This is a genomic window from uncultured Winogradskyella sp., from assembly GCF_947496485.1.
Taxonomy (GTDB): domain Bacteria; phylum Bacteroidota; class Bacteroidia; order Flavobacteriales; family Flavobacteriaceae; genus Winogradskyella.
Genome location: NZ_CANMCZ010000003.1, coordinates 461,372 through 519,042 on the forward strand (window position 1 = coordinate 461,372; position 57,671 = coordinate 519,042).

Annotated in this window: 54 protein-coding genes, 1 tRNA gene and 1 pseudogene (2 of these 56 running past the window's edge); 32 read left to right on the forward strand and 24 right to left on the reverse strand. The window is 33.4% G+C overall.

Annotation, left to right across the window (positions count from 1 at the left end; all coding sequences use genetic code 11):
- From Q0822_RS12350 to Q0822_RS12365, 4 genes are all read right to left on the reverse strand, one after another.
- Positions 1-236, reverse strand: the start of a protein-coding gene (locus Q0822_RS12350) for a response regulator transcription factor (RefSeq protein ID WP_299124064.1). The gene continues 385 nt to the left of window position 1, outside the view; the window shows 236 of its 621 coding nt (coding positions 1-236); the start codon lies at positions 234-236; its stop codon lies beyond the left edge, outside the window.
- Positions 233-2,062 carry a sensor histidine kinase gene (locus Q0822_RS12355; RefSeq protein WP_299124065.1) on the reverse strand — a complete coding sequence of 610 codons (1,830 nt, stop codon included), beginning with the start codon at positions 2,060-2,062 and terminating at the stop codon, positions 233-235. Before Q0822_RS12355 ends, Q0822_RS12350 begins: the two co-directional genes overlap by 4 nt.
- Positions 2,063-2,095: 33 nt before the next feature.
- Entirely contained in the window at positions 2,096-2,632 is a 537-nt protein-coding gene (locus Q0822_RS12360) for a hypothetical protein (RefSeq protein WP_299124066.1), read from the reverse strand.
- A 152-nt stretch (positions 2,633-2,784) separates the two neighbouring features.
- Entirely contained in the window at positions 2,785-2,970 is a 186-nt protein-coding gene (locus tag Q0822_RS12365; protein WP_299124183.1) for a hypothetical protein, read from the reverse strand.
- A 53-nt stretch (positions 2,971-3,023) separates the two neighbouring features.
- Between Q0822_RS12365 and Q0822_RS12370 the strand changes: the two genes are divergently transcribed.
- Complete coding sequence (locus tag Q0822_RS12370) at positions 3,024-3,410, forward strand: nucleoside triphosphate pyrophosphohydrolase family protein (protein WP_299124069.1); 387 nt, start codon at positions 3,024-3,026, stop codon at positions 3,408-3,410.
- 26 nt (positions 3,411-3,436) lie between these two features.
- Here the strand turns inward: Q0822_RS12370 and Q0822_RS12375 are convergent, their stop codons facing one another.
- Positions 3,437-4,504, reverse strand: coding sequence for a branched-chain amino acid aminotransferase (locus Q0822_RS12375; RefSeq protein ID WP_299124071.1), 1,068 nt, complete (start codon positions 4,502-4,504; stop codon positions 3,437-3,439).
- 117 nt (positions 4,505-4,621) lie between these two features.
- Between Q0822_RS12375 and Q0822_RS12380 the strand changes: the two genes are divergently transcribed.
- The 12 genes from Q0822_RS12380 (at position 4,622) to Q0822_RS12435 (ending at position 11,843) form a co-directional block, all read left to right on the forward strand.
- On the forward strand, positions 4,622-5,125 hold the full coding sequence (locus Q0822_RS12380; protein ID WP_299124074.1) for a DUF4920 domain-containing protein: 504 nt from the start codon (positions 4,622-4,624) through the stop codon (positions 5,123-5,125).
- A complete protein-coding gene (locus Q0822_RS12385; RefSeq protein ID WP_299124076.1) occupies positions 5,103-5,549 on the forward strand; it encodes a hypothetical protein in 447 nt (148 codons plus the stop codon). Before Q0822_RS12380 ends, Q0822_RS12385 begins: the two co-directional genes overlap by 23 nt.
- Positions 5,550-5,551: 2 nt before the next feature.
- Positions 5,552-6,235, forward strand: coding sequence for a tRNA (5-methylaminomethyl-2-thiouridine)(34)-methyltransferase MnmD (mnmD, locus tag Q0822_RS12390; RefSeq protein ID WP_299124079.1), 684 nt, complete (start codon positions 5,552-5,554; stop codon positions 6,233-6,235).
- 216 nt (positions 6,236-6,451) lie between these two features.
- The gene (trpB, locus tag Q0822_RS12395) at positions 6,452-7,633 is read left to right on the forward strand and encodes a tryptophan synthase subunit beta (protein WP_299124081.1); all 1,182 of its coding nucleotides are present in this window, start codon (positions 6,452-6,454) and stop codon (positions 7,631-7,633) included.
- Positions 7,634-7,635: 2 nt separating this feature from the next.
- Positions 7,636-8,397, forward strand: coding sequence for a tryptophan synthase subunit alpha (trpA, locus tag Q0822_RS12400; RefSeq protein WP_299124083.1), 762 nt, complete (start codon positions 7,636-7,638; stop codon positions 8,395-8,397).
- Positions 8,394-8,606: a hypothetical protein gene (locus Q0822_RS12405; RefSeq protein ID WP_299124085.1), complete on the forward strand. Its 213-nt coding sequence runs from the start codon at positions 8,394-8,396 to the stop codon at positions 8,604-8,606. Before trpA ends, Q0822_RS12405 begins: the two co-directional genes overlap by 4 nt.
- A gap of 42 nt (positions 8,607-8,648) precedes the next feature.
- A complete protein-coding gene (locus Q0822_RS12410) occupies positions 8,649-9,104 on the forward strand; it encodes a tRNA (cytidine(34)-2'-O)-methyltransferase (RefSeq protein WP_299124087.1) in 456 nt (151 codons plus the stop codon).
- A 22-nt stretch (positions 9,105-9,126) separates the two neighbouring features.
- Positions 9,127-9,492, forward strand: coding sequence for a hypothetical protein (locus Q0822_RS12415; protein ID WP_299124088.1), 366 nt, complete (start codon positions 9,127-9,129; stop codon positions 9,490-9,492).
- Between the two features lie 83 nt (positions 9,493-9,575).
- Positions 9,576-9,752: a hypothetical protein gene (locus Q0822_RS12420; protein ID WP_299124090.1), complete on the forward strand. Its 177-nt coding sequence runs from the start codon at positions 9,576-9,578 to the stop codon at positions 9,750-9,752.
- 74 nt (positions 9,753-9,826) lie between these two features.
- Positions 9,827-10,165, forward strand: a complete 339-nt coding sequence (locus Q0822_RS12425) for an EF-hand domain-containing protein (RefSeq protein WP_299124092.1) — start codon at positions 9,827-9,829, stop codon at positions 10,163-10,165.
- A 115-nt stretch (positions 10,166-10,280) separates the two neighbouring features.
- Positions 10,281-11,171 (forward strand): YitT family protein, encoded by an 891-nt coding sequence (locus Q0822_RS12430; RefSeq protein WP_299124094.1) that lies wholly within the window; start codon positions 10,281-10,283, stop codon positions 11,169-11,171.
- 156 nt (positions 11,172-11,327) lie between these two features.
- Positions 11,328-11,843 carry a hypothetical protein gene (locus tag Q0822_RS12435; protein WP_299124096.1) on the forward strand — a complete coding sequence of 172 codons (516 nt, stop codon included), beginning with the start codon at positions 11,328-11,330 and terminating at the stop codon, positions 11,841-11,843.
- A 13-nt stretch (positions 11,844-11,856) separates the two neighbouring features.
- Here the strand turns inward: Q0822_RS12435 and Q0822_RS12440 are convergent, their stop codons facing one another.
- The 4 genes from Q0822_RS12440 to Q0822_RS12455 form a co-directional block, all read right to left on the reverse strand.
- Positions 11,857-12,081 (reverse strand): VF530 family protein, encoded by a 225-nt coding sequence (locus Q0822_RS12440; protein WP_299124098.1) that lies wholly within the window; start codon positions 12,079-12,081, stop codon positions 11,857-11,859.
- Position 12,082: 1 nt separating this feature from the next.
- Positions 12,083-12,298 carry a DUF6500 family protein gene (locus tag Q0822_RS12445; RefSeq protein ID WP_299124100.1) on the reverse strand — a complete coding sequence of 72 codons (216 nt, stop codon included), beginning with the start codon at positions 12,296-12,298 and terminating at the stop codon, positions 12,083-12,085.
- Positions 12,299-12,300: 2 nt separating this feature from the next.
- Positions 12,301-13,587 (reverse strand): DEAD/DEAH box helicase, encoded by a 1,287-nt coding sequence (locus Q0822_RS12450; RefSeq protein ID WP_299124102.1) that lies wholly within the window; start codon positions 13,585-13,587, stop codon positions 12,301-12,303.
- 99 nt (positions 13,588-13,686) lie between these two features.
- The gene (locus tag Q0822_RS12455) at positions 13,687-14,496 is read right to left on the reverse strand and encodes a tryptophan-rich sensory protein (RefSeq protein ID WP_299124104.1); all 810 of its coding nucleotides are present in this window, start codon (positions 14,494-14,496) and stop codon (positions 13,687-13,689) included.
- Between the two features lie 272 nt (positions 14,497-14,768).
- Between Q0822_RS12455 and Q0822_RS12460 the strand changes: the two genes are divergently transcribed.
- Positions 14,769-16,757, forward strand: a complete 1,989-nt coding sequence (locus Q0822_RS12460) for a YCF48-related protein (protein ID WP_299124106.1) — start codon at positions 14,769-14,771, stop codon at positions 16,755-16,757.
- Between the two features lie 206 nt (positions 16,758-16,963).
- Here Q0822_RS12460 and Q0822_RS12465 read toward each other — a convergent pair whose 3' ends face one another.
- The 5 genes from Q0822_RS12465 to Q0822_RS12485 form a co-directional block, all read right to left on the reverse strand.
- The gene (locus tag Q0822_RS12465) at positions 16,964-17,641 is read right to left on the reverse strand and encodes a uracil-DNA glycosylase family protein (protein ID WP_299124108.1); all 678 of its coding nucleotides are present in this window, start codon (positions 17,639-17,641) and stop codon (positions 16,964-16,966) included.
- The gene (locus Q0822_RS12470; protein ID WP_299124110.1) at positions 17,641-18,363 is read right to left on the reverse strand and encodes a hypothetical protein; all 723 of its coding nucleotides are present in this window, start codon (positions 18,361-18,363) and stop codon (positions 17,641-17,643) included. The genes Q0822_RS12465 and Q0822_RS12470 overlap by 1 nt, the downstream gene beginning before the upstream one ends.
- 30 nt (positions 18,364-18,393) lie before the next feature.
- Positions 18,394-19,152, reverse strand: a complete 759-nt coding sequence (yaaA, locus tag Q0822_RS12475; protein ID WP_299124113.1) for a peroxide stress protein YaaA — start codon at positions 19,150-19,152, stop codon at positions 18,394-18,396.
- Positions 19,153-19,234: 82 nt separating this feature from the next.
- Positions 19,235-20,269 (reverse strand): RluA family pseudouridine synthase, encoded by a 1,035-nt coding sequence (locus tag Q0822_RS12480; RefSeq protein WP_299124115.1) that lies wholly within the window; start codon positions 20,267-20,269, stop codon positions 19,235-19,237.
- 6 nt (positions 20,270-20,275) lie between these two features.
- The gene (locus tag Q0822_RS12485; protein ID WP_299124117.1) at positions 20,276-20,827 is read right to left on the reverse strand and encodes a PASTA domain-containing protein; all 552 of its coding nucleotides are present in this window, start codon (positions 20,825-20,827) and stop codon (positions 20,276-20,278) included.
- 136 nt (positions 20,828-20,963) lie between these two features.
- On the opposite strand from Q0822_RS12485, the gene Q0822_RS12490 reads away from it, so the two are divergent.
- The 3 genes from Q0822_RS12490 (at position 20,964) to Q0822_RS12500 (ending at position 23,018) form a co-directional block, all read left to right on the forward strand.
- Positions 20,964-21,941: a D-alanine--D-alanine ligase gene (locus tag Q0822_RS12490; RefSeq protein WP_299124119.1), complete on the forward strand. Its 978-nt coding sequence runs from the start codon at positions 20,964-20,966 to the stop codon at positions 21,939-21,941.
- A gap of 57 nt (positions 21,942-21,998) precedes the next feature.
- The gene (coaD, locus tag Q0822_RS12495; protein WP_299124121.1) at positions 21,999-22,454 is read left to right on the forward strand and encodes a pantetheine-phosphate adenylyltransferase; all 456 of its coding nucleotides are present in this window, start codon (positions 21,999-22,001) and stop codon (positions 22,452-22,454) included.
- Between the two features lie 117 nt (positions 22,455-22,571).
- A complete protein-coding gene (locus tag Q0822_RS12500; RefSeq protein ID WP_299124123.1) occupies positions 22,572-23,018 on the forward strand; it encodes a HEAT repeat domain-containing protein in 447 nt (148 codons plus the stop codon).
- On the opposite strand, the gene Q0822_RS12505 is transcribed toward Q0822_RS12500, so the two are convergent.
- On the reverse strand, positions 23,015-23,968 hold the full coding sequence (locus Q0822_RS12505) for a GSCFA domain-containing protein (RefSeq protein ID WP_299124125.1): 954 nt from the start codon (positions 23,966-23,968) through the stop codon (positions 23,015-23,017). The genes Q0822_RS12500 and Q0822_RS12505 overlap by 4 nt on opposite strands.
- A gap of 35 nt (positions 23,969-24,003) precedes the next feature.
- On the reverse strand, positions 24,004-26,619 hold the full coding sequence (alaS, locus tag Q0822_RS12510; RefSeq protein WP_299124127.1) for an alanine--tRNA ligase: 2,616 nt from the start codon (positions 26,617-26,619) through the stop codon (positions 24,004-24,006).
- A 128-nt stretch (positions 26,620-26,747) separates the two neighbouring features.
- Between alaS and Q0822_RS12515 the strand changes: the two genes are divergently transcribed.
- The 5 genes from Q0822_RS12515 to Q0822_RS12535 are packed head-to-tail and all read left to right on the forward strand — an operon-like array spanning position 26,748 to position 29,938.
- A complete protein-coding gene (locus Q0822_RS12515) occupies positions 26,748-27,719 on the forward strand; it encodes a M23 family metallopeptidase (RefSeq protein WP_299124129.1) in 972 nt (323 codons plus the stop codon).
- Between the two features lies 1 nt (position 27,720).
- The gene (locus Q0822_RS12520) at positions 27,721-28,050 is read left to right on the forward strand and encodes a MerR family transcriptional regulator (RefSeq protein ID WP_299124131.1); all 330 of its coding nucleotides are present in this window, start codon (positions 27,721-27,723) and stop codon (positions 28,048-28,050) included.
- A 12-nt stretch (positions 28,051-28,062) separates the two neighbouring features.
- The gene (locus Q0822_RS12525) at positions 28,063-28,662 is read left to right on the forward strand and encodes a LemA family protein (protein WP_299124133.1); all 600 of its coding nucleotides are present in this window, start codon (positions 28,063-28,065) and stop codon (positions 28,660-28,662) included.
- Between the two features lie 8 nt (positions 28,663-28,670).
- A complete protein-coding gene (locus tag Q0822_RS12530; RefSeq protein ID WP_299124134.1) occupies positions 28,671-29,108 on the forward strand; it encodes a TPM domain-containing protein in 438 nt (145 codons plus the stop codon).
- A complete protein-coding gene (locus tag Q0822_RS12535) occupies positions 29,108-29,938 on the forward strand; it encodes a TPM domain-containing protein (protein ID WP_299124136.1) in 831 nt (276 codons plus the stop codon). Before Q0822_RS12530 ends, Q0822_RS12535 begins: the two co-directional genes overlap by 1 nt.
- A gap of 56 nt (positions 29,939-29,994) precedes the next feature.
- Here the strand turns inward: Q0822_RS12535 and Q0822_RS12540 are convergent, their stop codons facing one another.
- From Q0822_RS12540 to der, 3 genes are all read right to left on the reverse strand, one after another.
- On the reverse strand, positions 29,995-32,775 hold the full coding sequence (locus Q0822_RS12540) for an outer membrane beta-barrel protein (protein ID WP_299124139.1): 2,781 nt from the start codon (positions 32,773-32,775) through the stop codon (positions 29,995-29,997).
- Positions 32,776-32,862: 87 nt separating this feature from the next.
- Positions 32,863-35,301, reverse strand: coding sequence for a T9SS type B sorting domain-containing protein (locus Q0822_RS12545; RefSeq protein WP_299124141.1), 2,439 nt, complete (start codon positions 35,299-35,301; stop codon positions 32,863-32,865).
- A 14-nt stretch (positions 35,302-35,315) separates the two neighbouring features.
- Positions 35,316-36,620: a ribosome biogenesis GTPase Der gene (der, locus tag Q0822_RS12550; RefSeq protein ID WP_299124143.1), complete on the reverse strand. Its 1,305-nt coding sequence runs from the start codon at positions 36,618-36,620 to the stop codon at positions 35,316-35,318.
- Positions 36,621-36,983: 363 nt separating this feature from the next.
- On the opposite strand from der, the gene Q0822_RS12555 reads away from it, so the two are divergent.
- From Q0822_RS12555 to Q0822_RS12575, 5 genes are all read left to right on the forward strand, one after another.
- Positions 36,984-39,122: a LysM peptidoglycan-binding domain-containing protein gene (locus tag Q0822_RS12555; RefSeq protein ID WP_299124145.1), complete on the forward strand. Its 2,139-nt coding sequence runs from the start codon at positions 36,984-36,986 to the stop codon at positions 39,120-39,122.
- 188 nt (positions 39,123-39,310) lie between these two features.
- Entirely contained in the window at positions 39,311-44,989 is a 5,679-nt protein-coding gene (locus tag Q0822_RS12560) for a gliding motility-associated C-terminal domain-containing protein (RefSeq protein WP_299124147.1), read from the forward strand.
- A 15-nt stretch (positions 44,990-45,004) separates the two neighbouring features.
- On the forward strand, positions 45,005-45,943 hold the full coding sequence (locus tag Q0822_RS12565; protein ID WP_299124148.1) for a type IX secretion system membrane protein PorP/SprF: 939 nt from the start codon (positions 45,005-45,007) through the stop codon (positions 45,941-45,943).
- A gap of 10 nt (positions 45,944-45,953) precedes the next feature.
- Positions 45,954-47,837, forward strand: a complete 1,884-nt coding sequence (locus tag Q0822_RS12570; RefSeq protein ID WP_299124149.1) for an OmpA family protein — start codon at positions 45,954-45,956, stop codon at positions 47,835-47,837.
- 23 nt (positions 47,838-47,860) lie between these two features.
- The gene (locus Q0822_RS12575; RefSeq protein ID WP_299124151.1) at positions 47,861-48,361 is read left to right on the forward strand and encodes a GTP-binding protein; all 501 of its coding nucleotides are present in this window, start codon (positions 47,861-47,863) and stop codon (positions 48,359-48,361) included.
- Here the strand turns inward: Q0822_RS12575 and era are convergent.
- Positions 48,352-49,236 carry a GTPase Era gene (gene era, locus Q0822_RS12580; RefSeq protein ID WP_299124185.1) on the reverse strand — a complete coding sequence of 295 codons (885 nt, stop codon included), beginning with the start codon at positions 49,234-49,236 and terminating at the stop codon, positions 48,352-48,354. The genes Q0822_RS12575 and era overlap by 10 nt on opposite strands.
- A gap of 139 nt (positions 49,237-49,375) precedes the next feature.
- Here era and Q0822_RS12585 point away from each other — a divergent pair, with 139 nt between their 5' ends.
- The 3 genes and pseudogenes from Q0822_RS12585 to Q0822_RS12595 all read left to right on the forward strand — a co-directional run.
- Complete coding sequence (locus tag Q0822_RS12585) at positions 49,376-51,043, forward strand: formate--tetrahydrofolate ligase (RefSeq protein WP_299124153.1); 1,668 nt, start codon at positions 49,376-49,378, stop codon at positions 51,041-51,043.
- A 69-nt stretch (positions 51,044-51,112) separates the two neighbouring features.
- Positions 51,113-51,394 carry a CHAT domain-containing protein gene (locus Q0822_RS12590; protein ID WP_366125109.1) on the forward strand — a complete coding sequence of 94 codons (282 nt, stop codon included), beginning with the start codon at positions 51,113-51,115 and terminating at the stop codon, positions 51,392-51,394.
- A pseudogene (locus Q0822_RS12595) lies at positions 51,388-51,471 on the forward strand (hypothetical protein); the annotation flags it as partial. The gene Q0822_RS12590 and the pseudogene Q0822_RS12595, both read left to right, overlap by 7 nt.
- 251 nt (positions 51,472-51,722) lie before the next feature.
- On the opposite strand, the gene rpsT reads toward Q0822_RS12595, so the two are convergent.
- The 3 genes from rpsT to proS form a co-directional block, all read right to left on the reverse strand.
- Positions 51,723-51,974: a 30S ribosomal protein S20 gene (gene rpsT, locus Q0822_RS12600; RefSeq protein ID WP_299124155.1), complete on the reverse strand. Its 252-nt coding sequence runs from the start codon at positions 51,972-51,974 to the stop codon at positions 51,723-51,725.
- A 24-nt stretch (positions 51,975-51,998) separates the two neighbouring features.
- A tRNA-Glu gene (locus Q0822_RS12605) sits at positions 51,999-52,070 on the reverse strand.
- Between the two features lie 109 nt (positions 52,071-52,179).
- Positions 52,180-53,658 (reverse strand): proline--tRNA ligase, encoded by a 1,479-nt coding sequence (gene proS / locus Q0822_RS12610; RefSeq protein WP_299124156.1) that lies wholly within the window; start codon positions 53,656-53,658, stop codon positions 52,180-52,182.
- 101 nt (positions 53,659-53,759) lie between these two features.
- Between proS and Q0822_RS12615 the strand changes: the two genes are divergently transcribed.
- Together Q0822_RS12615 and Q0822_RS12620 are read left to right on the forward strand one after the other, a co-directional pair.
- Positions 53,760-54,878 carry a hypothetical protein gene (locus tag Q0822_RS12615; protein WP_299124158.1) on the forward strand — a complete coding sequence of 373 codons (1,119 nt, stop codon included), beginning with the start codon at positions 53,760-53,762 and terminating at the stop codon, positions 54,876-54,878.
- A gap of 35 nt (positions 54,879-54,913) precedes the next feature.
- Positions 54,914-56,440, forward strand: a complete 1,527-nt coding sequence (locus tag Q0822_RS12620; protein WP_299124160.1) for an outer membrane protein transport protein — start codon at positions 54,914-54,916, stop codon at positions 56,438-56,440.
- Between the two features lie 59 nt (positions 56,441-56,499).
- Here the strand turns inward: Q0822_RS12620 and Q0822_RS12625 are convergent.
- Positions 56,500-57,671: part of a T9SS type B sorting domain-containing protein coding region (locus tag Q0822_RS12625; RefSeq protein WP_299124162.1), annotated on the reverse strand (this coding region is incomplete at its 5' end). 827 nt of the annotated region lie beyond the right edge of the window; the window shows 1,172 of its 1,999 annotated nt.

A 57,671-nucleotide genomic window follows, 5' to 3' on the forward strand; every position in this document is an offset into this window, starting at 1 on the left:
AATACTTTGGTATGTGGAAGTTCTTTTTTAATATGCTTTGTAGCTGTAATACCATCCATTTTTGGCATTCTAATATCAGTAATTACCACATTGGGTTGTTTCAAACGTACTAGCTTTAAAAGGGCCTCACCATCATTAGATGTACCAACAATTTCTATATCTTCTTCATATTCTAACAGCAATTTAATACCGTCTATAAGAGATTGATGATCTTCTGCTATAGCTAATCTTATCATAATGGTATATCTATTATTACTGTAGTTCCTTTGTTTTTATCAGACTCAATAGTGAGTTTACCATCCAAGTGCTCAACACGCTTATCAATACTGCTAATACCCATACCCTTATTAATTTTTGTGATTTGACTTGGGTTAAATCCCTTACCATTATCTTCTACCATAATATTAATACTATCCTCATGATTGGTTAAATGGATAGTAGTTTCAGTAGCTTGAGCATGTTTAATGACATTGGTTATTAATTCTTGAATAACTCTAAACAATGTCAACTCTAAACTATTCTCTAAACGATTGTCCAATCCATGGTCTAAAACATCTATTTGTATTTTATTAGAAGTAGACACTTTATCTGCCATGTTTCTTACCGCTTTTAGAAGTCCTTGCTTGGCAATCACACCAGAATTCTTAGCATGAGCAACACTGCGTACTTTTTGGTAGGCTTCTTCTATTAAATTATTAGTTTTATCAAAAAGTTCTGGCGAATCTTTATCTTTTAAAGCATTAAAATGCAGTTTAACATTAGCCATAAGTCCACCTAAATCATCATGTAGATCATTAGCAATACGTTGCCGCTCTTTTTCTTGGCCTTCAATCATGGCATCGATAGCTGTAAGCTCCTGTTCTTTTAAAACAGTTGCTAATTTTTGAGATTCAATTTCTTTTTCTTGTTCTGCTAGTTTTTGTTTACGTTTGGTGTTTTTGAATATTAAGAATGCTATTACACTTCCCAAGGCTAAGCTTCCTCCAAGACCTATGGCTATGTTTTCATTTTGCTTTCTTTTGGATTCACTTACAAAACTTCTTTTATCACTTTCGGCTTTCTCAGCTCTTACCTTTTCAAAATCTAAGCTAGCAATTGCTTCTCTATGTTTTTCTGATTTTATGCTATCAGACAATTTATAATACTCACTAAAGTTATGATATGCTTTTTTATAATTACCAAGTTTAGCATATATGTCTGCTAAGTTTTGTTTTACTATTGCTTTTCTACTAAGAATATTTTCTACTATTGGAACAGAATCTGCCTTTAAAGTAAAAAATAATGCTTTATCTAATTCACTTTTGTAATTATAAGCAGTACCTAAATTGATAAATGAATTGAAGTAATTATTTGAACTTTGAAAGGCTTTGTTATTAATAATGATATTATAACGTTTATTATAATAAAATAAAGCAGAATCAGGCATATTTAAGTCTTCACTGTACATAACACCAATATTAGAAAGTGTTCTCAGAAGAATTGTGCTATCTCGTTTTGTAAATCTGAATTTTAATGTTTCCTTATATTTTTTTAAAGCCATAGAATCGTTATCTCTAAATAGATAATAGTTTCCTCTTAGAAAAGATGCAGAAATTTTAAATTTAATATTATTAAATTTTTCAGCTTGACTTCTAAGTTGCTCAATGTAATCCAACCTGTAAGGCTTTTTATCAATATAATTAGTTGATTGAGATAAACCAGAGAGAGCGGCTAATATTGTTAATGTATCTTGAATTTTTTCACCTATTTTCAATGCTTCATTATGATATATGAAACTTAGAGAATCATTTTGAGAAATTCTATGATAATAAGCCTTAAAATATGAAAATTTAGCTAACCTTGTTTCCGATAAATTTTTAATAGACTCAACAGATTTTATATATTTTGATATAGAATCCTTATCCCTTAATTTACTATAATAAATTAACTTATAATACTCTTTATCGATAAAAGTTGATGATGATTTTATTTTATTTATAATTGTTTCATTTGGAGTTATTCTATCAAAATAATAGTATGTAGAGTCATTCTGTGAGAAACAGAATGACTCTACAAATAACACTATTAATAGGAAGGCGGTCTTCTTGATGATAAATTAATTAAGAGGTAGTCCTTGAACTTCTGACTTTTTCTTTTTTTCTTGAAAAATAATTAATTCATTACAAGTATCTTCTTTAAAATTTTTAAAAGTTACTTCTATCCAAATTCTGTATTTTTCTTCTCTGGCCAAGTTAGCTACAGTCTTATTTTCAATAATTAAGTCTTTGTCATTATATTCTATTTTACCATGACCATTACATTCATAATATAAGGTATCATTATCTTTTTTTATAAACTTTAAATTTGATCCTTTTGGTATAGGAATTGAAAAATTAGCTATTCCTGTTACAGTGTTGTAATCGTTTTTAGGCGTAATTGATTCTTCTGTATTGCAAAAATCGAATGAATTAGGAATGTATTGTGCAAATCCAAATGGCAAATCTAGATAGCCTTCAATAGCTTCCAATTTTTCTTCACAATTTTCAATCTTAATCTCATAATCTTTTTTGTCTTTTTCACATTTCTCACAACATCCATAAAATGCAACAAGCATAAGTGTTAATAATCCTAGTCTAAAAAATTTAGCTTTCATTTGTATAGGGTTTTAATGGTTAGTTACGAAAACAAAGATGCGAAGTAGGAAAACATCACAACATACCCAATAAGGGGTATATTAAAGTCATTAAGTTATAAAATAATTAGGAATTAACAGGAAAAGTAGGGCAAACTACCTAAAAAAAGAGATTATATAAAAATAAATTTAACCGCAGCAATCATAGCTATAAAACCTATAAATGCAATAAGTACCCAAATAGTACCTTTATAATGTTTTTTGTGAAGTGGAAGATCTTTACGGTACTGATAGGAAATAATTATAACAAAGGCTATAAAAAATAATATTCCAAAAATCAATTGACCAGTACTAAACATTAGTTTATTTTTATGCAAAAATAGCAATTAAGCGACTAATAAACTAACATACTATGCAAGATAAAATCAATGCTGTAAAAGCATTTCATACCGCCTTTAAAATAGGTCATCGTGAAACACCAAAAGCCAACTTAGGCATAGAAAAAAATATGCTTCGTTATAAATTAATGCGCGAAGAAAATGAAGAATACCTAGAGGCCGCTAATGACAATGATTTAGTTGAAGTTGCAGATGCTTTGGGTGATATGCTTTACATATTATGCGGAACAATAATAGAACACGGTATGCAGCATAAAATAGAAGAAGTCTTTGAAGAAATACAACGCAGTAATATGAGCAAATTAGGCGAAGATGGTGAACCAATTTATAGAGAAGATGGAAAAGTACTAAAAGGACCTAATTACTTTAAACCACACATAAAAGAAATTTTAGACAAATAGTTAGCATTTCAACTACCAAACAAAATCTAACACACTTTTACACGCCATCCAAAAGGATCATTTGATTGGTTAGTTTGTATATCTGTAATACGCTTTTTTAGCGAAGCACCATAGGTGTTTTCTAGAACTGGTAATTCGTAATCTTTACCCTTAAAACCAAAACCAGAAATAGGTGAAATAACAGCTGCTGTACCAGCACCAAAAAGTTCTTTAAGACTTCCGTTTTCTGATGCCTCAACAAGTTCAGAAACTTTGATTTTTCTTACTTCAGTTTTAATACCTTCTGCTTCCGCAATGGTTAAAATACTTTTTCTTGTTATACCATCTAATATTCTATCGCTTGTTGGTACAGTAAGTAAGGTGTCATTAATTCTTACGAATATATTCATAGCTCCAGCTTCTTCAATATATTCGTGAGTATTATCATCTGTCCAAATTACCTGCTGATAGCCTTTTTCTTTAGCTAATTGAGTAGGATAAAATTGACCCGCATAATTACCACCAGCCTTTGCAAAACCAACACCACCATTCGCAGAACGCGAATAATGTTCTTCAATAAGTACGTTTACTTTTCCAGAAAAATAAGGTCCAGAAGGTGCACAAGCTATAATAAACTTATAAGAATCAGCTGGCGAAGCATGAAATCCTTTACCAGTGGCAAACATAAATGGGCGAACGTAAAGAGCACTGCCATCCGTGGTTGGGATCCAGTCTTTTTCAATCTTCAAAAGTTCTTTAAGACCATTCATAAAATATGCTTCTGGTATTTCTGGCATAGCCAAACGTTTGGCAGAAATATTCATTCGCTTAACATTATCCATTGGTCTAAATAAAAACACATTGTTTTCTGAATCTCTGTAAGCCTTCATACCTTCGAAGATAGACTGTCCATAATGAAAAATCTTTGCAGAAGGTTCTAAACTTATAGCCTGATAAGGCATAATTTTGGGTGTTTGCCATTGTCCATCCTCATAATCACATACAAACATATGATCTGAAAAAACACGACCAAAACTCAAATTACTAAAATCAACATCATTAATTTTAGAAGTTTGGGACATTTCAACTTCAATATTGCCTGTACTAATAGCCATAATTTTCAATAATTTATAAAGCAAAAATACGTAATCATTACCGTTAAAAAAAGGCAAAATTCCTCTAAATTGTGTAAATTTGTAATTCGATAATTAATCAATTAAAACTCATAAATAATGAAAAAAATAATCTTATTTACAGCACTCTGTTTAGCTTTTACAGCTTGTAAAAATGAAGTAAAAACTACTGAAAATAAAATGGAAGAGGTAAAAAAAGAAATTGCTTATGCTTCCTTTGGTATGGAAATAAATGATGCAGATGCTTTATCGGCTGAGCGTATGATGGAGCATTATAAAAACATGAAAGTTGGCGATACGGTTAATTCCAAAATGAGAGGTACTATTGCTGAAGTGTGCTCCAAAAAAGGCTGTTGGATGAAATTGGACGTTGGTAATGAGGATGTAATAAGAGTAACTTTTAAAGATTATGGCTTTTTTATGCCACTAAATGCAACTGGCGAAGTTGTGATTAATGGTAAGGCTTTTGTGACCGAAACATCAGTAGATGACTTAAAACATTATGCAGAAGATGCTGGTAAATCTGCAGAAGAAATAGCAGCGATTACTGTACCTGAGCGTACGTATGCCTTTGAAGCAGATGGTGTATTGCTTAAGCAATAAGTATAAGACACTCTTCTTCTTAATTTTTGTTGTAACAATCAGCGCTTGCAAAAAAGAAGTTAAAGAAGAGAAAAAAGAAGAATTGATAGTTTATCAGCCTTCAGAAATGGCGAACCTCATGAACGAGTTTTATGAGTATAACGCGTCACTTAAATCGGCAATTTTATCTAATGAAGATTTAGAGCAAATGCCAGAACGGTTTTTAAAAATTCATTCGGCTGAGATGACAGACTCGAGTGGCAGAAATTCAATTTTTAATGGTTTTGCTCCAGCATATATCAATAGTCAAATGAAGGTATTAGACACCTTATCTAGATTAGATTTAAGAACACGATATAACAACAACATCAATATGTGTTTAGCATGTCATAAAACTGAATGTGTTGGACCAATACCAAGAATTAAAAAATTGTTGATTAAATAAGTTTGAAACGAAAAATAATCACCACATCAGATGGATCTAAAACCATACAGATAGAGGATTGGAACGAACAGTATCATTCCGTCCATGGTGCAATTCAAGAGGCAAACCATGTGTTTTTAAAACATGGTTTGCTTTTTTATTCTGAACAGGTTTTAGAATCCAAGCCCATTTCAATCCTAGAAATAGGCTTCGGCACAGGACTCAATGCCTTCCTAACACTTATTGAAGTTAAGAAAAATAATCTAAATATCAATTATGTTGGTGTAGAAGCTTATCCTGTAGATTTTGAAGAAATTAATCAACTCAATTATGTAGAGTTAATTTCTGAAGCGCATACTGATATTTTTCAAAAACTACACACTTCACCTTGGGAAGCACAACATAACATTACAACAACATTCCAATTAGAAAAGCAAAAAAAATACTTTAAGGATATAAATGCTGAAAATGAATTCGATATCATCTATTTTGATGCCTTTGGTGCTCGAGTACAACCCGATTTATGGACAGAAGATATTTTTAAAATTATGTACAAAGCACTCAGAGATAATGGTGTTTTAGTAACATATTCTGCTAAAGGTAGTGTGAGAAGAGCCATGCTAGCGGTTGGATTTACTGTAGAGCGACTTCCTGGGCCACCAGGAAAACGCGAAATGCTTAGGGCAACGAAGTATTTAACAAAATGAAATGAGTAAAATGTTGAGAGCGCGCAAAGAACCTTAGTAATATTCGGCGAAGTCCAGCGTTGCGAATATTAAGAAAAACGAAACATTCAGCAATGTATTCAAATATAAATATCGCAATTAAACCCTATTATTTTTGCTTAAAACAAAACCAATTGTAATTCTAATTTACCTTCAAATTCGTTAACTTGCACTGCTATTGAAAACAGAAAATTTATTATGAGTTACAATGTCAACGAAAAAGGATATTACGGTGAGTTTGGTGGAGCTTACATCCCAGAAATGCTGTATCCAAATGTAGAAGAATTACGACAGAACTATCTTAAAATAATGGCAGAACCTTCATTTCAGGAAGAATTTAATGCCTTATTAAAAGATTATGTGGGCAGACCTTCACCTCTCTATTTAGCCAAAAGACTTTCAGAAAAATACAATACCAAAATTTATCTAAAGCGTGAAGATTTAAACCATACTGGTGCACATAAAATCAATAATACCATTGGACAAATCCTGATGGCTAAACGTTTAGGTAAGAACAGAATAATTGCAGAAACTGGGGCTGGTCAGCATGGTGTAGCTACTGCAACAGTATGTGCTCTGATGGGAATAGAGTGTATTGTTTACATGGGAGAAATTGATATTGCTCGTCAAGCTCCAAATGTAGCACGTATGAAAATGTTAGGAGCTAAAGTTGTGCCTGCGCTATCAGGTAGCAGAACTTTGAAAGATGCTACTAACGAAGCCATTCGAGATTGGATAAATAATCCTGTTGACACGCATTATATTATTGGAAGTGTGGTAGGACCTCATCCCTATCCAGATATGGTGGCTAAATTTCAGGCCGTAGTTTCGGAAGAAATTAAAAGTCAATTATTAGAAAAAGAAGGCACAGAAAACCCAGATTATTTAATTGCTTGTGTTGGTGGTGGGAGTAATGCTGCAGGCACCTATTATCACTATTTAGATAATGAAGATGTAAATATCATAGCTGTTGAAGCTGCTGGAAAAGGTGTAGACTCTGGTGAAAGTGCTGCAACGTCAGTTTTGGGAAAAGAAGGCATTATTCACGGCAGCAAAACTCTGCTAATGCAAACAAAAGATGGACAAATTACAGAACCTTATTCTATTTCGGCAGGCTTAGACTATCCAGGTGTTGGCCCAATGCATGCCAATCTTTACAAAACAGGACGTGCAGAATTCATTGCGATTACAGACGATGAAGCCATGACTTCTGGGTTAGAATTATGCCAATTAGAAGGAATTATTCCGGCAATTGAAACTTCACATGCTTTGGCAGTTTTTGAACACAAAAAATTTAAACCAGATGATATTGTAGTCGTAAACCTTTCTGGCCGTGGAGATAAAGATTTACAGAATTATATTGATTATTTTAAGTTATAAGTATGAACAGAATAAATCAAAAACTAAAAGAAGATAAAAAACTCTTATCTATATACTTTACAGCTGGTTACCCTAACATTGAAGATACAGTACCAGTTATTAAAAATCTTGAAAAAAGTGGTGTCGATATGATAGAAATTGGATTACCTTTTAGTGATCCATTGGCTGATGGCCCAACGATACAAGCAAGTTCTACACAAGCATTAAAAAACGGTATGACGAGCGATATCCTTTTTGAGCAATTAAAAGATATTCGTCAGTCGGTATCAATTCCATTAATTATTATGGGCTATTTTAACCCGATGTTGCAATATGGAGTAGAAGCATTTTGTAAAAAATGCAGCGACGTGGGTGTGGATGGTCTCATTATACCAGATTTACCAGTTGATGTATATAACTCAGAATACAAAGAAACATTTGAAAAATATGGTTTAATCAATGTCTTCTTAATTACACCACAAACTTCAGATGAGCGTATTCATTATATCGATTCTGTTTCTGATGGATTCATTTATATGGTAAGTTCTGCGAGTACAACCGGAGCAAAAGTTGGATTTGGTAATGAGCAAACTGAATATTTTGAACGTATTGCCAATATGAATCTTAATAGTCCACAGATAGTAGGTTTTGGCATTTCAAATAATGACACGTTTTTACAAGCCACTGAATATGCTAAAGGAGCAATTATTGGTAGTGCTTTTATTAAGCATTTGACCACTAACGGTGTAAATTCTATTGATAAATTTGTTGATACTATATTGTGAAAGTCTTAAATGATTGGAGAATAATTATACTGCTTTGCCTAACTCTAGGTTTAGCACCTTTTTTCCCTGAACCACATCTTTTAGGGAAATTGCGCTGGATTAGTGGAGGTGCAAATGGAATGGTAGCGAAAGATTATTTTGATGTTTTGCTTCATGGTTTTCCTTTTGCATTATTGATACGATTAATCATTTTAAAGATTAAAAAGTGAGATTCTGAAACAAGTTCAGAATGACAAAACTGATTCAAAAATATGCCACTGAACATCGTCCTCATAGAACCTGAAATTCCCAACAATACTGGTAATATTGGTCGTTTAGCATTGGCATCAGGTTCAAGACTACATTTGGTAAAACCTTTTGGTTTCGAAATTGATGATAAACGACTTAGACGTGCTGGTTTAGATTATTGGCAACATTTAGACGTCATTTATTACGATTCTATTGATGATTTCTTTATAAAAAATAAAAAGTCTGAAATGATATTCTTATCTAGCCATGGCACGCAATCGCATTGGGATATATCTTATACTGACAATATGTTCCTCATCTTTGGCAAAGAATCTGTTGGTTTGCCAAAAACGTTAATAGAAATGCATCAAAATCGTCTTTTCAAAATTCCATTATATAGTAAGGAGATTAGAAGCTTAAATCTTGCCAATGCAGTGAGTATTATTGTTTATGAAGGCTTAAGACAACTAGAGTTATAAATAAACTTTATTATCTTTGAGTATGAAACTCTCAAAAAACATAAATATTTTGTTTTTCGGATTGACGCTTGTCTTAAGTTTAGTCTCGTTTTCTGGAGTTACAAATAACTCACCTAGTGAAGCCCTTAAATCGGCATTAGTTATAAGTGACAAAGACGAAGACACAAGTTTCTGCTTTCAATTTCAAGATGTAGACAAAATTGCTTTTGTTTCTTTTTTCAAATATGCAACGTATTCATTTAAAACACTTAAAAGCACTCAAGATTTACATCAAAAAAATTCTTATAGCACATATACTGCTAAAAATCTTTGGCTTAGAGCTAAACAACTTCATACCAAGTTCTATCCATTTACCACACACCAAACAACTTATAATAACATCGTATAGTAGTTATATGTAGCCTTTATAGGCTAATAATTATCTATTATTAATTGCATCTCAACCCTGTAGATGCTATACGCTGTTATATTATGAAGATTAAAAAAACTTTTAGGTTAATTGCCTTAATTTTTATGATTATGTTGGCTTGTATTGTGCCATTTCCTTTAAAGTTTTCGCAAAAAGATAACTTACCTAAAAATCTAATTGAAAATGTAGAAGTAACAAAAGAAGAGGATGACGAAGATGATATCAAAGAGATATTTTAGGACGTTTTTTACCTATTAAACTTTTTTCAACTATATTAGTCCAATATTTTGTTTAACACCTAAATCTTAAAACAATGATATCTAAAACATTAAAAGCCAGTATTTTTATAATCGCTGTAGCTTCTTTTTCTTTTGCAGGAGCACAAGAAAAGCTTGAGGTAAAGAAAGACAAATCTGAGAAAATGTTTAAGCATTTGGATGCTAATGCAGACGACATTATTACTCTAGAGGAGTTTAAAGCCAAAAGAATGAAGGACCCATCTAAGGAAACGCAAGTTGAAAAGCGTTTTGCAAGCATGGATACCGATAAAAATGGAACTGTTGATAAAGCCGAATTCAAGGTCTTTTTTGAAACACCTAGAAGTCTTAAGCAAACAAAAAAAGCTGAGAAAGTTAAAGTGAAAAAGGGTTAATTAGTATAAATAAACTTTTTTATCATACTTATATAAAAATCCTCTAGTCTTTAGAGGATTTTTCGCATTTATAAAGATTGATTTTATTATTTTCAATTACGCAAAAACTTAAGACTTGAGACACTCTAAAACTTATAATTATATTTCAGAATACGGACAAATTATACTCGGTATAATCCTTGCCAGCATAGGATTAAAAGCATTCTTATTACCAAACGGATTTTTAGATGGAGGTGTTACGGGAATGGCTCTATTAGTGCGAACACAAATAGATATTAGCCTTTCTATTTTGTTAATCATCTTTAGTATTCCATTTTTAATATTAGGCTATTACACAGTTTCTAAACGAATTGTAATAAAATCAATTATTAGTATTCTTGGCTTGGCGCTCTTTATTCATTTTGAGAACTTCGGTACTATCACTGACGATAAACTTTTAATTTCAATTTTTGGAGGCTTGTTTTTAGGTGCAGGCATTGGCATATCAATACGCAATGGTTCTGTGCTAGATGGTTCTGAAATTTTAGGTGTATATCTAAATGATAAATTCGGTTTTAGTATTGGTCAGGTAATTTTGCTTTTTAATATTATTCTATTTAGTATAACGGCTTGGGTTATTTCTACTGAAGTGGCCCTTTATTCTATTCTTACCTATATCGTAACTGCAAAAGTCACTGATCTCACTATTGAAGGTTTTGAAGATTTTATTGGTGTAACCATAGTGTCTAAGAAATATATAGAAATAAAATTGGCTATTATGAAAGAGTTAGGAGCAGGTTTAACCACCTACAAAGGCTCAAAAGGTTTTGGTAGTCAAGGCAAACAAGAAGATTTTGATATTATTCATACCATTATCAATCGTATTGATATTAAAAAAATGCACCGAATCATTGACAACATAGACGAAAACGCTTTTATAGTAGAGTTTGATGTTAATAATGTTAAAGGTGGAGTTCTGAGACACTATTTAGACAAGAAGAAGAATAAAATATTACCAAAACTGTAGAAAATTCTTTTAATGTTAGTTACTAGCACTTAATACTTCGGTATATTTATATTGAGATTAATGGATAGAATGTTAAATAGACACCTAATTTAAAATGAATCTCAACTGATTATTCACCATATTAGAAGAATATTAAAAATTAAAGTATCTCAAATTATGAAAATTCCGAAATCAATTGTTACCTCAATTTTAATTATTCTATTTATTCAAACTAGTTTATCGCAAGAATTTAAAATTCCAAACAATGTGAAATTAGAATCTGCTGAAGACTATAAAAAATATGAAACAGATATTTTAAATTGTATAAATTGGTTAGAAAACACACCTGTAAATCAAAATTCTGATAAAAGAACATTAGCTAATGCTTTTTTGATGCAATGGGCAACAGGAACTCCTACAGTAACTATTGAAATGCAAGCCTTTCAGTTAGATTTGACAAAAAAGAATCCCGAACTATTAATGATTTTTTTAGGTGGATGGATAAAATATGTCATCCAAAATCCTTCCGAAAAAGATAATATTGAATCAGGTAACATAGCTGGAATAAACAGTATTATTAAAGTATATTCTGCCAATAAAGGCGATGGACTAAAAAAAGACAAAAGAATTGAGAAGCTCATAAAAATGGATACTTCTGAATTACAGAAATGGGTTGCTGATAAATTAAAATAAACTAGTGTTAATATTAACGCTTCTTTCGTAACATCTCTAAATACATAGTCTCTACCTTAGTGCGTGCCCAAGGTGTACGTCGCAAAAATTTTAAACTAGATTTTACTGATGGATCGTGTGTAAAACAACGAATATTAACCTGATAACCCATATACTCCCATCCGTAATACGCTTGTAGTTCAGTAATCATCTGTTCTAGTTTTATTCCGTGTAAAGGGTTGTTAGCTTGTGTAGACAAATTACAAGTTTTTAACTAATTCTTTAATCTTTATGGCTTTCTCAAAATGATTCAATTGATGTGTTTGTATCCACCAAGTTGCGGCTTCCATTAATAATTCTGGATTATCATTTTTATTAGCAAAAAAAGCATAAAAAGACAAGCCTACATTGGATCCTTTTTGTGCTATTTTTTTATCACAAACCTCTATGATTTTAGTTTTTAAAATTGGTGTCACTACTATCCTCTATTATCAGATCTTCTGCGATTTCTGTTTCGACTAGAATTCTTCTTGTTCCCTGAGTTATTTCTAGAGCTATTTCTAGAATTTGAATTTCGACCACGACCTTGGTTTCTATTCTGTCCTGGTTTTACAGGTTCAGTAGACGCATTAGGATCTGGCTCAAAACCCTCAACAATTTCTACAGGAATCTTCATATCGATTAACTTCTGAATATCTCTTAGATAAGTCGTTTCATCAGCACTTACTAAAGAGATAGCTTCACCACTTGCTCCTGCTCTACCTGTTCTACCTATTCGGTGTACATAGTCTTCTGAAATATTTGGTAATTCAAAATTAATAACATGCGGTAATAACGGAATATCTAAACCACGAGCCGCAATATCTGTAGCGACTAAAACTCGAACAGAACCGTTTTTGAATCCAGCTAAAGCTTTAGTTCTGGCACCTTGACTTTTATTTCCATGAATAGCTGCCGCAGAAATACCAGCACTAATCATCTTTTTACAAAGCTTATTGGCACCATGTTTTGTTCTGGTAAATACTAGAACTTGCTTCCAATTTCCATCAGAAATTAGCTTAATAATTAGGCCTGTTTTTTTACCCTTCGCTACGCGATACACTTTTTGTTCAATAATTTCAACAGCAGTGTTTTCTGGAGTTGCTTCAACCTGTACTGGGTTATTAAGAATAGAATAGGCCAATTTCTTAATATCTTTAGAGAAGGTTGCAGAGAACATAAGATTCTGTCGCTTATCTGGCATAAGTTTCATCACGCGTTCTATATCGCGTAAAAAACCCATATCTAACATACGATCTGCTTCGTCTAAAACAAATATTTCGACACGTTTTAAAGATAACGCTCCTTGACTTTCTAAATCTAACAGTCGACCTGGAGTCGCTACTAAAATATCTACACCTTGCCTTATCGTTGCCACCTGTGGCTTCTGATTGACTCCACCAAAAATAACAGCGCTTCTTAAATTTAAAAACTCACTATATTCTTTAACGTTAGCATAGACCTGAGCTGCTAACTCTCGTGTTGGAGTTAATACCAAAGCACGTATTGGTCTGTACTTTTGTTTTGGGTTTTCAGATAAAATATGTAATAATGGTAATGTAAAACCTGCTGTTTTTCCTGTGCCAGTTTGTGCAGAAGCTAAAACATCTTTTCCTTCTAAAACTGGCGGAATGGCTTTGGTCTGTATAGGTGATGGCGTTTCGTAGCCTTTTTTACTAATCGCACGCAATAATGGCTCAGATAAGCCTAATAATTCAAATGACATATATAAAGTTTATGAAGCAAACTCTATACGGTTTAGGTCACTCCTTTAATTTGGCGCGAAGGTACATTTATTTTATTCGACGATACAACTAATAATAACTTATTCTGACCCTCTTGTTGCTTTCCATTGTTGAAACTTAACAAATGGATTAGTAGCTCTGTTTTTAAAACCATGAATTGCAGCACTAAAAAGCAATAAACCAGCACTAACAAATGCAATAGCAGCGATAGCATCATTAATGCCTTTATTAGCGTTGGCAATACCAACAAAAGCCCAAGCACCAACAAGAGCAAATTCTCTCATGTTACGTTTCCATGTGATTGCTACATTTATCACCACAGCAATACCAATCATAAGTATCGTCCAGGTTATTTCTGATAAGCCAAAGCCCTTCCATTCTATCTTTATTAAATAAGTAGAGACGTTAGCGATACTTGCAACAGCTACCCAACCACTATAAATAACAAATGGCCACCAAACAAATGCCACAACAGGAAAACGTTCGTCATCTAATTCCATTCTATTATTCCAAACAATTTTAAGCAATGAAAAGAACAACAAAAAGATAAACACACAAGACCAATCTGTATGCTCATATATCCAAGCGAATACCCAAAGGGAATTAAACACACAAGACAATATAAACCACCAGCCTGTTTTGAGGACAAAGTCGTCATTCTTGACTTTTACAAATAGGCTTCTACCTTGATATATAGCGAAAGCAAAAAGTAATAGATAGATAATTCCCCAAATAGCGAAGGTGTAACCAGCTGGTGTAAACAAAGATCTGTAGCTATCTGAAACTTCACCAATGGTTGTATTATTCATTACACCAGTATTAGATAGATAATTGATAAATATCGTTGAACCTAATGCTAATCCATTACCTATTTGTAGTGTTTTTTTCATTGGAATTCTAATTTGTTACCAAGTTAAAGAAACTAACAGAAACTCTAAAGTAATACACCAACACATATTGACTTTCATAAAATTTTCAACTAACTTCGTTAACGTCTGATATAAGTCATTGAAACGGACTCATATCACAAAGTTGCCCACAATTAGACGAAACCCTTTACAAACAAGAAACTGAATAGTTAACTAACTGAAAAGCATAGTTCACTCAATCTGGATTTTTAAATTGAACGAACAGAATTAACTTCGTGGAAACGAATTAAACAATGAGGAAATTACTTTTACTAATAACATTAATTTTACCGCTAACAACGTTTAGTCAAGACAACTATTTAGCGAATCTTCCTATAAGTGGAGGAATTTCAGAAATAGGTGTTTCACCTTCCGAAAAAATATGGCTCGCTACAAAAGCTGGTAATACCTATTATACAGATAAAATTGGCGAATTATGGAGTTTTGGTCCTTTAGGAACAAAAGACCCCTTATCAATGGACTTCGGAGGAACTTTTGAGCGTGTTAACTTCTTTTCAGAAAAAATAATGATGATTTCTGGCTACATACACGGAGAAAATTCTAATACAGATTTTGTCTATAGGTCAGAAGATGGTGGATTAAATTGGGATAAAGTAAAATTTGGTAAAAGTAGTTGGATTGATGCTGCTTACATTAACGATAATGGAAAAGCTTGGATGAGTGGAAATTCTCAACTTATTTACTATACTGAAAATAGTGGAAAAACTTGGAAAAGCTTTGATAAGGCAGGAAATGAAAATGCATTAAGATTTGCAACAATTCACTTTGCTAAAGATGAAAAAACAGGCTTGTTTGGCTCTTTTTGGAACGTATTATACAAAACGACTGACAACTGTTTAACTTGGGAAAGATTACCAACGCCTTTAGACCAAAAAAAATATAAGAGGCTTTCTAAAGAACATAGACCTGACATAAAAAAAATAAGGATTTTTGGAGACTATTATATTATCAATCAACAAGGAAATGTTTTCTATACAAAAAGTGATAATATTGACTGGATAGAATTACCAAATATAGCTGACTTTGAAACTACATCTGATGAGTGTATTTATTTAATTGACAAAGATTTAAAAATCGACTTAAGGGATTCAAGTTTCGTTTCTATTTGGCAATCCAATAAACAATTGAGAAGTCTACCAATAGCCATTAATACAAAAAACAATAGTCTTTTCGCTTTTACTTACGGTGAAATTTATAAAATCAACAAAAACGATTTTATTGTTTCAAAACTTATGACAAATGAAGTGCCAATTAGTGAGCCTTATTTAAAGGTAAATTACAAAGGTGAAGAAATTGGCTTTGATGGAAATACTGTTTTAAGATTTGATAAAAAAAGAACAGAATGGTATCGATTTATGGAATTACCTATCAATGTTTCGAATGCAGTCATTTTCAAAAAACAAATTGTAATTGCTGACAATTATTTAGACCAAAGGTTGGTTGTAGACATTGATGAACAAAAAACCACTAAATATGAACTTCCAAAATCGCTTTTCAATTTATCAGCGAATAAAATAGAAAAGTTTTCGATTGAAATTGGTAGTCAAGGTTGTTTTCATAATGATAAACAATACAAAGAGTATCAATTAAAAAATAACACCTTTAAATTAATCAAAAAAGGAAAACAATTTTTGTCAAAAATGGACAAAGAAATAAGTCCAAAAATATTAAATGATATAGTTAATGAAATTAATAATTCTCGTTTCAAAAAACTAACTGTAAACGATTTAGAAATTTCAAAAAAAGATTTGGACAACTTCAAAAATTTCATCGGTAAAGAAGAACAGAAAATAAAGAAAAAAGGTTACGACCGTTTTGACTACGACAACTATTACACTTTTCCAGGTGAAAACACAGACTTTAATTTTTACAAAAATGTGGCTGACAGTTTTGATTCGATTCCAGATACTGTCATTAACCAAGTATTTAATACTGGATATGGCAATTGGAGTACCACAACTGTTTGGAGAAAAATGACAATTACTTTTAAAAACGGAGAAGTCTTGACCATAGAAAATTCAGACGACAAACCAAACTATTTATATACACCTTGGATAATTAATTTTAACGGATTAATTATAAAAAGCAACTCTTTAAAATTAGGTGAGTTGATTAACGAACTAACTAATGGAGATTTATATTCTGATGTTTCTAAAGAAAAAAATTACGCTATTTATAAGGTTGCTGATTTTCTTTACAAACAGTCACTGAATAAAAAATAACTGTGGGCAACAACGTGTATAGCTCATTGCTAATCAATTACTTAATCGAAGTCAAGGCGTATTTGGAAAGTCGCCAAATTTTTAAATTTGACGATTTCCAAGAAAAAGATAAATAGTAAAATTTAAAAATTTGGCTTGTGGCTCAACCGAAAAATAATCGCTAATTTGCACGCAACGAGCCATACACAAACACGTTAACGAACCCTTCAAAAAAATTCAGAATACTGTAGCACTCTAAAATCAAACGTATTAAAATTTGGGTCTTTAGCTTTGAGTTGTTTATATAATGGCAATCTGCTTATAGAAATATTGGCAGCTCCTGAGCCAGAGGATAAAGAAACCGTTTTGATGGTTCTCTGGGATCCTGAAACACGTTCAGGATGACAAAGCGAAAATTGGTGGATTCTAGGCACTTCGTTCTTAACTAATTCTAGCTTTAAATTATAAGCCTTTAGATGTCTTCTAAAAAAATATTCTGGTCCGTTTTTACTATTACCTCCCGTAAACAGAATCGTTTCTATGTTTGGGTATTGTTTTAAATAGTCAACAACATCTCTCAATTTTATGTTTTGCATTCCTAAATCAGAGGCATCAATTTTCTCTCGTTCTGCACTTTCTACAATATCACAAACACCAATTTTGTGTTCTATTAAAAATTGCTTCCGTTCATTGATAGCGTCTTGAGAATTGTCATAGCGTAAATTGAGATTGTGAATTTTATCTATAAACAACCATAGAGAATTGTAATAACTACCATAACAAAAATCAACATCCTTTTCCAATAACTTACCTGTTGAAAATCTTGGTGGTGGCAGCGTGCCAACAATAAGCTTTTTGGTATCATTATTAATAAAAGGCTCGTAAGGATGCTTATGAAAAAACATTACAGTGTTTTTAATAAGCGCTCAACTTCTGCAATCGTAGTTCTGTAAATACGCCTATTGGGTTTTGTCATGTGTTGAGATTCAGCATAAATTTCGTTTAGCAAATCTGCACCTTCAGATTTCCTATGATTTTCAATATAAAATTTAGCGAGTTCTAATCGTTCATTGTAATTAGAATATGGTCTATCAATCTCCTTTAACTGCTCTTCGGCTTTTTCTAGTTTACCCAATTCTTTAAGTGCTAAACCGTAACAAAATTGTTGCTTAGAGCCTTTAAATTCTCGTTTATTCAAGATGACTTCAGAATGTTCTACTACGCCCAAATAATCTTTAAGTTGAAAATAGCATAAGATTAATTGTTGGCGAGCATATAAATCATTCTGATCTACATCCTCAAGTGTCTTTTTATAATTTACAATAGCATTTGGCATATCAGTATTTTGAACATAAGCATCTGCTAATTCGATACGATTGGTGTAGGTATCTGAAAATTCAATCTTCCTTTCTAAGTCCTTTATCTTTTTTGTTGGATTGATAATTGATGTGATTTCACTCTGAATTTTATCCGCATCATTCTTATTATAAACTTGTGTAATTATATAAATCAAAGAGCCTATAACGGGAATAAAAAAAATAAGAAAGTACCAATAATAAGGTTTGTGGTTTTTGTAAACGTGATATATACAAAACGCCTGAAGTGCAACAATTAGATAGTAATGCATGAAAGATAGTTAGGTCATTAAATATAGTAACTATCTTGTAAAAACCAACTCATTCTCTGAGGATAACGCTTCACTAAAGCCATAACCTTCGTAATTAAACCCTTTAACGTCGTCTAAAGTTTTCGCATCAGTATCGATAATATAACGTGTCATATAGCCTCTTGCTAGTTTAGCAAAAATGGCAATCATCTTATACTCACCATTCTTAAACTCTTTAAATGCAACATTAACTACTGGTACTTTTAATGCTTTGGTGTCTATAGCTTTAAAATACTCATTACTTGCTAAATTTAAGAATAGCTCGTCATCTTCTAACTCATCATTTAAAGCTTCAGTAACTTTCCTTCTCCAAAACTCATAAAGATTCTTGTTCTTACCTACTGGCATTTTAGTTCCCATTTCTAAACGATATGGCTGGACTAAATCTAAAGGTTTTAGTAAACCATATAATCCTGAAATTATACGAACAGTATTTTCAACTTTATCTAACTTCTTAGCATCAATAGTGTAAGCATCTAAACCTCTATATACATCACCACTAAAGGCGTATATAGCTGGCCTAGCATTATCTTTTGTAAATGGTAATTCCCATTCTTGGTTACGCTCATAGTTTAATTGTCCTAAATTGTCAGAAATACTCATTAGCTTCGATAAACTTCGTGCTGACTTCTTTTTTAGTAATTTATTTAAGCGTTCTGCTTCAGCTAAAAAACAACTTTCTGTAGTTTTAGTCGTTGGTAATTTGCTTTCAAAATTTAAAGACTTTGCTGGCGATAATACGAGTTTCATAGTTCAATTTTATTTCAATTCAAAGTTACGAAGTACAACGAATATCTGAAACGCCGTTCAAGAAAAAATGTAAATACTACTATTAATTATCTTTATGCTTAGAATAGCTCCTCCACTTCTCAATGCATTCTGCTATATCCTGTGGAATTTCAGACTCAAATTTTAAGAATTCTCCTGTTGTTGGATGCTGAAAACCTAATGTTTTGGCGTGCAAGGCTTGTCTTGGAAGCACTTTAAAACTATTCTCAACAAATTGCTTGTATTTTGTAAACGTAGTTCCTTTTAAGATTCGGTCACCTCCATAGCGCTCATCATTAAACAATGTATGGCCAATATGTTTCATATGTACACGGATTTGATGTGTACGACCAGTTTCTAGCTTACAACTTACTAAAGTGACATAACCTAAACGCTCAATAACTTTATAATGAGTTATAGCTGGTTTGCCTTTATCTGCTTCATCATCTAAATAAACGGTATTTTGTAATCTGTTTTTAGGATGACGTCCAATGTTACCTTCAATAGTGCCTTCATCGTCTTCCATATTTCCCCAAACTAAAGCTACATATTCGCGCTCACTTGTTTTTTTTGCAAACTGATTAGATAAATGTGCCATAGCTTGTTCTGTCTTAGCAACAACGAGCAATCCACTTGTATCTTTGTCTATGCGATGCACCAAACCAGGTCTATCACTTGAGTTATTTGGTAAATTTTCGAAATGAAAAATAAGCGCGTTAATTAGTGTCCCTGAATAATTGCCATGACCAGGATGTACTACCATACCAGCTGGTTTATTCACTACTAATAAATCATCATCTTCGTAAACTACATCAATAGGAATATCTTCTGCAATCAGCAAGTTTTCGTGCGGAGGATGCTCAAACTTAACAGTAATAACATCATTTGGTTTTACCTTGTAATTGGACTTTACAGGCTCATCATTAACGAAAATACTGCCGTCTTTTGCTGCAGCCTGAATTTTATTACGCGTAGCGTTTTCAATAAAATTCATTAAGTATTTATCTATACGAAGTGGTTGCTGTCCCTTATCTACTCTAAAAGCATGATGCTCGTAAAGTTCGTCTTCTTCTTGGGAAATATCTGAGATATTAGGCATTATATATTATCGTTTACCATTGCCCAAAACCAAATCTATAGTAGATGTTAGTGGTAAAAGCATACCTGGTTTTAAAGTTTCACCCTTATGCTTCATACCTAAAACCACATCTTTTCCAATATTATCAATATAAGTGATTTCACCTACTTTAAATTCTAAAGCCTGTAATTGTGGTTTAGCCTGTCTAAAAGTGCGTTTAAGAATATTTGGCACTTCTACTTTTCTATAATCAGAAGGATTTAAGATTAAGTAAATTTTTCTATTTTCTTTTACTTGTGATCCTGCAACCGGGTTTTGCTCTATGACTGAATATTTTGGATAATCGGGATTAAAATTAGCAGAATCTTGAATCTTCATTGTTAAATCATTATCCTTCAATTCTATTTTAGCGGTTTCTATAGATTTCCCTTTAAGATCGGGAACAACCACAAATTCACCATGGTTAGTAGTAACATTTAACCATTTTAGCATTATAAAACATAACACTACAACAGCGACAATAGCTAAAGCCAATTGTTTAAAAAAGACTTTACTGGTAAGAAACTTTACAATACTCATAAGCTAAATAATTGTTGACAAAACTAAGAAATTATAACGTTATAATAACGCTGAATACCTAAAATACGTATGGATGATGGATTTAGATTATTAAAATAAATGATACATTTACATATTAGCTTTTTTAAATTTAAAAATGAAAAAAAATATTGCAATTATAATGGGAGGTTATTCTAGCGAATATAAAATTTCCCTTAAAAGCGGCAACGTTGTATATGAAACTTTAGATAAAGAAAAATACAATGCGTATCGTATTCATGTTTTTAAAGACAAATGGGTTTTTGTTAATGACCTTAATGAAGAATTTGAACTAGATAAAAATGACTTTTCGGTATTAGTTAATGAAACAAGAATCACTTTTGACTGTGTCTTCAATGCCATACACGGTTCACCTGGAGAAGATGGCTTTATGCAAGCGTATTTTGAATTACTAGGTATACCACAAACAAGCTGTAACATGTACCAAGCTGCTCTTACGTTTAATAAGCGCGATTTATTGGCTACTTTAAAACCTTACGGAATTAAAACTGCTGAAAGCTATTACCTAAATTTAGGTGATACTATTGATGAAGATGCGATTATTGCTAAAGTGGGTTTACCTTGTTTTGTAAAAGCAAATAAAGCTGGCAGTAGTTTTGGTATTTCTAAAGTGTATAAAAAAGAAGATTTGCAAGCAGCCATAGACGATTCGTTCAAAGAAGACAATGAAATTATTATCGAACAGTTTTTAGATGGTATTGAAGTCTCAGTTGGTGTCATTTCTTATAAAGGAAAAACAACTGTTCTGCCAATTACAGAAATAGTATCGGAAAATGACTTCTTTGATTACCAAGCTAAATACGAGGGGAAATCACAAGAAATTACTCCAGCTCGTATATCTGAAGATTACAAACAAAAAACCGAAAGTGTAGCTAAAAAAATCTACGATACGCTTAAAATGAAAGGGTTCTCGCGAAGTGAGTTTATCTTTAAAAATGATGAACCCTATTTGTTAGAAGTTAATACTGTACCTGGCTTAACTAATGAAAGTATTTTACCTCAACAAGCTGCCGAGGCCGGAATTAGCATGGAAGCGTTGTTTGATAATGCTATTGAGGAAGCTTTGAAGAAATAATAATTATATTTGATTGAATAAAGTTTCCATTTTTATGGGAATGACCAAACATTGTCGATGAAAAGAGCACTATTTCCAGGTTCATTTGATCCTATTACATTAGGACACTACGATATTATAAAACGTGGTATAAAACTATTTGACGAAGTTGTTGTTGCCATTGGAGTTAATGCAGAAAAAAAATATATGTTTTCCTTAGACGAACGGAAGTCATTTATTGAAGAAGCTTTTAAAAACCAACCCAAAGTAAAAGTGGTGACTTACGAAGGTCTTACCATAGATTTTTGCGAAAAAATAGATGCGCAGTTTATACTAAGAGGTTTACGTAATCCTGCCGATTTTGAATTTGAAAAAGCCATCGCGCATACCAACAGAAGACTATCTAAAATTGAAACTGTTTTCTTATTAACAGCTGCTAAAACGTCTTTTATCTCTTCATCTATTGTTCGCGATGTGATTAGAAACAACGGAGATTATACGGTTTTAGTGCCAGATAGTGTCGTTGTTAAATAACTAGTATTCCATCTCATTTTCTGACGTTTTCTATACCTTAAAGAAGAGTATTTCATGCTTTCACTGTAACAAAGTGTTGAATTTTACTACATATATTTTACACGTTACACTTTTCTTATGAATCATCCATTTACATATATACTTTTTAAACTGAAGTTAGTTCAGCCTTCAAAAGATATTATATTGGATTGGATGGACTCTGGTGCGGTTGACAAATTAGAATATGCGCTTAAACATGGCAATTATAATACGCGTCAATTTGCAGCTGAAGCCTTAGAGCATGTTGGCAGACCTTCATCCATTCCAACTCTACTTCATGCGATGAACGACAACATTCAGAATGTATCTATTGCAGCCTTAAATGCACTCGAAGCATTGGGATGCAATGATGATTTGGTTATTTCTATTACGAGGAAACGCTTTAATTGGGTTAAAGAGATTAGAGATAAAGAAGAGCAGCGCAATGTAAAGAAAGACAAAAAACACAATATTTATCGCTGGAAACGAGCTAGCAAAGAATCCTTTGATCGTGTTAAAGAACAGCTTAAAAAGCCAATGCGCTAGTCAAAATTAAAATGTGGATATTTTTTACACAAGTCTTTAATATGAGATTGAAGTTTGGTTATAAACTTTTGATGTGCTTCTGATTTCGTATTAAAGGGCTTGTGTTTTAAACCTTTTTGAGCAGTATCTACATCTTGCATAGTAGATTCAATTTCATCAGAAACCCAAACACTCTTAAACTTTTCCCAGATATAATCAATTGCAATTTGGTTAGGATGAATCATATCCTGAGTGTAGAAACGATAATCACGTAATTCATCCATCATAATCTCATAAGATGGAAAATAATAGTGTTGCTTTCTAGGCTCAATGACATTATGAATTGCCGAAATTAAGTGCGATTTACTTTGCGTATTTTCTACAAAACCATCTTTGATATGACGAACAGGAGATACTGTAAATAAAAAATTTGCTTTAGGATTAATACTTCTTACTAAACTAATTATAGCATCTAGTGATTCTGTAATCTGATCAACTGAAAGCAACTCTTTTGCAAACTGTTTTTGAGGTAATTTATGGCAATTAGCCACTATAGTGTCTGAAGTGACATGTCTATAAACCCAACTCGTTCCTAATGTGATAACGATATGACTTGTGTTGGCAAGTTGTCGATGAATTTCGTCAATTTGAGTGTTTAATCTGCTCAACAATTCTTCTTTAGAAGCACTATTTAATTTTGAATGTGCATCGAAGCAACACCATTGTTCGTTCTGAAAGTATAAGTCTTGCTCTGAGTAATAGTCTTTGTTTATTGAACGTGTTATTAGTTTTTCTATCGCTAAAGGGTGAAATAAAATACCAAAAGGGTTTACTATAGATTGAAACTTGAAATATTCAAATTTTTCTCCAATATTCTCCGAAAAACATGAACCAATAAGCAATAGCTTAGAGTCATAATTTATTTGATTATGAAGTTGTCTAGTTAGTGGTATTTGTGTTTGAAGTTTCATATATGAGACCCTGAAACAAGTTCAGGATGACAAAACTATTCTATATAATTTCTTGCAGCTTTCAATGCTGTATCAATACCAGCAGGATTTTTACCACCAGCAGTAGCAAAGAACGGTTGTCCTCCACCTCCACCTTGGATGTGTTTACCGAGTTCTCTTACAACAGTACCAGCATTTAAATCTTTGCTAGCAACTAATTCTTTAGAAATATAACAAGATAGTATTGCTTTTCCGTTATTCTCAGCACCAAATAACAAGAACAGGTTATCAAACTGACTTCCTAATTCAAAACAAATATCTCTAATACCAGACGCATCTAAATCTAATTTTTTAGCTAAGAATTGAATTCCATTTATTTCGGTAAGCTCATTTTTAAGCTCACCTTTAATGTTCTTTGCTTTATCTTTTAATAGGTTTTCTATCTGTTTCTTTAAATCGGCATTTTCAGCTTGTAAATTCTGTAAAGCTTTTACAGGTTCTTTAGCATTATTCAACAAATCTTTCATTTCAAAATAAGCTCTGTTATGTTCGAAATAGAAATCTTTAACTGCATCGTTAGTAATTGCTTCTATTCTTCTAATGCCTGAGGCAACAGCACTCTCAGAAGTAATTTTGAAATGCCAAATATCACTTGTATTTTTTACATGTGTTCCACCACACAGTTCAATAGACTGACCAAAACGAATGGTACGAACATCATCACCATATTTTTCACCAAATAGCGACATTGCTCCATCTGCAATAGCCTGTTCTTTAGGTACACTTCTATTTTCTTCTAATGGTAATTTACCTTCAATACGTGCATTTACAAAGTTTTCTACATCTCTCAGTTCTTCAACGGTAAGTTTAGAAAAATGTGAGAAATCGAAACGCAAATGCTTAGAATGTACTGCTGATCCTTTTTGCTCAACATGATCTCCTAAAACCTCACGCAAAGCCTGATGCAATAGATGCGTTGCTGTATGGTTACATTCAGTTCTATAACGTTGTTCAGAATCCACAACTGCTTTTAAAACTTCATTTTTATGTTTTGGTAAATTTTTAGCAAAATGAATAATAAGGTTGTTTTCCTTTTTGGTATCTAAAATATAAACCACATCTCCATGTTCATCTTCTAAATAACCTTTGTCACCCACTTGTCCACCTCCTTCAGGATAAAATGGTGTAATGTTAAACACCAATTGATACATTTCACCATCTTTTTTTGAGGTTACTTTTCTGTATCGTGTTATTTTTACATGTGCTTCTAAAGTATCATAACCAATAAACTCTTCAACCTCGTCATGATGTAATATGGTCCAATCATCAGATTTTAGTTCTGACGCTTCTCTACCTCTATCTTGTTGCTCTTTTAACGCGTTATTAAATTCTTCTGCATTATAAGTAAATCCTTTTTCACGAAGAATCAGATCTGTTAAATCTTCAGGGAAACCATAAGTATCCTTAAGTTCAAAAACTTTAGAACCAGAAATTTCTTTTGTTTTTGAGTTCTTAACTATATCATCTAAAAGCACCAGTCCTTGATCTAAAGTTCTCAAAAAAGAACTTTCTTCTTCTTTAATTACATTTTCAATTAACTGTTTTTGAAATTTCAATTCTGGGAAAGCCTTTCCCATCTTTTTAGTTAAAGTATCAACCAAACGATAAATAAATGGCTCCTTCTTATCTAAGAATGTAAAACCATAACGTACAGCACGTCTAAGAATACGACGTATTACATAACCTGCACCATTATTACTTGGTAGTTGACCATCTGCAATAGAAAACGCAACCGCTCTCACATGGTCAGAAATCACTCGAATCGCGACATCTACCTTTTCATCCTTGCCATAATCTTTATCTACAATAGTTTCAATCTCTCTGATAATAGGAGTAAAAACATCGGTATCATAATTAGATTGTACTCCTTGTAAAACCATACAAAGACGCTCAAAGCCCATTCCTGTATCGATATGCTTTTCTGGTAAAACCTCTAATGATTTATCTGCTTTACGATTGTATTGCATAAAAACAAGATTCCAGATTTCTACTACCTGAGGATGATCCATATTCACTAGAGATTTTCCATCTACTTTGGCTTTTTCTTCAGAAGAGCGAATATCAACATGAATCTCGCTACAAGGTCCACAAGGACCTTGCTCACCCATTTCCCAAAAGTTATCCTTTTTATTTCCTTTTAAAATTCTATTCTCAGAAATATATTGCTTCCAAATATCGTAAGCTTCTGTATCCATTTTTAGATTATCCGCATCATCACTTCCTTCAAAAACCGTTACATAGAGCATATCCTTATCTATTCCGTAAACTTCGGTCAATAGTTCCCAAGCCCAAGCAATAGCTTCTTTTTTAAAATAATCTCCAAAACTCCAATTACCCAACATTTCAAACAATGTGTGATGATACGTATCATAACCTACTTCCTCTAAATCATTATGTTTACCTGAAACACGTAAACATTTCTGGGAGTCTGCAATTCTATTTTTCTTAGGCTCAGCGTTGCTCAAAAAGTACTCTTTAAAAGGTGCCATACCAGAGTTTACAAACATTAATGTAGGATCGTCTTTTAAAACCATTGGAGCTGAAGGCACAATGAGATGCTTTTTACCTTCAAAGAAATTTAAAAATTTAGCGCGAATATCTTGAGACTTCATATACTGAAATTATAGCTTGTTCCGTTTTAATTACCACAATTGCAAAACAATCTTTATATTTGAAAGTTGCACAATTATTTTGAGCATGCCAAGTGCTTATTAGCTGCAAAAATAGTATAAATTAAAACATGGCTAAGGTAAAATATTATTATGATTCTGAAACGCTTTCTTACCGCAAGATAAAGCGTAAGAAATCAACAACATTAAAATATGCAACCGTATTTTTAACTGCTGCCGCACTCTTTGGATTTTTATGTTTTTTCATTGCAAGTCAATATATTGAATCTCCTAAAGAGCGCCAAATGGCAAGAGAGTTGCAAAACATGGAGTTACAATATGAGCTTATAAACAAACGCATGGATGATGCAATAGCTGCACTAGAAAATGTTGAAGAGCGCGACAATGCTATATATAGACTTTATTTTGAAGCTAACCCAATTCCAGAAGAACAAAGACGGGCTGGTTTTGGTGGTATTAATCGCTATAAGAAGTATGAAGGTTTTGATAATTCTCAATTAATAGCTGAAACTAATAAACGCATAGATATTTTAGAAAAAGCTATAGTAGTGCAATCTAAATCCTTAGACGAAATTGCAAAGTTGGCTGAAGACAAAGAGAAATTTTTAGAAGCCATACCAGCAATACAGCCCATAAATAATATGAATTTAACACGTATGGCATCTGGTTATGGCTACAGAACCGATCCATTTACTAAAATTAGAAAATTTCATTTTGGTATGGATTTTACCGCACCACGTGGCACTCCAATTTATGCGTCTGGTGATGGTGTGATAAAACGTGCTGACAATGGTTCTACAGGATATGGTAATCATATCCGTATAGATCATGGTTATGGCTACATTTCACTTTATGCACATTTGTATAAATACAATGTAAAAGTTAATCAACGTGTAAAACGTGGAGATCTAATAGGTTATGTTGGGAGCACAGGTCGTTCTGAAGCTCCACACTTACATTACGAAATCTTTAAAGATGGAGAACGTATTAATCCTATTAATTTTTACTATGGAAATTTATCAGCAGAAGAGTTTGATAAACTGTTGAAGAAAGCGTCATTAGAAAACCAATCCCTCGATTAAGATGCATATAGAATTGCCAGAAAAACGTTATTATGGTATTGGTGAAGTCGCCAAAGCCTTCAATGTAAATGCATCTTTAATTCGTTTTTGGGAAAAAGAATTCGATGTTATAAAGCCAAAAAAAAATGCAAAAGGCAATCGTAAGTTTACGCCAGAAGACATTAAAAATTTAAAGTTCATTTATCATCTTGTTAAAGAACGTGGTTTTACACTTGAGGGAGCCAAGACCCACCTCAAAGAAGAAAAGAAACAGGCTTTAGAAAAATACGAAATCATAGAAAAGCTTGAAGATATAAAAGCACAACTAGTTAAAATAAAAACTCAACTTTAAAACTAAACAATCATGAAAAAATGGCTCATCCCTTTAATTATAATTGGACTATTAGCTTTAGTTATCTATAACTGGGCTGTAGGATTTAATAATACCGCTGTAGAATACGAAGCTGATGCTAAAACGGCTTGGTCTAATGTAGAAAGTTCATACCAGAGGAGAAGTGACCTTATCGGGAATTTAATTAAAACGGTGCAAGGAGCTGCAGACTTTGAGAGAACTACCTTAAGAGAAGTTATTGAAGCTAGAGCAAAAGCTACTTCAACAAACATTGATGTTAGTAATTTAACAGCTGAAAACATGGCTCAATTTCAACAAGCGCAAAGCGGTTTAAGTGGAGCATTATCTAAATTATTAGTTTCTGTTGAACGTTATCCAGAGTTAAAGGCTAATCAAAATTTTCTAGAATTACAAAGTCAGCTTGAGGGTACAGAAAATCGAATTAACATAGCAAGAGATCGCTATAATGAAAAGGTTAATATTTACGATATACATACTACCAAATTCCCAGGAAAACTTCTTGCTGGTTGGTTTGGGTTTGAAGAAATGCCAAGATACAAAGCTGATCCAGGAAGTGAAAATGCTCCAGATGTAGAATTCGAGTTTAAATAGAATTTACCATGCCATATATTGAAGATTTCCTAACTGCAAACCAAGAAGAGGAAATCGTTGAAGCAATACGTGTTGCAGAGTGTGATACCTCTGGCGAAATTCGTGTGCATATTGAACAACGTTGTGATATCGATGTTTACGAGCGTGCGCAAGATGTTTTTCATATTCTTAAAATGGATAACACCAAGCAAAAAAATGGTGTGCTATTATATGTAGCCGTTGATAATAAAGCCTTCGTTATAATTGGTGATCATGGTATAAACAATGCTGTGGATGCTAATTTCTGGAATTCTACACGAGATAAAATTGCTTCACAATTTAAGTCTAGTAATTTTAAGCAAGGTATTATAGATGGTGTAAAAGAAGCAGGCAAAGTACTTGCTGAATATTTTCCTTGGGAGCATGGTGATAGTGATGAATTAGATAATACAATCTCAAAGGGCTAATGCAAAAACTAAAGCGTTTTATTTTTAAGTTTATCTTCCTGCTTTGTTTTGGATGTTCTTTTATTGCTGTTGCACAATACGATATTCCTCCTGCACCTGAATTTCAAACTAGTGTTTATGACGAGATTGGTTTATTAACACCTTCTCAGAAAAGTAATTTAGAACAAAAATTAATTCGCTATTCAGATACCACCTCAACTCAAATTGTTATAGCAACCATTAGCTCTACTAATGGAGAATATATTAACTATCTGGGAGCACAATGGGCTGAAAAATGGGGTATTGGAGATGCAGAAAAAGACAACGGTATTTTTATTCTTCTTGCAAAAGATGATCGTAAAATAGGCATTAACACTGGTAAAGGCGTAGAACACTTGCTAACTGATGCTATGAGTAAAAGAATTATTGAGCGAGATATTATTCCTTATTTTAAGCAAAATGATTATTATGGAGGACTCAATAGAGCAACAGATGCTATTTTCGAAGTCATGAATGGTGAATACCAGGGTACAAGAGAAAATGATGTACGCTTTCCGTTTGAAATTTTCATTTTTCTATTTATCATTTTTGTCATTTTTATTATCGCTATTTCTAAAAGCCGTGGTGGTGGAAGAGGTGGTAATCGAGGCAATCGCAATAATGACGATGCAAGAAGTATTCTTGAAGCTATAATACTAAGCAATATGGGCCGCGGAAGCTACTCTAGAGGGTCATCATCTGGCGGTGGTTTTGGCGGAGGCTTTGGAGGTAGCTCTTCTGGCGGAGGCGGCTTTGGTGGTGGCTTCGGAGGCGGAAGTTTTGGAGGTGGAGGCGCTTCAGGTGGGTGGTGATAATCGGTTTGAATTAGCCGTCTAAGCATTAAGTACGCTTATATAGTATAAATCACCTAATCAAAAAAGAAAAAATCATCATCATTCGTTTCTCCTTTAGAGCCTAAACTGTTAAACTTGTAACTAAAGCTTAGCATAAAATATTGTCTCAAAACTGTACTCTGCGAATCTTCTATATAGTCTTGCGTAGCAATACGTCTGGCATTTGTATTTTGATTCAGTAAATCATATACCTTCAGTGTTATTATCCCTTTATCTTTAAGTATTGTGTAAGCCAATGTAGAGTTCCAAAACCAAGCACTCTTTTGAAAACCATCTGCCACATTAGGATTATAATTAAAACTGATATCGTTTCTCCACTCTAATTCTTTGGGTAAAAAAGTCGCAGTTCTTAAACCCGCATCATGACTGGTAAACGCTCTATTTTCAAACGCAGCAATATTGTAAGCATTATTAGTAAAATTGAGCTGGTAATAAGGCTTAAACTCCATCACTTTATCCCAAATAAAATCTATACCAAACCTTGGTGATATTGTTTTCACCTGACTCGCATATTTTATATCATTATTAAAATTAATTCGCTCAGAGAAATTATAACGAGCTCTTATTCTAAACTTGATACTCCTCAAGGTATCTAGTTTTATGTCCTTATCGTAATTACCCGAAATTCCATAGCTGTAATTCCCATTCACATTTTCGTATGTTGTAGTTCTTCTTAGGGTCTCAGGATCAACAACCGTTTTAGAAATCACTTGATCATTAGTAAAATTAGCATTGACATTAGCATAAAATCCAGAACGTTTTTGCCAATCAAAAGCATTATAACCTGAATACATACTATGTCTATTAGAAGGCCCTAAATTAGGATTACCAATAATTATATTTAAAGGATTAGATACATCTGTAAATGCCTGTAATTGTCTAAGCGCTGGTGGATTATTTGTAAGGTTATAACCCAAGTATACAGAGGATTTTGGACTAAATCTGTAATTAAGATTATAACGTGCTTGAATATTTTTAAAATTTCGTTCTACATTAAATTCTGAACGCAGAAGATCTTCATTTTTTAGCACTCTCATGTTATAACCAATTCTTAACCATGTAGACCACTTTTCACCTCTATATGTTAAACCAACTTCTGGGACATTCTGCCTGTCGCTATATTTAAAGTCAGTACTTAGTTCTGAATTGAAATCAGTAAAATCTTGAGTAATTTCATTAAAGTCAAAAGTTGATTGAGTGTTTTTATCTTTATCAAGAATATTTATGTACCGTAAATCCATAAAAAACTTTTTTGCTATTATGGGCAACCTATATCGTAATTCTGTTGTGATTCCATAGCTATTATTTTCACCATCCGTAAATTGATTCCTAATAATGGTTTCTGAGTTATCTCCAAAAATCTCAGTATTAGAATTTATAAAATCATCACTATTTTGCTTGCTAACTCTGTTATCCATTCTAAATCGCAAATACGCTCCTTTACTACCAAATCGCTTTGTTATTTGTATTTCATTAGTGAATTCACTAGCAGTACTCTCTACATTAGAATTGACGTCAGATTCATTAGTAAGTACCAAATCTTCATCTAAAGTTTCGTCAGTACTAGAGTATAAAGTTTTAGATCTTGAGAAGTTAAATCCTGGTTCTATAGTAATTTGAAAAGTGGTATCTGTTTCTATTTCAAATTCTACATTAAAACTATGACTATCAGTATCACTTTGCGACGTTGAACTTGAATTACTAAAAAAGCGCGAATCTGCCAAAATAGTTTCGCGTTGTGATGAAGACTCATTTTCAGAATTACTAGAAGAATAGAAGTAGTCTGAAACTATTTCGGTGCCCTTACCTATTTCATCTACAAAGTTTACACCTGCATTTTGCGATGTAGTTATACCTTGTCCGCCACCAAATGATCGACCACCAACAGAAAAAGATCCGCTACTATTAAAGGATATCCCTCCACCATTTCCGAACATCTTAGAAATTTCCCCAAAACTGAAACCTGGTGAATTAGTATTATTACCACCTGTGAGTACACTTATTCTTCTATCATTATCAAAGAGATTAATCATACCAGCAAATTCATAACGCTTATCTGTACCAGCGCCAACAGATGCCCGACCAAATATGCCTTTATTATTTTCTTCCTTAATAGTAAGATTGATAGTCTTATTTTCTTTATCACCTTCATCGCCTGTAAAAGCCTCAGCTTTAGTTTTCGTATCAACAACCTGAATTTTCTCAATAATATCTTTGGTCAAATTCTTAGTAGTAATGGTAGGATCGTCTCCAAAAAATGGTTTTCCGTTTACTAGGATTTTATTAACTTCCTTTCCATTGACTGTAATCTTTCCTTCATCGTCTACTTCTACGCCTGGTAACTGTTTGAGTAAATCTTCTACTGTAGCATCCTTTCTAGTTTTATAAGATTTTACGTTAAACTCAAGGGTATCTTTCTTTATGGTAATTGGCGCTGTAGATTTTACCAAAACTTCATCGAGCTGATTATCTAATTGCATTTTAATTATACTCAAATCAATTTTTTCTCTATCGATTGCTAATTGCTTCAAATACGTTTTGTAACCTACATAAGAAACATAAAAGTTTAATTTTTTATCATATGTAGAACTTTGGAGTTTAAACTTTCCTTCTTTATCAGAAATTGTATAAGATACTACTGTACTATCCTTTATACGCTCTAAGTATATTGTTGCAGACTCAATTGGGTTATTGCTATCTTCTGCGATAAGTGTTCCTGTAATTTCAAATGATTTTTCTTGAGAGAATGAATGGATTACAAAGAGTAGTGCAAAAACTATAAACAGTTTTTTCATGATGGTTGATTGATGAATAGCGTTTTCAAAAATAGAAACGTAAGAAAAGAATAATTCGTATGAAAATTCTTAAAAGCATTATAAAATTTATCTTTTTAACGTAAAATGACCTGTAAAGGTTCTACCATCCAAAAGATGAGCTACAAACCAGTAATCATCCGTTGGTAATAATTTACCACTGTAGTGTCCATCCCAACTGGGATTATTTTCATTAAGGACAATGATTAACTTACCATAACGATCAAAAACAGTTATGGAGGCAGTTAAAGGAAATTCAGGATAAAAACCTGAAATTTGCCATGTATCATTTTCTCCATCTCCATTTGGTGTAAAAAAATTAGGAAAGCCTAAAACAGAAATGACTTCTGAGACTATACCACAATCATTTTTAATATCCTTTACAAAAATCGTATGGACACCAGCAATAACACTGGTAAATATGTTTGACTCTTGATAAAGTCCATTTTCATCATCTAAAGCAAAAACATAATCACCTTCACCAGAAACCAAAACTGCAACAGTGTTGCTTTCTGATACATCTGTTACTTGTATTGTTTCAAAAATCGCAGTACTAGAAGGTAAAACTGTAATTGTCCGTTCATTAGAGCATCCATAAGGTTTTGTAACACTTACAGAATATGTACCTGGCTCATTGACTTCAATCTCCATTGTAGTTTCTCCTGTTGACCAATTGTAATAATAGTTATTTGGTGTATCATCAACTATGCCACCAGACAATGTAATTCTTTCAGGGAATGAGTTTAGACAATAATATACTGTTTCATCATCAAGAAGATTAGGAAGCAACTCTACAATTAAGTCAATTTCTGCAATACTATAACAGTTTCCGTTCTTTTCTAACCTAGCAAATATTGTTTGACTATATGGCTCTACATTTGTATATGTATTACCTAATTGGTCTTCTTGAAGCAGTGCTTTGTTATAGGTTTCATAAAAGCCGAGTATAGAAATATCTGCTGACTCACCATTGAGAATTTGTGCAGTAGCAGATGCTAAGTCAAAATTAACAAGGCCTGTTTCTTCTAAATTATCACATACTGTTAAACTTGCGCTATTGGTGGTATTTATATTTACAGATAACAAAACTTCAGCAGTAATATTGCAGTTAGTCAATATATTTGTTACCAATGCAAAAATAGTTTGATTATTATATTGATTAGAATAGTTTTCTTCATTTAATGGAATAATTGAATCTGATGTCTCAAAAAACTGGACGCTTATATTTTCTAAATCGTCCACAACAATTACATCACTATATTCACTTAAGTTAAAATTAGAAATACCATCCATTACCTCATCTTCGCATTGATTAATAACAATATTGATGACATTTGGAATTGGATTTACAGTTACTGTAAGTGGAGATTTGATAGTGCTATTAATGCAACCATTTACAACAGGTTGCAACCAATATGTCGTTGTCTCATTAATGTTAATATTGTAAGTTAAACCTGAATGTATAGGTGCTAATGAAGCTGAAGATTCGTACCACAGCACATCATTAGTTGTTGCTTCTATAATAAGAGTTGTTTCTCCAGGTCCACAAAGTGCTATATTGTTACTTAAGAGTCTAGGCATCATAATTGTACTACTTGCAGACAAATTAATTTCTGGTTCATTTGGCATTCCGCCAAATTCTACGATATAACCTTGAGGATGGTAATCGCTATTTGGATTAGTACTTCCAGAATTTGATAAATCGTTCCAAGACCCTAAAATACCTACATTTGGTGCTGTAATATGCGCATAGTCTTCGTCTCCTAAATTATTAGGCTCATTAGTATTCCAAAATGAATATGTACCGTTTGGGGCATTTCCATTGACTGCACCTTGCCAAAAAACCTGTCCTGCCTCAGGTCCAGTAACCCATTTCCAAGTCCCTTCTGTTTCTGAATCAGAACCACCAATCCAGCCTGTACCAGCACTTTGTTCTCCCGCTAACTGAGATTCCTCTTCTGTAGTTATGGTTGCTAAATAACCTTGTAAGCCAAAATAAGTCTGTGAAGCAGCTAGATTTCTTGCTTCTGCCCAGGTAATTCCTGTGTTAGCTTCATAAATATAATAATGTCCTGTACTTGGTAAATAATTAGCATCACTCAAGTTGATAGCAAACTGCCTATCTTGGTTAAAAACCAGTTGCGTTGTTTGAAAAAACACATTTTCAACAGCATATTCAAACTCTGAAAATGTTGCTGGTCCTGTAAGTGTTAAAAGTGCTTCAGAAGCGTTCCAACTAGAAGTTATATTAGGATTAACACCTCCTAAGGTTAGCATATCCTGCCCAAATTCATAACCTTCAGCAATTTGAACGAAAATTTCAGATAATAAAACATCTTCAGGATTTGGATCTGAGATGCTAACAGATGTAACGATTGGCATTGGAACATCTGAACAATACGTTTGTTGACCCTCAACACTTATTTGTGGTGGTTGATTTTGTGAAAACGTTTCAAAATGACTCACCAATAAGAATAGTGCAATCAAAGTGTACTTGTTTTTTTTCATAGCAGATAAAAATACTATTTTTTCCGCATATACACACTTACAGGCACACCTGTAAAATCGAAATGATCTCTAAGTTGATTTTCTAAAAAACGCTTATAAGGTTCTTTTACATATTGTGGTAAATTACAGAAAAACGCAAATTGTGGTTGTGGTGTTGGCAACTGCATAATGTACTTTATTTTCACAAATTTACCTTTGTAAGCTGGCGGTGGTTGATGCTCTATAATAGGTAACAAAGTATCATTAAGCACACTAGTTTTAATGCGCTTGGTCCTGTTCTTATATACCTCAACAGCCGTTTCAATCGCTTTAAAGATTCTTTGTTTATTCAATACTGAAATAAATACTATGGGCACATCTGTGAACGGAGCGATTTGTTCTCTAATATGTTTTTCAAACGATTTTGCTGTTTTGGTATCTTTCTCAACCAAATCCCACTTATTTACAAGAATTACAATTCCTTTTCTATTACGTTCTGCTAACCAAAAAATATTCTGAACCTGACCGTCGAAGCCACGAGTAGCATCTAAAACAAGCATACAAACATCGCTATGCTCAATCGCTCTTACGCTTCTCATTACAGAGTAAAATTCTAAATCTTCTTTTACTTTAGATTTACGACGAATCCCAGCTGTATCAACCAAATTAAATTCAAATCCAAAACGATTGTATTTTGTATCAATAGAATCTCTTGTGGTACCTGCAATATCTGTAACTATGTAACGCTCTTCACCTATTAATGCATTTATGAAAGATGATTTTCCAGCATTTGGTCTTCCAACTACAGCAAAACGTGGCAACTCTTCTTCCTCAACGTCCTCCTTTTCTGGTAAGGCTTCAACTACAGCATCTAAAAGATCACCTGTTCCACTTCCATTGATGCTGGCAATTGTATAATAATCGCCAAGTCCTAAAGAATAAAACTCCACAGCATCTTCAGCTCGTTTATTGTTATCGACTTTGTTTACAACCAAAAAAACAGGCTTATCTACTTTTCTAAGCAATTTAGCTACATCTTCATCCATACCGGTAACTCCAGCCTCAACATCGACCATAAAAATAATAGCATCTGCCTCATCAATCGCAAGTTCTACTTGTTTATCAATTTCAGCTTCAAAAACATCATCACTACCAACCACATAGCCGCCTGTATCTATCAAAGAAAACTCTTTACCGTTCCAGTCCGTTTTTCCATAGTGTCGATCTCTTGTAACACCACTAACAGCATCAACAATTGCCTCTCGTCTTTTAATCAAACGGTTAAAAAACGTTGATTTTCCAACATTAGGTCGACCTACTACAGCTACTATACTACTCATTGTTTTTATTTAAGGCTACAAAGATAGTACTTACACGTTAGTTATAATGAACAATCTATTAATTTTCATTGAGGAGAAATAATAACGATCAACTAATATTAAAACCCAGATAAACACTACGCAATTATTGTTAATATCCTGTTGATAAGAAGTATAGATTTAGAAACTATAGCTTATATTTTTAGTAATTTTAGTCCTTAAATATACAATCACATTTTTAGTAGCTTTCTAATCGGTTAGATGTAGACTTCCTACAAGAATAAAGGCCCTTTCTAAAGAAGTTATAACCAATATTAAAAATCAATAAGCCGAATTAATAAAGCTTATTAGCATGATTGATGATTTAAAAAACATTAAAAGGGAATGGGGAAATTTTTTACGCTTTTTATAATTCTATTTTTAGGCTCAAATCTTACAATAGCTCAACAAAATATTATAGAGCACTCCATTCAAAAAGGTGAAAGTGTTTATTCAATCTCCAGAACATATGGTGTTAGCATGAATGCTATTTTTCAATTAAACCCAGGCTCTGAAGATATTATATATGCTGGTAGAACTTTAAGAATTCCTCAGTCTAACGCTTCAAATACATCAAATAATACCGTAATTAGTGAATCTCAAATCTCTAATTATGAAGTGAAACGTGGTGAAACCAAATCCGGACTCTCAAGACGATTTGGAGTAAGTATTGCTATGTTAGAACAGCAAAATCCTCATATAGTAAGAATGTTACAAGCTGGTCATATTATTAATGTAGACAAAACGATTAAAGAAGAAGCGCGCCAAGCAAAAGAGGGAGAGCATATAGTAGTAAAAGGTGAAACACTTTGGGGAATTGCAAGAAGAAATGGTATTAGTTTACAACTTTTGACTGCGGCAAATGCCAATAGACTATCTGAGTTTCTCCAGATAGGACAAACTTTAATTATACCAGATAAAAATTCAGAATTACCCATAGCTGGAGAATATTTAGTAGTGCGTGGCGATACCAAATTTGAGTTAGCACGAAGGTTTAATATGAGTATTGCTGAGCTTGAAGCTAAAAATCCACATATTGTTGATATGTTAATGGCTGGACATAAGCTTAACGTTGACAATACTATTGTAAGTGTAAATGCTAACGACAATAATGAGAATACTGATACTAACGAAGATACTACAGTTACACAAATAGATTCTACCAACACTGCAGAAGATACAACAGATGGACGTTACGTAGACTACGTAATTCAACCAAAGGAAACTCTATTTAGCTTATCTAGAAAAGCTGGTATGACCATAGACCAACTAACCACATTGAATCCAAAGCTCTTAACAGCTGTCAATGCTGGTGCCGTTATTAAAATGCCAATAGACCCAACACAAGCAAATATAGATTCTAATTCTGTTTCAACAAATTCTTCAAATCAAGTAGATGAAATTGAGACTAATAGAAATGCTGCTTTGTATTCTAATTTAGATACTTCTAATACAAATGGTTTATATTTTTATACTCCTTTCTCTGGTAATGAACTTAGCTCACCGGAATTAAGGCAAAAAATGCTGAATAATAATGATAATTATGAAAAGTATCTAGACTTTTTTCAAGGTTCTCAAATGGCCATAGATTCAGCTCTAACGTTAAATTTAAATTTCGATATTACCTTAATTAAAGAGAGTGATGTAGAATCGAAACTAAAGATTGAAAGTTCATATAAAAAGAACGCCATTCTTATTCCTTTTTTAGAAGATGGCGCGCGTTTTCCTGAATTAGAATCTAACGAAACCGTCTCAGTAATCGACATTGGATCTAATATCAGTCCTATTGAAAATAGTATCATTTACAAATCAATTCCATCAGAAAATTTCCAAAAAACAAAAACATTAAATTATATAGCTGGTCAAGGTTCTCAAGTTATCGTGGTTAGTGATCTAGACGAAGCAAGAAATAAAGAGCTAATCATAAACACTATTCCTGATGCTAAATTCTTAAAAGTTGATAATGCTGGATTTTTTAAAAACAATGTACTTCAATTAACTCTCAAAAAAGATAAACTCAACTATATAGTTTTAGATAGTGAAAAAACTATTGTTTTTTTAAACTCTACTACTGCCTTAATGAGTAAACTATCAGAATATAATATTCAATTGGTTTTAATTGACGATTCACTAATACCTGAGCAAAGTGAAGTTTCGGACCTCAGATATAAAGTTTTAAAACTAATATTTCCAACCAATATGGATCAGGAAAATAGTGACGTAAAGTCTGATTTTAAAAATAACTATGAAATTTTATTTAATAAGAAACCTTCAAAGCATGCTATATTAGGTTTTGATATCACTTTAGATGTTTTATTGAGACTCTCTCAAAATTCATCATTTGAAAATACAATAAGTACGATTACATCTAAGCACCCTCACTTAAAGTTTGAATATAAAAAGACAAATGACACAAATTATTCAAATACTGGCCTTTATTTATTACAATACGATTCTATCAAAGGCTTGATTGAACTTGATTAACAAATTTGAATGGTTAATTATGAAAACCTACAAAACTGTTAAATTTTTATTTTGCGAAGTCAATGCGATTTACATATATTTGTTTCCCCTCATCACGCGATTTAGCAAGAACAAAATCAAAAATTGAACTTGCTGTTCTAATCCATGGCATCGATTTCAACAAAAAGTAATTATTTTAAATTTTTTTAATGAGAGCCAAATCGCAAAGTTTTAAAACTTATTATAAATTATTAGTATTTCTACTTTTATTATTTACCTACGGATTATCTTCGGTTAATGCTCAATGCCCAACAGTTACAAATAATTTTCAGTCTTTATGTGATATTGAATCCGTTTTAGTTGGAGACTTAGAAGCTATAGACAATGGTGGCGGTATTGTTTGGTACGAAACCGCAACTTCTACTGTACCTCTATCAAATTTAGCAAGTCTTATAAGTGGTGAAGATTATTATGCAGATGACAATACAGGAATGTGTGGTGCTAGACAACGCGTTGACGTCATTATATATGGTCCACCAACAGGTCAAAACTTTCAAGGAGTTTGTTTAGATGACCCAACACTTGCAACTGTTGCTGATTTGCAAGCTACAGGAAACGACGTACAATGGTATTTATCTCCTTCTGGTGGTGTTCCACTAAGTGATAGCACCATATTAATAGACGACACTTTGTACTATGCGGATCAGGCAAATCCAGATACAGGTTGTAGAACATCGAGACTTACTGTTTTAGTAAAAGTCGGTTTCACTCCTGTTCCTACTGGAGATGCCGTTCAAGAATTTTGTGTTACATCAGAATTTACACCAACCGTAGGTGATTTAGTAGCTACTGGCACAAACAATTGGTATATTTCATTATTTTCTGCCTTCGCTTTACCAAGCAATACTCCATTAATAAATGGGCAAGTGTATTATGGTACTTCTTTAGATCCACCATGTGAAAGCTTCGGAAGATTAGGAGTCTTAGTTATTTTGAACAATGGATTAGATCCTGGTAATGATGCTATATTAGAATTATGTGATAGCGATGTCAACTCACCTGTTGATTTGTTTACTTTATTAGGCGGTTCGCCTCAATCTGGAGGAACTTGGTCTCCAATGCTTAACAGTGGAACAGGTGTTTACGATCCCAGTATAGATCCAGATGGAATTTACACCTACACATTAACCTCAACCAACAGTTGTCCTGATGAATCTTCTACCGTTACAGTAACTACGACTCTTGGGCCTGATGCTGGTACTAATGGTACTGCTGAATTATGCAGTATAGATGATTCCATAGATTTATTTAATAGTCTTGGAGGAACTCCAGATATAGGTGGAATATGGTCACCTGCTCTTGCTAGTGGTACAGGCGAATTTAATCCTTCTATTGACAATGCAGGTATTTATACATACACTGTTAGTGGAACCGCTCCTTGTAACGATGTATCCGCTACAGTTACAATTTCTGTTACACAATTCTTGGATGCTGGTGAAGACGGAACCATAGAAATTTGTGATAGTGATGGGACGATAGATTTGTTTAATAGTCTTGGAGGTAATCCAGATACTGGTGGAATCTGGACTCCGGCACTTAATAGCGGAACTGGTGTTTTTGACCCATTAGTAGATACCCAAAGCGTTTACACATATTCTTTTACAGGAAATACTCCTTGTCCTGATACTTCATCAACAGTTACTATCACTGTTAATCCATTACCAGATGCTGGTTCTAATGCCATACTAGATCTCTGCAGTAATGATACAGCTTCTGTTGATTTATTTGATAGTCTTGGAGGTACTCCAGAAACTGGAGGAACATGGTCACCAACACTGACTAGTGGTACAGGAATTTTTGATCCTACAGCAGATGCACCAGGAGTTTATACTTACACTTTAACAGGTATAGCACCATGCCCTAATGTTTCTGCAACTGTTAATGTTTCAATAATTCAAGAACCTAATGCAGGTATAGATGCAACTGTAGAAATTTGTGATAATACAGGAACAATAGATTTGTTTGATAGTTTAGAAGGTGCTCCAGACCTAGGTGGAACTTGGTTACCAGCACTTGCTAGTGGCACAGGTATTTTTGATCCTACAATTGATGCTGATGGTATTTACACATACACTGTGGTCGGAACAACCCCTTGTGCTGATGCTTCTGCAACTGTTACGATTTCTGTGACTCCTTTTTTAGTTGCTGGTCTAAACGGAGCCTTAACTATATGTACTGATGATACACCTGTGGACCTTATTAACAGTCTTGGTGGAACACCTGATGTTGGTGGTACTTGGTCACCTGCGCTTGCTAGTGGTACAGGAATTTTTGATCCTAGTTTAGATTCAGGTGGTATTTATACCTATACAACTTCTCCTGGTGGTCCTTGTGCGAATGATTCTGCGACTGTTATAGTTACTTTAGAAATAGCTCCAGATGCAGGAAACGATGGTACATTGACTATTTGTAATACAGCTAATTCAGTCGATTTATTTAATAGTCTTGGTGGAACTCCAGATATAGGCGGAGTATGGTCACCAATTCTTATCAGCGGAACTGGAATTTTTGATCCTAGTATAGATCCAGAAGGTATTTATACTTACACAATAAGTTCTATATGTGGAAATAGTTCTACGACAGTCACAGTTTCTGTTGATGAATCAAATAGTGCGGGAAGCAATGGTGCAATTGAACTATGTACCAATGATTCAATAGTAGATTTATTTAATAGTCTAGGTGGAACTCCAGATACTGGTGGAACATGGTCACCCATGCTTGCTAGTGGAACTGGTGTTTTTGATCCTAGCGTAGATTCTGGCGGCACATATACATATACAGTTTCAAATAGTACTACATTATGTCCTGATGCATCTGCAGTTGTTATAGTTACTGTTTTACAAGAACCAGATGCAGGAAGTAACGGAACACTTAATTTATGTAATGCTTCAAATTCAGTAGATTTATATGATAGTCTTGCAGGAACACCTCAAACTGGAGGAACTTGGTCTCCTACACTTACAAGTGGAACTGGTATTTTTGATCCTAATATAGATCCTGAAGGCGTTTATACATACACTGTAACTTCTGCTTGTGGAACAAGTTCTGCAACTGTAACAGTTTCTTTAACTAATTTAAACGATGCAGGTACTAATGGTAGTATTGATCTTTGTAACAATGATGCTGCTGTAGATTTGTTTAATAGTTTAGGTGGAACACCTCAATCAGGTGGAACTTGGTCACCTGCTCTTAATAGCGGAACAGGTATTTTTGATCCTAGTATTGATTCTGCTGGTACTTATACTTATACGATTTCGAATAGTTCGTCGCTGTGTCCTGCAGCCTCTGCTGCTGTCACAGTTACAGTTATACAAGAGCCTGATGCAGGAAGTAACGGAACATTAAATCTCTGTAATGCTTCAAATTCAGTAGATTTATTTGATAGCCTAGCAGGAACACCTCAAACTGGTGGAACTTGGTCTCCGACACTTGCTAGCGGAACTGGAATTTTTGATCCTAACATAGATGCTGAAGGCGTTTATACATACACTGTAACTTCTACTTGTGGAATAAGCTCTGCAACTGTAACAGTTTCTTTAACTAATTTAAACGACGCAGGCACTAATGGATCAATTGATCTTTGTGAAAATGATACTGCTGTAGATTTATTTAATAGTTTAGGCGGAACACCTCAGCCAGGTGGAACTTGGTCGCCTACTCTAGCTAGTGGAACTGGAATTTTTGATCCTAACATTGATTCTGCTAGTACTTATACTTATACCATTTCTAATAGTTCATCACTTTGTTCTGCGGCTTCAGCAACTGTTACAGTTACAGTTTTACAAGAACCAGATGCTGGAAACGACGGAACACTTAACTTATGTAACGCTACAAATTCAGTAGATTTATTTGATAGCCTTGCAGGAACACCTCAAACTGGTGGAACTTGGTCTCCGACACTAAACAGTGGAACAGGTATTTTTGATCCGAACATAGATCCTGAAGGTAATTATACTTATACTATAAATTCATCATGTGGAACAAGTTCAGCTACAGTAAATGTTACTTTTTCTGAATTAAATGATGCAGGTATTAATGGCTCTATTGATCTTTGTGACACTGATGTGGCTGTAGATTTATTTAATAGTTTAGGCGGAACACCTCAGCCAGGTGGAACTTGGTCACCAGCTCTTAATAGTGGAACTGGTATTTTTGATCCTAATATAGATGCCGCTGGAACTTATACTTACTCGATTTCTAATAGTTCATCACTTTGTCCTCCAGCTTCAGCAAGTGTTACAGTTTCACTTACACAAGCACTGAATGCTGGTGATGATGGGATACTAAATTTTTGTAATGGTACAATTGAATTAGTGGATTTATTTGATAGTTTAGGGGGTATGCCAGATACTGGTGGAACTTGGTCACCAATGCTCAATAGTGGAACTGGTGTTTTTAACCCATCAATTGATAATGCTGGTATTTATACCTATACAATAACTTCAATATGTGGAAATAGTTCTGCAACAGTCACCGTTATTATTGATCAGCCTAATGATGCTGGGAGTGACGGTTTAATTGAACTTTGTAGTAATGGTAGTGCTGTTGATTTATTTGATAGCTTAGGCGGTACACCACAATTAGGAGGTACATGGTCACCTGCGCTAACTAGTGGGACAGGTATTTTTGATCCGACATTAGACTCTAGTGGAACCTATGTTTATACAGTTTCAGGAGGTGTATCAACTTGTCCTGCAGCGATTGCAAATGTAACGGTTTCGATAGTTGTGCCACCAAACGCTGGTATTGACAGTACACTTAATCTCTGTATCGATGATTTAGAATCAGTAGACTTATTTGAAAGTCTTGGTGGAACACCTGAAGGTGGTGGAACTTGGTCACCAGCTCTTAATAGCGGAACAGGTATTTTCGATCCAAACATAGATGTTCAGGGGATATATACTTACACTGTAAACTCTGCAGAATGTGGATTAACAGCTTCAGCTAATGTGACCGTAATTATTAACGATTTACCAGACGCTTCAGGTCTAGAAATGTCTATTGAAGACAATGTTATCTGTTTAGGTTTTCCAGAAGATGTAGTGGTTGATATTACAGGAGCCAATCAGTTACCAGATGGAGATTACACTATTGTTTACCTGCTTACTGAAGCAAATGTATCTTTAAACACAACAGCTATAACGATTAGTGGCGGAAATTCATCGTTTATAGTTGCACAAAACTTATTACCAAATCCTGGCATTACGTTGGTGACATTATCTCAACTATTCTTTATAGGACAAACCTGTAGTGCAGTTACAGATTTTATAGAACCTGCTAAAATATTAGTTGAAGAGGTGGCAACACCTCAGATTATTGATAACGGAGGTGAGTTATGCGAAGAAGATATACCAACTATAGCTAATTTAACAGCAAACATTATTGATTCTGAAATTATTATTTGGTATGATGAACCGGTGGGAGGTAATAGCCATTCTGACTCAGAAGTTCTTGAAGATGGTCAAACTTATTATGCTTCAATTCAATCAGAGAATGGTTGCGAGAGTACAATAAGACTAGAAGTCACAGTCAGTTTGATTGAATGTATTGGTGATCTTTTGATACCTGATGGTTTTTCACCGAATGGAGATTCAATCAATGATGTATTTGACATTTTATTTTTAGATGATCTTTATCCAAAATTTAAGTTAAGTATATACAATAGGTATGGAAACATACTCTATGAAGGTGATATAAATTCCCCAAAATGGGATGGCACATGGAAAAATAATGACACTCTTTTACCAGTTGGTGTGTATTTTTATATATTAGAATTTAATGATGGAGAACGCGAACCTTTGCAAGGCAGAGTTTACCTTAGTAGATAATTAGGATATAGTTAGATGAGAAGTATAATAAAACATAGTTTAGTAGTTTTAATCCTGATTATAGGTTTATCAATTCATGCTCAACAAGATCCTCAATACACTCAATACATGTATAATATGAGTGTTATAAATCCTGCATATGCAACTGATGATAATACTACTCTAAATCTCGGTTTACTTCATCGTTCACAATGGGCACAATCTGTTGGCGGCCCAACTACAACAAATTTATTTGCACATTCTGTGATTACTGATAGATTAGAAGGTGGTATATCATTTGTTCATGATCAAATTGGAGATGATGTAGTAAGACAAACCAGTGCTTTTGTAGATATAGCTTATGTACTTCCTGTCAGTGAGACTACAAAATTATCTTTTGGTATAAAAGCAGGAGCTACTTTTTTTAATACAAATTTCGATGGTTTTGTGTATTCAGACCCATTGCCAGATCCTGCATTTGAAGAGAATATTAGTAGAACGTTCCCAAATATTGGAGCAGGTTTGTTCTTTTTTTCAGAAAATTATTATTTAGGACTCTCTGCACCAAATCTATTGGAAACCAAGCATCTTAGTGAAGATAGTGGTATTGTTACCCAAGGCTCAGAAAATATTCATTTCTTTTTTACCGGAGGTTATGTTCTTAATTTTGGGAATAATAATAAATTTAAATATGCTTTTATGGCTAAACATGTGAATGGAGCGCGTTTATCTGTAGATTTAACTGCTAATGTATTAGTAAATGATATGGTAGAATTTGGTGTTGGATATCGTTTAGATGATTCTGTAAGCGGTATTGTTAATTTTTCGATGTCTGATGCTATTCGAATTGGTTATGCATATGATCATACACTTTCTAATTTAGGAAGGTTTAATTCAGGTACACACGAAATATTTTTATTATTTAATATTGGTAAACAAGGACAAGGCTATGATAAATCTCCAAGGTTTTTCTAATTGAAATGAAATGAAGAATTTTAAACTATATATTTTACTAGCTGCTTTAACTACGGGAATGTTATGTTTTTCTCAATCAATGAGAAAAGCAGATTTACTTTATGAAAATAGAGCCTATGTGGAGGCAGCAGAAATCTATGCGCAACTTCCTAAAACTAATTTAGTTTTAGAAAAACTGGGAGATTGCTACTATTATAATTCTGAATATGAAAAGGCGTATGGAGCTTACAGTCAAATAAAAGATTTAAGCATTGAATCAGATTTAAACGAAAAATTCTACATCAAATTTGTTGATGTTTTAAAAGGTCTAAAAAAATATGAAGAAGCAGACAATGTATCAGCAATAAAACTAAACGACCCTTTTAATACTGCTAATTTTAAATCACTGCTAAAGAGAATCATACCATACGAATATGAACTAAAAAGTTTTACGGATAAAATTGGTGGTTCTAGCTTCGGAGTTGGACTTTATAAAAATAAAGTGGTTTTTGCTTCAACTTTGAACATCAAAAACCCATATTATAATTGGAATGCAGAGCCATATTTAGATTTATATGAGGCTAAAATTACATTAGGTGATTCTATTTCAATAGATAGTATTAAACCCTTTAATAAAAAAATAAATACCAAGAACCAACACGAAAGTAATGCCGTTTTTACTAAAGACGGTAAAACTATGTATTTTTCTAGAAACCTTAAAAAACGTATTGATTTAGATTCTACAAAAATTGCTGTTGTAAGTATTTTTAAAGCAGAATTAATTGATAATGAGTGGACAAACGTAGAGCCTGTTTCTTTTTCAAGTAATATATACTCTACGATGCATCCAGCTTTAAATCACGATGAAACCAAATTGTATTTTTCGAGCGATATGCCAAATAGTATAGGCTCTTTTGATATTTTTTATGTGGATATAATGGAAGATAATACATTTGGCGAACCTGTTAATTTAGGAAAATCCATTAATTCGGTACGTAGAGAACAATTTCCTTTTATGGCAAAAGACAGCACACTCTACTTTGCTTCAAACGGTAAGCGTGGATTTGGTGGTCTAGATTTATTTTCTAGTAGTATAAAAGATGGTAATTATTTAGATGCTCTCAACTTAGGAGAATCGATAAATAGTGAAAAAGACGATTTTGCCTTTATAGTTATAGATTCGTTAGAAACAGGATATATATCTTCAAACAGAAGCGGTACTGATCATATATATACATTTGAACGTATTCCAACTGATAGAGTCTATTATATTGAAGGTATAGTAACAGACAAAGTCACAGGCGATTTACTGCCAAATACAACTGTGACCTTGTTTGATGAAGAAGGAAATATAGTATCAGAGACGTTTACAGGAGAAGATGCTAGATATAAGTTAGAAACACGACCAAACAGAAGTTATTCTATAGAAGGATTTCAACCAAAATATATTCCAGAAATAGAATTTTTTGATACTAATGATAGTGGTAACATAGAATTTAATATTGAGCTTGAAATAGAATCTTATAAAGACGCGGAGGAAATAGTTACAGATGATGAATACGGTAATACCTACATTGAATTAGAAAATATTTATTTTGATTTTGCGAAATGGGATATAAAACCACAAGCTGCAAGAACTCTAGATGTATTAGTTGCATTACTTAAAAAATATCCTCGTATGGAAATTCAACTTGGAGCACATACCGATTCTAGGGCAGGATTTGAGTTTAATATGGATCTGTCTGAAAAAAGAGCGCGTTCCACTTTAGAATATCTTGTTGAAAATGGTATATCAAGAGCACGTTTAACATCAAAAGGTTATGGAGAAACCAAACCACTGGTTCCATGTGGCGATTACTGTACTGAAACAGAATTTTCAATAAATAGACGTTGTGAATTCCTTATTTTGAAATAAAAAGATTATTACCACGCATAACTATGGAACTTTCTAATGACATAGTATTAAGGCCACGTTTTAAATTTGACGTACAAACTAACAATGAGAAATTGCTAAAAGGATTTGAAACGGCTAAAGCTAGTCAATCTGAATTTGTATTAACTCGAATAGACGACCATGTTTTTATAAAATTCCCGAAACAAGAACAACATTTTTGGTCACCACAATTACATTTAGAGATTAACGAAATAGATGAGAATAATGCTACAGTTTATGGCCTTTTCGGACCTAACCCTACTGTATGGACTCTGTTTATGTTTTTGCATTTTATAGTTGCAGGTCTTTTTATTGGTTTCGGAATTTGGACTTATACAAATGCAACTTTAGGAAATTCTTATGCTATTCAACTATTCCTCACACTGTTTATGGTAATAATTTGGTTTGTTCTCTACTTTGCAGGACGAATGGGCAAAACCAAAGGGAAACCAGAAATGTATAAACTACATGCTTTTATGAAAGAAACTTTGAGAGATTATCGCTGATTATAACCGAAACGTCTCAACTGGTTTTGGTTGCTTCTCCAGTTTTTATTAACCTTTACATAAAGTTCTAAATGCACTTGTTTGCCGAAGAACTTTTCTAAATCCTTACGTGCCTCTACTCCAACGCGTTTTAAAGCAGAACCTTTATGACCTATAATTATTCCTTTTTGCGTTTCGCGTTCAACCATAATTACTGAACGCATTCTAATTATGTCTTCTTCTTCAAAAAACTCTTCAGTATCTACTTCTACAGCATATGGAATTTCTTTTTTGTAATGCATCAAGATTTTTTCTCTAATGGCTTCATTAACAAAAAAACGTTCTGGTTTATCCGTTAATTGATCCTTGGGATAAAAAGCAGGAGATTCAGGTAACAATTCTATTATTCTATTAAATACATTTTGAACATTAAAGCCTTCTGTAGCTGAAATTGGGAAAAATTCAGCATTTGGAACTTTGCTTTGCCATAATTCCGACTGCTCCTCTAACTGCTCTTGATTAGATTTGTCAATCTTATTCAGCAACAATAAAACAGGAATTTTGGAATTTGTAATCTTTTTGAAAAATGCTTCATCTTTTAGTTCTTTCTCACCAATTTCAACCATATAAACCAAAACATCTGCATCGTCAAACGCTGATTTTACAAAATCCATCATAGATTGTTGCAACTCATAAGCTGGCTTTATAATACCTGGTGTATCACTCAATATGACTTGAAAATCATCTCCATTAACAATTCCTAAGATTCTATGTCTTGTTGTCTGCGCTTTTGATGTAATTATAGATAGTTTTTCGCCTATAAAAGCATTCATCAATGTAGACTTACCAACGTTTGGATTCCCAATAATATTTACAAAACCCGCTTTATGCATAATTAAACTTTTTTGCAAAGTTACAACCTTTAAGGTCAATCTTTCAAAACATAACAAATTACTCAATGAACATGACAAAAATCACCCTTTTGCTGTATTTAATACTATAATTTTATAACATACTAATTTATGAATTCTTGTTATGAATGATCTTCAGATTGCAAAGCAAATAGAATTAAAACCCATTACTACAATAGCAAAGAAATTTGGAATCGATTCTAATGATATTGAAATGTATGGTAAGTATAAAGCTAAGTTACCACTTTCAAAAATTGATAGAGAAAAGGCAAAAAACAGTAATCTCATATTAGTTTCAGCAATTTCTCCAACACCAGCTGGTGAAGGTAAAACTACAATTTCTATTGGATTATCTGAAGCCTTAAATAAATTACAAAAAAAGACAACAGTAGTTCTTAGAGAACCTTCTTTAGGTCCTGTTTTCGGTATTAAAGGAGGAGCAACTGGTGGAGGGCATTCTCAAGTTTTACCATTAGAAGATATAAATTTGCATTTTACTGGTGATTTTTCGGCAATAGAAAAAGCACACAACTTACTCGCTGCTATTATTGATAATAACATTCAAAGTAAAACAAACTCTTTAGGTTTAGACGCAAGAACCATTACCTGGAAACGTGTTATAGACATGAATGACCGAGCATTAAGACGAATTATTGTAGGCTTGGGTGGTACTACTTCAGGCGTGCCACGTGAGACTGGTTTTGATATTACAGCAGCTTCTGAAATAATGGCAATTCTCTGTATTGCAACCAGTCTTGGTGATTTAAAAAAACGTTTAGGAAACATATTCATTGGCTACACCATGGATAAAAAACCTATCTATGCTAGAGATCTCAAGGTAGCCGGAGCCATGGCAACATTATTGAGACATGCGATTAAACCCAATTTAGTTCAGACTATTGAAGGTAATCCAGCGATTATTCATGGAGGTCCTTTTGCTAATATTGCACAAGGGACCAACTCAGTTATTGCCACCTTAATGGGAATGACCTATTCTGATTATACGGTTACAGAAGCTGGTTTTGGTTTTGATCTTGGTGCAGAAAAATTCTTCGATATTAAATGTCAAAGTGCTAATATTTCGCCAAAAGCTGTTGTATTAACCACAACTATTAGAGCATTAAAATATCATGGAGGTGCAGGTTTAAAGGCTTTAAATATTTCAAATATTGAAGCATTAAGACTAGGCTTACCAAATTTAGAAAAACATCTAGAAAACATTAAGCAATTTAATGTCACACCAATAATTGCTATCAATCGTTTTAAATCTGATAGCAAAGAAGAAATTCAACTCGTTAAAGATTTTGCAAAAGTTAAAAATATACGAGTTGCAGTAGCTAATGTTTGGGCTAAAGGAGGTGATGGTGCTATTGAACTGGCTAAACACGTTATTGAAGTAGCCGAAAAATGTAAGGAACCGTTTAAACCACTGTATAAGTGGGATATGGATGTTGAAGAAAAAATAGAAACTATAGCTCAAAAAATCTATGGTGCAGAGCATGTAGATTATAATTCAAGTGCAAAATCACAGCTTAAAAAAATTAAAGAATTGGGCTTAGATAAGTTGCCAATATGTGTTGCCAAAACTCAAAAATCTCTGTCTGATAATCCTAAACTATTAGGCCGTCCAAAAGATTTTATTATAACAGTAAGAGAAATTGAAATTGCAGCTGGTGCTGGCTTTTTAATCCCTATAACTGGTGATATAATGCGTATGCCAGGCTTACCTGCGCATCCAGCTTCAGAAGGTATTGACATAAGTGATAGCGGTGAAATTACAGGACTCTTTTGATCTAACTTTTATAATAATTGACTAAAACAAATATTTTTAGAATAAGCCAAAGAACACAAGATTATTAATATAGGCACACATGCCGAATCAAATAATGTATCACCAGAGTTATCGCACCTTATTTTCGCTAAAAATGTATCTGATGAGAATAATTCTCTATACACCTACGAAATAAACAATCAGAATTTATCATCTAATTTGGCAATACTGACTGCATGTGAAACTAGCAAACCAACACACCAATCTGGTGAAGGTATGATATTATTGGCCATGCTTTTAATTATGATGGCAGTGAAAGCATATGAACCAGTATATGGAAAATTGACGAACAATCTATTGCTCAAATTTTAAAGTATTTCTATGACAATTTATCCAATGGGCTAAACAAAGATGAAGCACTTAGGCAAGTAAAAATCAAGTATTTATCTAGAGTTAAAGGCAGAGCGCTAGCTCCGCAATATTGGGATAGTTTGGTTTTAATTGGTGATAATTCGCCAACAGATATAAAAGCGTCTTCTAACCTAGTATTTTGGATATTAGGAATTACCCTTATTTTAATTTTAGCTATTTTGATAAGAAATAAAGAGTGCTTTAAGCGTGTAATACCTTTAATAAGAATAGAAAACAAAAAAAGTCTTTCCTCACGGAAAGACTTTAATATCTTAGTAAGACATTACAATTATATTGCAGCTACATGCTTAGTTAACTGTGACTTTAAGTTACCTGCTTTATTTGCATGTATAACATTTTTCTTTGCTAACTTATCAATCATGCTTATAACAGAAGGTAACATTTTCTGTGCTTCTTTAGCATCAGTAATTTCACGTAGTTTCTTTATAGCATTACGAGTTGTTTTATGCTGATATCTGTTAAGTACACGTCTTTTTTCGTTACTTCTAATTCTTTTTAAAGCTGACTTATGATTTGCCATTATATTCTTTCTTATTAAAAATTGTAGCCCGTAGGGGAATCGAACCCCTCTTACCAGGATGAAAACCTGGCGTCCTAGCCGATAGACGAACGGGCCATTTGGTTATTATACTAATTAAATGAACCTTCAATGTTTCCATTGCGGATGCAAAAATACAACTATTTTTAAATGTTGCAACTACTAGCATATTTTTTTTGAAAAATATTTAATATGCTTTCGCAAAAAGAACACGTTGGGTTGACGGTTGTCCGCTATAAACACATTTACCATCATCTAGTTTATTGTTCATCGGAATACAGCGTATTGTTGCTTTTGTCAACTCTTTTATTTTTTGTTCGGTCTCATTTGTACCATCCCAATGAGCTGAAATAAAGCCAGTCTTAGTCTCTAAAACAGTTTTAAACTCATCAAAATTTTCAACTTCAGTAATATGAGTATTTCTATAATTTAAAGCTTTCGTAAATAACTCATGTTGTATTACTACTAAAAGATCTTTTATAGTTTGAGTTAGTTTATCAATCTGAATAATCTCTTTTGTTAGAGTATCGCGTCTAGCCAATTCAACAGTATTGTTTTCTAAATCCTTGGGTCCTATTGCTACTCTCAAAGGCACACCTTGTAACTCATGCTGAGCAAATTTTGCTCCAGGTCTATGAGTATCTCGCTTATCAAACTTGCAACTAACACCTAAGGTTTTTAGTTCGCTAATAATGGAATTAGCTTTTTCAGAAATAATTTCAAATTGTTCATCATTCTTATATATAGGGACTATGACGACTTGAAATGGGGCTAAGTTTGGAGGTAGCACTAATCCTTTATCATCGCTATGGGTCATAATCAAAGCTCCCATTAAACGCGTAGAAACTCCCCATGATGTCGCCCACACATAGTCTAATTTACCTTCATTATTAGTAAACTTAACATCAAAAGCTTTTGCAAAATTCTGACCTAAAAAGTGAGATGTACCAGCTTGTAGCGCTTTTCCATCTTGCATTAATGCTTCAATACAATAAGTTTCTAGTGCACCAGCAAAACGCTCACTTTCTGTTTTTATACCCTTTATCACAGGAATCGCCATAAAGCTTTCAGCAAATTCTGCATATACATCATTCATTTGCTCAGCTTCAACTAATGCTTCTGCTTTAGTTGCATGTGCTGTATGTCCTTCTTGCCATAAAAACTCAGCAGTTCTTAAAAATAATCGTGTACGCATTTCCCAACGTACAACATTAGCCCATTGATTTATTAAAATTGGTAAATCTCTATAACTTTGTATCCAACCCTTATATGTATTCCAAATAATAGCTTCACTTGTTGGTCTTACAACCAATTCTTCTTCTAATTTAGCATTTGGATCAACACGTAGTTTCCCTTCATTATCTGGATCGTTTTCTAGTCTATAGTGAGTAACAACTGCACACTCTTTGGCAAAACCTTCTGCATTCTTTTCTTCAGCTTCAAACAAACTTTTAGGTACAAATAATGGAAAATAAGCGTTCACATGCCCAGTTTCCTTAAACATTCTATCTAGTTCTGCTTGCATTTTCTCCCAAATAGCATAGCCATACGGTTTTATGACCATACAGCCTCTGACTGCAGAATTTTCTGCTAAATCAGCCTTTACAACCAATTCGTTGTACCATTTTGAATAATCTTCTGCTCTACTTGTAAGATTTTTGCTCATTTTCAGTATTTTGGCACAGATATTGTGCTTATGTTAAATGTATAAAATAGTTCAGCAAAACTAACTATTTTTGCTATGTTCAACAATAAAATAAAAGAGATATGCAATTTAAAACTATTACAAAACAAAAATTGCCATTTTTTGTTGCAATCGGTCTAATGGCTGTATTAACATCATGTGGCTCATTTCAATATGCAGGATATGATAATGATGGCATATACTCTGACGGTTATGGTACCGAAGTCGAAGTTGAACAACCTGTAGTTACTACTTCTACTAATGACTCAAATTATTATAAAAATTATTTTGCTGAAAATTCTGCTGAAGTTGATGCAATAAACGAAGAAAGTCAAATATTTACTGATATAGATTCTTATGAAGGAAACTATATTGAAACTGCTCAAGACACTTTAGAGCAGCGACCTGCCTATGGTGGTTGGGGACAAAATAATAGCAATGTTACTATCAATGTCATTGATAATGGATGGTATGGATGGAATGATCCATGGTTATGGAATGGTGGCTTTGGATGGAATAACTGGGGTTGGGGACGACCTTGGGGTTGGAATCGTTGGGGATGGAATGCAGGATGGGGCTACGGCTGGAATAACTGGGGTTGGAATGCAGGATGGGGTTACGGCTGGAATAATTGGGGATGGAACGCTTGGTGTCCACCAGGATATAATAATTGGGGTTGGAATAATGGCTTTTATAGAAATAATAATAGATATGCTTACAACAGTGGTCGTAGAGGAGTTTTATACAATAATAACTTAAGTCGCACAACTAGAAGTAATTCGGCAATATCTCGCCGTGATTATTCAACACGTAGATTAAGTAATGTGACAAGAAATACAAGAAGTACTTCAAGGATAAGATCTAATTCTTCAACTAGAAGCATTGGAAATACTACTCGTACGACTAGATCGTCAAGAGCAATTAGAAGTTCAAACCCTACCAGAACAACAAGATCTAATAATAGAGTAACGCGTCCTACTAGAAGTACAAGATCTTCAGGTAGTGTAAGATCTACAAGAAGCACAAGATCTTCTGGAAGTGTTAGATCATCTGGCTCTCGTAGCTCTAGATCTTCAGGTAGCGTAAGATCTTCAGGATCACGTAGCTCTAGATCATCTGGTAGCGTAAGGTCTTCATCTAGAAGTTCTTCTAGATCATCTGGAAGTAGAAGTAGTTCTTCCGGTAGACGTGGTCGTGGATAAACTTTAATTTAATTCCAAATTTAAAAAAATTACTTATGAAAAAATTACTTATGCTAGGCATAGGCTTAATAAGCACGTCTTATATCTTAGCACAGGACATTACAGATGCTGTAAGGTATTCTATGGATGAAATTCAGGGTACAGCTCGCTTCAGAGCAATGGGTGGTGCATTTGGAGCTCTAGGTGGTGATATGTCTGCCGTGAATATAAATCCTGCTGGTTCAGCAATATTTAACGAAAGTCACGCTTCTATATCGCTGGGATTATTTAATACAGATAATGAAATCAGCTATTTTAATGATGTAAATATATCTACTAATTCAGATATAGACTTAAATCAATTAGGCGCTGCGTTTGTTTTTAGAAACGCAGATATTAATTCACCTTGGCGAAAAGTTACATTAGGTATTGTATACGACCGTGCTGCTGATTTTAATGACGATTGGGTAGCGAACGGAATAAACCCAAATAACACAATTGGTAATTACTTCTTACAAAATGCTCAAGGTTTAAGATTAGATGAAATTTCCGCACTTCCAGGAGAAACATTGTCTGAAGCTTATAACGAAATAGGTACATTCTATGGGTATGGAAATCAACAAGCATTTTTAGGATTTGAAGGTTTTATAATAGATCCTGTTGACGATACTGACGATAATACAGCGTATACATCAAATATAGATGTTAATGGTACAAATTTTAATCAACGTTATACTTATGCAAGTCGAGGTTATAATGGAAAATTAGCATTTAATTTAGCAACAAGTTATGATGATAAAGTTTATTTTGGATTGAACCTTAATTCACATTTTATTAATTACGAACGTTCAACTTTTTTAAGTGAGTCAAACTCAAATGCCAATTCAACAATTACTGACGTTGATTTTGAAAACTATTTATTGACTACTGGTAGTGGCTTTTCATTTCAACTAGGAGGTATTGCTAAGGTTACAGAAGAATTAAGAGTTGGCGTATCTTATAACTCACCAACTTGGTACAGAATTTCTGATGAAACAGCTCAATATTTAGCTACTACTAGAACAGAAGGAGGCTCAGACATTAATCAAGTTGTAAACCCAAATGTAATTAATGTATATGAAGAATATAGATTACAGACACCTGGAAAAGTTACAGGAAGTTTGGCATATGTTTTCGGTAAGAAAGGTTTAATTAGTTTTGATTATGCTGTTAAAGATTATAGCAGCGCAAAATTTAGACCTACTTCAGATTTACTTTTCTCTGGATTAAATAATGAGATTAATAATACATTAGATTCTTCGACTTCATATAGATTAGGTGGAGAATATCGCTATAAACAATTGAGTTTTAGAGGAGGTTATCGTTTTGAAGGAAGTCCATATAAAGATGACACATTTTATGGTGATCTATCTGGTTACTCTTTAGGATTAGGATATAGTTTTGGTGATTTTAATTTAGATTTTGCTTACAGCTATGCTGAACGCGATATTAACTATCAATTATATAATATCGGATTAACTGATACTGCACAAATACAATCCAGATTTACTGATTTTATTTTAAGCTTAGCATTTAATATTTAAAAAAAAAATAAAAAGCCTGAGCAATTGTGCTCAGGCTTTTTATTTATATTAATCTACTACTATCGTTTCAAGGTAAAATGGGCTTTAAATTCTTTTCGGTTACCGGTCATTGGTTCGTCATACTCTACCATAAACCAATAATCACTTGTTGGCATTATATTGCCATTGAACGTTCCGTTCCAACCTTGCCCTGTCGGACTAAGCTGTTTCAATAACTTTCCGTAGCGGTCAAATATATAAATTTTTGCGTTACTTCCAATACCTGGTATGTTCCACGTGTCATGGTTGCCATCCCCATTGGGTGTAAAGTACAACGGATAATCAAGCACAAAGACAGATTCTGTAACCAGTCCACAGCCGTTCTTATCTCTTGCTGTGACCTCATGGTCACCTGCTGATACGTTACTGAACGTACCTTCATCTTGCCATGGACCATCATCTAAACTATATTCGTAAACGCCAATACCTGTTGCCAATGCTTCTATAACGTGATTATCTGCAAAAGCTTGTGTCACCAGATTAACTTCTAGCATTGGTGGCTCACTTTCTATAACTTCAGTACTGTCTGTATGGGTACAACTCGTTACCGTTGACGTACTCAGATCGGTTACCGTTACACTATAGGTTCCCCCTTGGTTTGGCATCAGACTTGAACCGGTCTCTGCTGTAAGTATCTCACCATTATAACTCCATTCAAAACTATAATTGACTGTTGATAAGCCGGTCTCTAAAATGAGTGGGTCTAGTACTTCTGTGCCATTGGTGTTCACACATAGAATGTAACTGTCCTCTAAATCGAACTCTGGTAATGGGTTGACCTGTAGGGTTAATGCTGCTACAGCATAACATATAGAGGTATCGGTACCTAATATGGCATCTGGTGTATCATTGTCTACTCTTGCATAAATCACTTGTGGGTTGACGATGTTCTCATACAGGGTTGGTAAGGGATTTACGTTTAAGTCCGCATCCTCTGCTGTCTCATAGTAAGTGACGCTATAATTTAATGGATCTTGACCGTCTAATATTTCAATGTCTTGTGTCGTTAAATCAAACTGTGTACTATCATTAACTGGATTGCCATCGGTTTCCATATTATCATCACAGGTTTGGTAAAGGATTGGATTCATATCCGAGTTGGCTTCTGCAGCTTCATCAACTTCGATATTGAAGCTCTGTGTACTTATCGAACAGCCTGTAACATTGTTTGTTATGGTTACAAAAATCTGCT

Coding starts and splice junctions, on each gene's coding strand:
- Q0822_RS12410 (WP_299124087.1), top strand. CDS start 8,649: ATGCCACTGAACATCGTCCTCATAGAACCTGAAATTCCCAACAATACT.
- Q0822_RS12370 (WP_299124069.1), top strand. CDS start 3,024: ATGCAAGATAAAATCAATGCTGTAAAAGCATTTCATACCGCCTTTAAA.
- Q0822_RS12555 (WP_299124145.1), top strand. CDS start 36,984: ATGGGGAAATTTTTTACGCTTTTTATAATTCTATTTTTAGGCTCAAAT.
- Q0822_RS12570 (WP_299124149.1), top strand. CDS start 45,954: ATGAAGAATTTTAAACTATATATTTTACTAGCTGCTTTAACTACGGGA.
- Q0822_RS12615 (WP_299124158.1), top strand. CDS start 53,760: ATGCAATTTAAAACTATTACAAAACAAAAATTGCCATTTTTTGTTGCA.
- Q0822_RS12385 (WP_299124076.1), top strand. CDS start 5,103: ATGGTGTATTGCTTAAGCAATAAGTATAAGACACTCTTCTTCTTAATT.
- alaS (WP_299124127.1), bottom strand. CDS start 26,619: ATGAAGTCTCAAGATATTCGCGCTAAATTTTTAAATTTCTTTGAAGGT.
- Q0822_RS12500 (WP_299124123.1), top strand. CDS start 22,572: ATGAATCATCCATTTACATATATACTTTTTAAACTGAAGTTAGTTCAG.
- Q0822_RS12415 (WP_299124088.1), top strand. CDS start 9,127: ATGAAACTCTCAAAAAACATAAATATTTTGTTTTTCGGATTGACGCTT.
- Q0822_RS12515 (WP_299124129.1), top strand. CDS start 26,748: ATGGCTAAGGTAAAATATTATTATGATTCTGAAACGCTTTCTTACCGC.
- rpsT (WP_299124155.1), bottom strand. CDS start 51,974: ATGGCAAATCATAAGTCAGCTTTAAAAAGAATTAGAAGTAACGAAAAA.
- Q0822_RS12530 (WP_299124134.1), top strand. CDS start 28,671: ATGCCATATATTGAAGATTTCCTAACTGCAAACCAAGAAGAGGAAATC.
- Q0822_RS12380 (WP_299124074.1), top strand. CDS start 4,622: ATGAAAAAAATAATCTTATTTACAGCACTCTGTTTAGCTTTTACAGCT.
- Q0822_RS12620 (WP_299124160.1), top strand. CDS start 54,914: ATGAAAAAATTACTTATGCTAGGCATAGGCTTAATAAGCACGTCTTAT.
- Q0822_RS12425 (WP_299124092.1), top strand. CDS start 9,827: ATGATATCTAAAACATTAAAAGCCAGTATTTTTATAATCGCTGTAGCT.
- Q0822_RS12585 (WP_299124153.1), top strand. CDS start 49,376: ATGAATGATCTTCAGATTGCAAAGCAAATAGAATTAAAACCCATTACT.
- Q0822_RS12435 (WP_299124096.1), top strand. CDS start 11,328: ATGAAAATTCCGAAATCAATTGTTACCTCAATTTTAATTATTCTATTT.
- Q0822_RS12545 (WP_299124141.1), bottom strand. CDS start 35,301: ATGAAAAAAAACAAGTACACTTTGATTGCACTATTCTTATTGGTGAGT.
- trpB (WP_299124081.1), top strand. CDS start 6,452: ATGAGTTACAATGTCAACGAAAAAGGATATTACGGTGAGTTTGGTGGA.
- Q0822_RS12470 (WP_299124110.1), bottom strand. CDS start 18,363: ATGCATTACTATCTAATTGTTGCACTTCAGGCGTTTTGTATATATCAC.
- Q0822_RS12455 (WP_299124104.1), bottom strand. CDS start 14,496: ATGAAAAAAACACTACAAATAGGTAATGGATTAGCATTAGGTTCAACG.
- Q0822_RS12565 (WP_299124148.1), top strand. CDS start 45,005: ATGAGAAGTATAATAAAACATAGTTTAGTAGTTTTAATCCTGATTATA.
- Q0822_RS12575 (WP_299124151.1), top strand. CDS start 47,861: ATGGAACTTTCTAATGACATAGTATTAAGGCCACGTTTTAAATTTGAC.
- der (WP_299124143.1), bottom strand. CDS start 36,620: ATGAGTAGTATAGTAGCTGTAGTAGGTCGACCTAATGTTGGAAAATCA.
- Q0822_RS12560 (WP_299124147.1), top strand. CDS start 39,311: ATGAGAGCCAAATCGCAAAGTTTTAAAACTTATTATAAATTATTAGTA.
- Q0822_RS12535 (WP_299124136.1), top strand. CDS start 29,108: ATGCAAAAACTAAAGCGTTTTATTTTTAAGTTTATCTTCCTGCTTTGT.
- Q0822_RS12375 (WP_299124071.1), bottom strand. CDS start 4,504: ATGGCTATTAGTACAGGCAATATTGAAGTTGAAATGTCCCAAACTTCT.
- Q0822_RS12505 (WP_299124125.1), bottom strand. CDS start 23,968: ATGAAACTTCAAACACAAATACCACTAACTAGACAACTTCATAATCAA.
- coaD (WP_299124121.1), top strand. CDS start 21,999: ATGAAAAGAGCACTATTTCCAGGTTCATTTGATCCTATTACATTAGGA.
- Q0822_RS12360 (WP_299124066.1), bottom strand. CDS start 2,632: ATGAAAGCTAAATTTTTTAGACTAGGATTATTAACACTTATGCTTGTT.
- Q0822_RS12460 (WP_299124106.1), top strand. CDS start 14,769: ATGAGGAAATTACTTTTACTAATAACATTAATTTTACCGCTAACAACG.
- proS (WP_299124156.1), bottom strand. CDS start 53,658: ATGAGCAAAAATCTTACAAGTAGAGCAGAAGATTATTCAAAATGGTAC.
- Q0822_RS12520 (WP_299124131.1), top strand. CDS start 27,721: ATGCATATAGAATTGCCAGAAAAACGTTATTATGGTATTGGTGAAGTC.
- Q0822_RS12490 (WP_299124119.1), top strand. CDS start 20,964: ATGAAAAAAAATATTGCAATTATAATGGGAGGTTATTCTAGCGAATAT.
- Q0822_RS12465 (WP_299124108.1), bottom strand. CDS start 17,641: ATGTTTTTTCATAAGCATCCTTACGAGCCTTTTATTAATAATGATACC.
- Q0822_RS12450 (WP_299124102.1), bottom strand. CDS start 13,587: ATGTCATTTGAATTATTAGGCTTATCTGAGCCATTATTGCGTGCGATT.
- trpA (WP_299124083.1), top strand. CDS start 7,636: ATGAACAGAATAAATCAAAAACTAAAAGAAGATAAAAAACTCTTATCT.
- Q0822_RS12540 (WP_299124139.1), bottom strand. CDS start 32,775: ATGAAAAAACTGTTTATAGTTTTTGCACTACTCTTTGTAATCCATTCA.
- Q0822_RS12480 (WP_299124115.1), bottom strand. CDS start 20,269: ATGCCTAATATCTCAGATATTTCCCAAGAAGAAGACGAACTTTACGAG.
- yaaA (WP_299124113.1), bottom strand. CDS start 19,152: ATGAAACTCGTATTATCGCCAGCAAAGTCTTTAAATTTTGAAAGCAAA.
- Q0822_RS12365 (WP_299124183.1), bottom strand. CDS start 2,970: ATGTTTAGTACTGGTCAATTGATTTTTGGAATATTATTTTTTATAGCC.
- Q0822_RS12525 (WP_299124133.1), top strand. CDS start 28,063: ATGAAAAAATGGCTCATCCCTTTAATTATAATTGGACTATTAGCTTTA.
- Q0822_RS12420 (WP_299124090.1), top strand. CDS start 9,576: ATGAAGATTAAAAAAACTTTTAGGTTAATTGCCTTAATTTTTATGATT.
- Q0822_RS12485 (WP_299124117.1), bottom strand. CDS start 20,827: ATGAGTATTGTAAAGTTTCTTACCAGTAAAGTCTTTTTTAAACAATTG.